Below are 53,215 nucleotides of genomic sequence, written 5' to 3'. Positions count from 1 at the left end.
GGAACGGCACCTCTACACTTAGACGCAGAGCCAAAGGAGCTAACGCCCAGGAGGGAGGATGGTCAAGAATTTGATCGGTGCTGAGTGGCAGGAGGTTTCCCGTCCTACCCTGCCCGTCTACAACCCGGCCACGGGGGAAGTGATCGAGGAAGTGCCCCTCTCGGGGAAGGAGGAGGTGGACCAGGCGGTGGCCGCGGCCAAGAAAGCCTTTGAGGTCTGGAGCCGCACCCCCCTCATGGAACGGGTCCGCCTCATGTTCCGCTTCAAGGAGCTCCTGGAAAAGCACTTCGAGGACCTGGCCCGCCTGGTCACCCTGCACCACGGCAAGACCCTGGAGGAGGCCAGGGGTGAGGTCCGCCGGGGCATCGAGGTGGTGGACTTCGCCTGCGGCGCCCCCACCCTCCTCCAAGGGCGCACCCTCAGGGAGGTCACGGGCGGGGTGGACCAGAACCTCTTCCACTACCCCCTGGGGGTCGTGGCCGGCATACCCCCCTTCAACTTCCCCGTCATGATCCCCCTCTGGATGTTCCCCATCGCGGTGGTGGCGGGGAACACCTTCGTCCTCAAGCCCTCGGAGAGAACCCCCTTGGGAGCGGTGCGCCTGGCGGAGCTCTTCCTGGAGGCGGGCTTCCCCGAGGGGGTCCTCAACCTGGTCCACGGGAGCCAGGAGGCGGCAGAAGCCCTGGTGAGCCACCCCGAGGTGCAGGCGGTGCAGTTCGTGGGCTCCGAGCCCGTGGCCCGCAGGGTCTACCGGCTGGCCGCAGAGCACGGCAAGAGGGTCTCGGCCGCCGGCGGGGCCAAAAACCACCTGGTGGTCATGCCCGACGCCGACCTGGACCAGGCCGTCCCCGCCATCCTCAACTCCGCCTTCGGCAACGCCGGGGAAAGGTGCCTGGCGGGCAGCGTGGCCGTGGGGGTGGGGAGCATCGGCCCTGAGCTCTTGGAGCGGGTCGTGGAGAGCGCCCGCAGGCTCAGGGTGGGCCCAGGGTGGGAGGAGGGGGTGCAGGTGGGGCCCCTCATCCGGGAGGAGCACCGGAGGCGGGTGGTGGGGTACATCCAGCGGGGTCTGGAGGAGGGAGCCCACCTGGCCCTGGACGGAAGGGGTGCGGAAGGACCGGGCTTCTTCCTGGGGCCCACCGTCTTGGACCGGGTTTCCCCCCGGATGGCCGTGGGCCGGGAGGAGATCTTTGGTCCCGTGCTCTCCGTCTCCTACGCCCAGGACCTGGAGGAGGCCATCGCCCAGGCCAACACCGTGCCCTACGGCAACATGGCCTCCATCTTCACCCAAAGCGGCCGAGCGGCCCGGGAGTTCCGGGAGAGGGTGCAGGCGGGCATGGTGGGGATCAACGTGGGCTTGGCCCAGCCCTTCGCCTTCTACCCCTTCTCTGGTTGGCGCAACTCCTTCTTCGGCGACCTCCACCCTCATGGCCCCGACGCCTTCCTCTTCTACACCCAAAGGAAGGTGGTGGTGGAGCGATGGTGATGCGGGCAGCGGTCCTGGAACGGGTGGGAGAACCCTTAAGGATAGAAGAGGTGCCCATCCCAGAACCCAAGGCTGGAGAGGTCCTCGTGCGGGTGGCGGCCTGCGGGGTTTGTCACACCGACCTCCACGTGATCAAGGGGGAGGTGGCCTTCCCCACCCCTTGTGTGTTGGGGCACGAAATTTCGGGCACCGTGGCCGCCTTGGGCCCAGGGGTTGAAGCTCTGAGGGTAGGCGAAAAGGTGGTGGCCAGCTTTATCATGCCCTGCGGTCAGTGCTATTACTGCCTCAGAGGGGAAGAAGATCTCTGCGAGCGCTTCTTCAGCTACAACCGCCTAAGGGGTGTGCTGTACGACGGCAGCACCCGGCTTTACCGTAAGGATGGGAGCCCTCTATGGATGTACTCCATGGGCGGCTTGGCGGAGTATGCGGTGGTCCCGGCCACAGATATCTTTCCCCTACCCGAGGGGATGGCCCTTGAGGAAGCGGCCATCCTGGGATGCGCCCTCTTCACTGCTTACGGCGCGGTAAAGACCGCCGGCCTCGAGGGCGGGGAGTCGGTGGCCGTGGTGGCCACCGGCGGTGTGGGTCTAGGAATCGTCCAAATTGCCCGTGCTTTCGGCGCCTACCCCGTGGTGGCTGTGGACGTTCGTCCGGAGAAGCTAGAAAAAGCCAAGACGCTGGGCGCAACCCATGCTTTCTTCCCCCAGGAGGCTACCCAAGCGGTGCGAGACCTCACAGGGGGGCGCGGGGTGGACGTGGCCTTCGAGGCACTAGGGAAGCCGGATACTTTTCACTTCGCCCTGAACCTACTCCGGGACGGAGGAAGGATGGTACCTGTGGGCATCGCCCCTCAAGGAGTCGAAGCCAGAGTGGAAATCACCCGTCTTGTCCGTAGGAAACTCAAGATCCTTGGCTCCTATGGGGCCAGGCCCCGTAGGGACATGCCCGCCCTCCTCAAGCTGGCTCAAGCCGGGATTATTGGGGCGGGTGCAGAAGTGACCGACCGCTTTCCCTTGGAAGAAGCCGACCTGGCCTACCAGCGGCTCAATGAGGGTGCCATCGTAGGCCGGGCGGTGGTAGTGTTGGGAGGTGGCAAATGAAAAAGGTGAAGAACGGTGGGCTCACAGCAAGCGAGGCCAAAGTAGACCGCAGAACCGCGCTCAAAGCCGGGGTCGTTGCCCTTGGGGCAGCTGCTACCTTGGGCAGCCCAGCCGTAGCCCAGAGGCGGCCAGAGGTCCGTTGGACCATGGCCACCTCTTGGCCTGCCGCCATTCACCTACACCACATGGCCGAGTACTGGGCCAAGAAGGTAGAGGAAATGAGCGGGGGGAGAATGGTGGTGGATGTGCGCCCCAGTGGGGCCATTGTGGGTGCCTTCGAAGTCTTGGATGCCACCCACTCCGGGGTGATTCAGGCCGCCCACTCTTGGAGTGGTTACTGGACAGGCAGAAACCCTGCAGCGGCCTTTTTTGCTTCTGTGCCCGTGCTCTTCACCCCCCTTTCCCACTTGGCCTGGATTTACGAGGGCGGCGGCTTGCAGTTCTGGCAAAGAATGTACGATGACCTCCGCCTTAACGTCAGGGTCTTCCCCGCGGGGATAACTCATGCGGAAACCTTGGCCTGGTCTCACAGGCCGCTGCGTCGCTTAGAGGATTTTCGAGGACTAAGATACCGTGCACCGGGGTACTGGGGCGAGATCCTGCGGGGACTTGGGGTAGCCGTGGTGACCCTACCCGCTGCCGAACTGTACACCGCCATGGAAAGGAGGGTCATAGATGCCACCGAATTTAACACTCCCTACACCGACCGCTTGCTCCGGTTCCACGAAGTGGCGCGGTACTTCAATGTCCCAGGCATGCACCAACCTACCTGCTCTTTTGAGTTGCTCATCAACAGGACCGCTTGGGACCGCTTACCGGCTGACTTAAAAATCATCGTAGAAGAAGCGGCTAAAGCCACGACCCTGTGGGCGTTGACTCATGATCTACACCAAAGCATGGAGGCCATCGATTTCTTCCGCAGGCGGGGAAATCAACAGGTGACCCTCGACCCTCAGGCGCAATGGGAGATATACCGGGCCTCCATGGAGTTTCTTAGAAGGCAGGCGGAGGCCAATGCTTTCTTCAGAGAAGTTTTCGACTCGGCTTTCCGGTACCACCAACGGGTTGCCGCATACGACGAACTTATGACACCTATACCCGTCCGCCAAGCCCACAGAGTCCCTCAGCAGTTTAGAGTCATCTAGAAAACAAGCCTGGCTGCCCCGTACTCGGGGCAGCCAGGCCATACACCTGGGGAGCAAGCAGCATGGCTAACGCGCTTTCAGCAGTAGACAAACTCAATAAATTCCTGAGCCAAGCCTCCGCTGCCCTTGTGCTTCTCCTTGTGCTCACCCTTACCTACGAGGTGATTGCGCGCTATCTTCTCCAAAGCCCTACCATCTGGGCCTACGATACCAGCTACATGCTCACCAGCCTCTTCGTCATCCTTACCGTGGCCCATCTCCTGCAGCGGGGAGAGCATGTCCGGGTGGACGTCCTGAGCCACTACCTGCCCCCCAGGCTTGCCGCTGGACTGGAAGCCCTCCTCTACCTCCTCCTTTTCTTCCCCTTTCTGTACATCCTCCTCTCGGTGATGCCCGAGCATGTGGCCCAATCTTGGCGAATAGGTGAGCGTCATACAGCAGGTGTTTGGTTGCCCCCCATCTACCCCTTCAAAACCTGGATCATGGTGGGGATGTTCCTCCTGGGCCTGCAAGCCCTGGTTCAGTTCCTGCGGGCCCTGGGGGTGGTCCTCAAGGGGGACCAGGCATGAGTCCGGCCCAGGTCCGAGCAGCGGCCTTGCCCCTTTGGCTTACCGCTCTGCTCCTTCTCGCCACCGTAGCCGGCCCCCTCCTAGCCTGGCTCCGGGGACCAGACCTCGCCTCTGAAGCCCTGGTGGGGCTTATCCTCCTCTCGGTCATCGGGGCCATCGTCCTGGGATTTCCCATCGCCTTTGCCCTGGCCGGGGTGGCCACCCTCTACGGCCTGGCTTTGGTGGGCCCCCTCATCGGCAACATCTTCATGCTCCGCCTCTTCCAGGTCCTGCAGGACTACATCCTCATCGCCATCCCCCTCTTCGTCTTCATGGGGGTGATGATCGAGCGGGCCGGGCTGGCCGCCCAGATTTACCGCACCGCCTTGGAGTGGGTGGGAGGCATACGGGGTGGGCTAGCCATCGCCACCGTCCTAGCAGCCACCCTTTTCGCCGCCGCCACCGGGGTGGTGGGGGCCTCGGTGGTGGCCATCGGCCTCCTGGCCCTGCCCCAAATGCTCAAGTACCGCTACAGCAAGCCCTTAGCCACCGGGGTGGTCTGCGCCGGCGGTGCCTTGGGCATCCTCATCCCCCCCAGCATCATGCTGGTGGTCTACGGCCCCACCGCGGGGGTTTCCATCGGGGCCCTCTTCCTGGCGGCCATCCCCGCAGGCCTTCTTCTCTCCTTTCTTTACGTCCTCTACATCGCCCTCCTGGCCCGTCTGCGCCCCGAGGAAGGGCCCGCCTACGGGGGCGAGCCCGTTCCCTGGAGGATCAAGCTTAAAGACGCCGCAGTCTCCGTCCTACCCGTGGGCCTCCTGATCCTCGCCGTCCTGGGTTCCATCTTCTTCGGTCTGGCCGCCCCCACCGAGGCCGCCGCCCTAGGGGCCTTCGGCTCCATCCTCCTGGCTCTGGCCTACCGCAAGCTCACCCTAAAAGGGCTCTATGAGGCGGCCTACTCGACCGCTCGGATCAGCGCTATGGTCTACATGGTCCTCATCGGAGCCGGCTTCCTCAGCGCTGTCTTCGTCCGGGTAGGGGGTGGGGACGCGGTGGCCGGCCTGGTGGCGGGCCTGGAGCTACCGGTCTGGATGGTGGTCTTCGTTATGCTCCTCATCGTCTTCCTAATGGGCATGTTCATCGACTGGATCGGCATCATCATGATCACCGTCCCCCTCTTCCTCCCCATCGCCCAAACGCTCGGCCTGGACCCCCTCTGGTTCTCCATGCTCCTCATCGTCACCATGCAGACCTCCTTCCTCACCCCGCCCTTCGCCTACACCATCTTCTACCTCAAGGGCATCGCCCCCCCGGAGGTGACCACCTGGGACATTTACCGGGGCGTGGTGCCCTTTATCCTTTTGCAGCTCATCGGCGTGCTTCTCATCGCTTTCTTCCCAGAGATCGTCCTGGCCCTGCCCAGAACCTTCGGACTGGGAAGCTAACCTGCAATAGGGGGTTAGGCTCGTGAAGACCCAATCTGCGGTCCTGTTTGAGATGAGCAAGCCGAGGCCTTACACGGAGTCCAAGCCCCTCCAGGTCCTAGAGGTGGACCTAGAGGAGCCAGGACCGGGGGAGGTCCTGGTGGAGGTGAAGGCGGCAGGGCTCTGCCACTCTGACCTCTCGGCCATCGACGGCACCCGCCCCTGGCCCCTCCCCCTGGTCCTGGGCCACGAGGCAGCAGGGGTGGTACGGGCCTTGGGTCCAGGGGTACGGGGCTTGGCGGAGGGGGACCATGTGGTCTTTTCCTTCGTGCCCATGTGCGGCGCCTGCCGCTTTTGCGCCCAGGGAAGGCCCTACCTCTGCGAACGAGGGATCCAGGCCAACCGGGAAGGGAAACTCCTCACCGGCTCCCGGCGGTTCTCCCTAGAGGGCAAGCCCCTTCACCATCACCTAGGGGTGGCGGGCTTTAGCCGCTACACCGTGGCCGCCCAGGAGTCCCTGGTGCCCATCCCCAGGGAGATCCCCCTGGAGATCGCCGCCCTCTTCGGTTGTGCCATCGCCACCGGGGTGGGGGCCGTGGTGAACACCGCCCGGGTAGGGGAGGGGACCAGCGTGGCCATCTTCGGCCTGGGAGGGGTGGGCCTGGCGGCGGTGATGGGGGCGGTCCTGGCCGGGGCCTACCCCATCGTGGCCGTGGACCTCCTGCCCCACAAGCTGGAGCTGGCCCGCTCCCTAGGGGCGACCCACGTCCTGGACGCCCGGGAGGGGGACGCAGCGGAGGCGGTGCGGGAGCTCACGGAGGGCGGGGTGGACTACGCTTTTGAGACCGCTGGCTCGGTGGAGGCCATGCTCCTGGCCTACCGGGCCACGCGGCGGGGCGGGGTGACGGTGACCGTAGGTCTGCCTCATCCCGAGCGGGCCCTGAGCCTGCAAGCGGTGAGCCTGACCGCGGAGGAGAGGACCCTGAAGGGGAGCTACATGGGCTCCTCCAACCCCCGGCGGGACCTGCCCCGGTTTTTGGCCCTTTACCGGGCAGGGAGGTTGCCGGTGGACCGGCTCCTCTCCCGCACCCTGAGGCTTGAAGAGATCAACGAGGGCTTTGAGCGTCTGGCCCAGGGAGAGGTGGTACGCCAGGTGGTGGTGCCTTAGCCCTAATAGTTGGTACGCCCCTTCCTAAAGTCGACAAACGCCTATGCGAGGACCCAAGCTCAAAAAACAGCCCCGAGATGAGCTCCTGCGAACCTTCCGCTGGCCCAGACCACGAGGCTTCAACCTGGCTAAGGACACGGTAGACCACTGGGCCAGGACCGAGCCAGGGCGCGTCGCCTTGCTGGAGCCTAAGGGGCGAAAGGCCACTTACGCCCAGCTTAGCGTCCAATCCATGAAGTGGGCCACGGTTTTGCGCGCCTATGGCATCTCACCCGGGGATCGCGTGGGCATCCTCTTCCCCCAAAGCCTGGAAGCTGCCTTGGCCCACCTGGCCGTCTACCGGCTGGGGGCCATCGCCCTTCCTCTTTCCACCCTCTTTGGTAGCGATGCCGTGCGCTACCGCCTGGAACACGGGGAGGCCAAGGTGCTCCTGGCCGACATCGAAGCCCTGGAACCCCTGAAGGAGGCCATCCCCGATGGGGTAAAGATCCTCCCCCGGGAGGCTATTTGGCTTCTTGCGGAGAGGGCCACCCCAGACCCCAAACCCCACCCCACCAGGCCCGAGGACCCCGCCCTCCTGATCTATACCTCGGGCACCACCGGAAAGCCCAAGGGGGCGCTTTTGCCTCACTCCACCCTTATCGGGCATCTTCCCGGTTTTTACCTCTACTCCAATTTCCCCCGCCACCCCGCGGTCTACTGGTCCCCTGCCGACTGGGCCTGGATGGGAGGCCTCATGGACGTCCTCTTCCCCGCCCTATACTACGGTTTCACCGTGGTAGCCCACCGCTCCCGGCGCTTCGACCCCGAGGAGGCCCTCTGGCTCATGGAGCGCTTCGGCGTCACCCACACCTTCCTCTTCCCGACCGCTCTTAAGATGCTCCGCGGGCTTGGGAAGCTGAGGAGAAGAAGACCCAAGCTAAAGAGCGTGCACTCCGGAGGGGAACCCCTGGGGGAGGAACTCCAGGCCTGGGCCCAGGAAAACCTGGGGCTCCCGGTGAACGAGTTCTACGGGCAGACCGAGGCCAACCTACTGGTAGGCAACTCCTACCTTATCTACCCCATCCGCCCCGGGTCCATGGGCCTCCCCTACCCAGGCCACGAGGTGGAGGTCCTTCGGGAAGATGGAAGTTTGGCAGAGACCGGGGAGCTGGGGGAGGTGGCGGTGAAGACCCCCGACCCTGTGGCCTTCCTGGGCTACTGGAAAAACCCCGAGGCCACGCAAGCCAAGTTTTTGGGACCTTACCTCCTCACCGGGGACCTGGCAGTGCGGGATGAAGAGGGATACCTTTGGTTCAAAGGGCGTAAGGACGACCTCATCAAGTCGGCGGGTTACCGCATCAGTCCCTTCGAGGTGGAGGAGGTGCTCATGGCCCACCCTGCGGTGGCCATGGTGGGGGTGGTGGGACTGCCCGACCCGGAGAGGGGCGAGAAGGTCGCCGCTTTCATCAAGCTCCGGCCGGGCTACTCCCCGAGCCCGGCACTGGAGGAAGAGCTAAAGGCTCTGGTTCGCAGCCAGCTGGGCCACCACGCCTACCCCCGGGAGGTTCGCTTCCTGGAGGAGCTGCCCCTGACTCCCACGGGAAAGATCCAGCGCTTCCGGCTGCGAGCCCTGGCCCTGGAGGAGGGTTATGGAGAGGTTCCCAGGTAAGACCGTTCTGGTCACCGGTGCGGGAAGCGGCATCGGCCTGGCCATCGCCCGCGCCTTCGCCCGGGAAGGGGCCAGGGTGTTGGTCCACGATGTGAAGGACGCCTCTACCCTAGCCGAGGAGGTAGGCGGGGAGTTCCTGCAGGCGGACCTCGCCGACCCCCTGGCGGTAGAGGACTTGGGGAAGCAAGCAGCCCAGCACGGGGTGGACATCCTCGTGAACAACGCCGGCTTCCAGCACATCGACCCGGTGGAGGACTTTCCCCTGGAAACCTGGCAGCGGATGCTCCAGGCGATGCTCACCGCCCCCTTCCAGCTCATCCGGGCCCTTCTCCCCGGGATGAAGGAAAGGGGTTGGGGGCGGATCCTCAACATCGCCAGCGTCCACGGCCTGGTGGCAAGCCCCTTCAAGAGCGCCTACATCGCCGCCAAGCACGGCCTCATCGGGCTCACCCGGACGGTGGCCCTGGAAGCGGGCCCTTTCGGCGTCACCGCAAACGCCATCGCCCCCGCTTATGTACGCACCCCCCTCGTGGAGAACCAGATCGCCGACCAGGCCCGCACCCTGGGCATACCGGAAAGCGAGGTGGTGGAGAAGGTCTTCCTGGCTCAGGCGGCGGTGAAGCGGCTCATCGAGCCCGAGGAGGTGGCCGCCCTGGCCCTCTTCCTGGCCTCGGAAAAGGCCTCGGCCATCACCGGGGCGGTCTTCCCCATCGACCTGGGCTGGACCGCCCGCTAAGGGGGTTGACGGGGGGCGGCCCAGGGCCTACACTCACCCTTAACCGCGCCGGGGCGCGGCGAAAACCAGCCCGTTCTCTTATCCAGAGCGGTGGAGGGTACGGCCCGATGAAGCCGCGGCAACCTCCCATCCCTTCCGTTCCATGGCCGGATGCGGGTGGGGCTGGTGCCAAGGCCGGCCCGGGTGGGGGAAACGCCCGGGGACGATAAGAGAGGGGGGTAAGCGCCACGCCCAACCCCTTCCAGGCGAGAGAACGGTGCCTCTTGCTGGAAGGGGCCTTTTTTGGCCCCTTCTCCAAAGCGCCCCGGGCCGGGAGAAAGGAGGCCAGAGGATGCGCTTTGAGACCCTGCAGCTCCACGCGGGCTACGAGCCCGAGCCCACCACCCTAAGCCGCCAGGTGCCCATCTACCCCACCACCAGCTACGTCTTCCAAAGCCCGGAGCACGCCGCGGACCTTTTCGCCCTGAAGGCCTTCGGAAACATCTACTCCCGCATCCAAAACCCCACGGTGGAGGTGCTGGAGAGGCGGCTTGCGGCCCTCGAGGGGGGCAAGGCCGCCCTGGCCGCGGCCAGCGGCCACGCTGCCCAGTTCCTGGCCCTCACCACCCTGGCCCAGGCGGGGGACAACCTGGTCTCCACCCCGAACCTCTACGGGGGCACCTTCAACCAGTTCAAGGTGACCCTGAAGCGGCTTGGCATCGAGGTGCGCTTCACCTCCAAAGAAGAGCGCCCCGAGGAGTTCTTAGCCCTCACGGACGAAAGGACCCGGGCCTGGTGGGTGGAGTCCATCGGCAACCCCGCCCTGAACCTCCCGGACCTGGAGGCCCTGGCCCAAGCTGCTCGGGAGGTGGGGGTGGCCCTTTTCGTGGACAACACCTTCGGCATGGGGGGGTACCTCCTGAGGCCCCTGGAGTGGGGGGCGGCCCTGGTCACCCACTCCCTCACCAAGTGGGTGGGGGGGCACGGGGCGGTGATCGCCGGCGGCATTGTGGACGGGGGGAGCTTCCCATGGGATAACGGCCGCTACCCCCTCCTCACCGAACCCCAGCCCGGGTACCACGGCCTCAGGCTGGTGGAGGCCTTTGGGAACCTGGCCTTCATCGTGAAGGCCCGGGTGGATGGGCTTCGGGACCAGGGGCAGGCCTTGGGGCCCTTTGAGGCCTGGGTGGTGCTTCTTGGGATGGAAACCCTTTCCCTACGGGCCGAGCGCCACGTGGAAAACACCCTCCACCTGGCCCACTGGCTCCAGGAGCAACCCCAGGTGGCCTGGGTGAACTACCCGGGCCTCCCCCACCATCCCCACCGCGCCCGGGCGGAGAAGTACTTCCGGGGGAAACCGGGGGCTGTCCTCACCTTTGGCCTGAAGGGAGGGTACGAGGCCGCCAAACGCTTCATCTCCCGCCTCAGGCTCATCTCCCACCTGGCCAACGTGGGGGACACCCGAACCCTGGCCATCCACCCCGCCTCCACCACCCACGCCCAGCTCTCCCCGGAGGAGCAGGCCCTGGCCGGGGTGAGCCCGGAGATGGTCCGCCTCAGCGTGGGCCTGGAGCACGTGGAGGACCTGAAGGCGGAGCTGGAGGAGGCCCTCCGATGAGCGAGATCGCCCTGGAAACCTGGGGGGAGCACGAGGCCCTCCTCCTCAAGCCCCCCCGCTCCCCCCTTTCCATCCCCCCGCCCAGGCCCCGCACCGCCGTGCTCTTCCCCCGGCGGGAGGGGTTTTACACCGAGCTTGGGGGCTACCTGCCCGAGGTACGCCTGCGCTTCGAGACCTACGGCCGGCTCTCCCGCCTCCGCGACAACGCCGTCCTGGTCTTCCACGCCCTCACGGGAAGCGCCCACCTGGCGGGCACCTACGAGGAGGCCACCTTCCAAAGCCTCTCCCCCCTGGAAAGGGCTTTCGGGAAAGAGGGCTGGTGGGACGCCCTGGTGGGGCCTGGGCGGATCCTGGACCCCACCCTCTACTACGTGATCTCCGCCAACCACCTGGGAAGCTGCTACGGCTCCACCGGGCCCCTCTCCCAAGACGCCCGCGCGGGGAGGCCCTACGGCCGGGACTTCCCGCCCCTCACCCTCCGGGACCTGGCCCGGGCCCAGGCCAGGCTCCTGGACCACCTGGGGGTGGAGAAGGCCATCGTGATCGGGGGAAGCCTGGGGGGGATGGTGGCCCTGGAGTTCGCCCTCATGTACCCGGAAAGGGTGAAGAAGCTGGTGGTGCTGGCCGCCCCCGCCCGCCATGGTCCCTGGGCCCGGGCCTTCAACCACCTAAGCCGCCAGGCCATCCTGCAAGACCCCGAGTACCAGAGCGGAAACCCAGCCCCCAAAGGGATGGCCCTGGCCCGGGGCATCGCCATGATGAGCTACCGCGCCCCCGCAGGGTTTGAGGAGCGCTGGGGGGAGGCGCCGGAGCAGGGCGAAACCTACCTGGACTACCAAGGGGAAAAGTTCTTGAAGCGCTTCCACGCGGAGAGCTACCTGGTCCTCTCCCGGGCCATGGACACCCACGACGTGGGCCGGGGAAGGGGTGGGGTGGCGGAAGCCCTAAAGCGGCTACGGGGCCTTCCCTCCCTCTTCGTGGGCATCGACACCGACCTCCTCTACCCCGCCGAGGAGGTGCGGCAGGCGGCGAGGCTCGCCGGGGGGCGGTACCGGGAGATCCGTAGCCCCCACGGCCACGACGCTTTCCTGATCGAAACCGACCAGGTGGAGGCCATCCTGGATTCCTTTCTGCCTTGAAGGGTCCGGTTACTTCCCCACGCAGAAATTCTGGAAAACCCGGGCCACCACCTCCTCGGAAACCTGCCGCCTCCCCCTCAAGGAGGCCAGGGCCTGGAGGGCCTCCTCCAGGGCCAACCCCATGAGGTCCTCGGGAAGGTCTTGGGCCTCCAAGAGCCTCTCCCTGGCCCGGTGGAGGGCCTCGATCTGCCGCTCGCTCAGGAGGTACTCCCCGCCCTCCCTCCCCAAAAGCGCCTCCCGGATGGCCTCCTTGAGGGCCGCCAGCCCCTCCCCCGTCAGGCTGGACACCGGGAGGAACCCCGGGTCCTCCCAGAGGGGGGGAAGGTCCGCCTTGGTGGCCACCTTCAAGGCCCTCGCGGGCAAGGGAGGCAGGGGAGGCCTGGGGGCCGCGCGGTCGGCCACGTAGAGCACGAGGTCGGCTTCCTCGGCGATCCTCAGGGCCCTTTCCACCCCGGCCCGCTCCAGGGGGTCCGAGGTTTCCCGAATCCCCGCGGTGTCCACCGCCAGGAGGGGGATGCCGAAGAGCTCCAAGGGGGCTTCCAGGTAGTCCCGGGTGGTGCCGGGGATGGGGGACACCAGGGCCCGCTCGTAGCCCAAGAGGGCGTTCAGAAGGGAGCTTTTCCCGGCGTTCGGGGCCCCGATGAGGGCCAGGCGGGCCCCCTTTTGCGCCAGGCGGGAGGACCTTGCCTGGGCGAGGAGGCCCTCGATCTCCCCCAGAACTTCCCGCAGCACGGCCTCCGCCCGGTGGGCCTCCACCCCCTCCTCGGGGTAGTCCAGGAGGGCCTGGATGTGGGCCAGCAGGGAAAGAAGCCTATCCTCCAAGGCGGCGATTTTCCGGGAAAAGCTCCCCTCGAGGCTCCTTAAGGCCTGGCGGCGGGCCAGGTCCCCTTCCGCCTCCACCAGGGCCAGGACCGCCTCCGCCTGGGCCAGGTCCAGCTTGCCGTTGAGGTAGGCCCTTAGGGTGAACTCCCCGGGGCGGGCCAGCCGGGCCCCGGCCTTCACCAGGGCCTCCAGGACCCTCCTCAGCACCGCGGGGGAGCCGTGGGTCTGGAACTCGCAGGCGTCCTCCCCGGTATAGGAGCGGGGGGCGCGGAAGACCAGGAGGAGGGCCTGGTCCAAGGCTTCCCCGGTTTCCGGGTCCACCACCTCCCCCAGGGTGAAGCGCCCGCCCGGAAGCCTCCTGGGGTCTTTGCCCCGCCACACCCGGCTGGCCACCTCCAAGGCCCCCTCCCCGGAAAGCCGCACCACCCCGATGGCCCCCTTGCCCGGGGGGGTGGCGATGGCACAGATGGGGTCCTTGAGGGAGAGGCTCACGCCACTTCTAGTTCCGCCTCCTGGCGCAATACCCGCAAGGGCCGCCCCAGATGCTCTTCCAAAAAGGACAAGGCGTCTTGGACCGCTTCCTCTGGCGTATGTCCGTAACCCTGGAGCTCAGGGTAGTCCAGGAGCCGGGCCACATGGGGCTCGTGGGTCCCTTCCAGCTCTGGGTGATACTCCACCTCGACTTTAAGCTTCATCTTCCAGCCTCGCAATGGCCCGCAGGAGGGCCTTGACCCCTTCGGGATGCACAGGCTTTCCCCGGGGATGGGGTTCGTGGACGCTCACCACCAGGCCTCCAGGATGGACCAACCTTCGGCGACTGCCCTTCCCCGTCTTCAGGATAAACCCGTAGGCTTCCGCTAGCCTCACGAACTCCTCCACACCGGTTTGCCCGCGCCCGGATCCGGGCCAAAAGCTCCTCTCTCACAAAACCCGCTCCAAGGCCTCGAGGGTCAGGGCCACCTCCGCCTCCCCGTGGGCGATGGAGAGGAAGGCCGCCTCGAAGTTGGAGGGGGGCCAGTACACCCCCCGGTCCAAGAGGCCGTGGAAAAAGCGCCGGAAAAGCTCCGTGTCCGTGCGCCTGGCCTCGGCGAAGGTGCGCACCGGCCCCTCGGTGAAGAAGACGGTGAGCATGGAGCCCACCCGGTTCACCGCGTGGGGGATGCCCTTGCGGGAAAGCACCTCCCTAAGCCCCGCCTCCAGCCCCGCCCCCACCTCCTCCAGCCGAGCGTAGTACCCGGGGTTTTTCTCCAGAATCCCCAGGGTGGCGAGGCCCGCGGCCATGGCCAAAGGGTTCCCCGAAAGCGTCCCCGCCTGGTACACGGGGCCTAAGGGGGCCACCTTTTCCATGATCTCCCGCCTCCCCCCGTAGGCCGCGGCGGGAAGCCCGCCCCCCAGGATCTTGCCCAGGGTGACCAGGTCGGGCCTGAGGCCAAACCGCTCCGTGGCCCCGCCGAAGCCCAGGCGGAAGCCCGTCATCACCTCGTCGGCAACGAGGAGGACGCCGTAGTCCCTGGCCTCGTGCAGGGCCTTCAGGAACTCCTCGGTGGGCACGAGGACCCCGGCGTTCCCCACCACCGGTTCGAAGATAATGGCGGCGATCTCCTCCCCCCGCGCCCGGAGGAGGGCGCGCAGGGCCTCGGGGTCGTTGTACTCCAGGACCAGGGTGAGCTTTGCGTACTCTTCCGGGACCCCGGCGCTACTGGGCACCCCCAGGGTGAGGGCCCCGCTTCCCGCCTCCACCAAAAGGCCATCCGCGTGCCCGTGGTAGTTGCCCCGGAACTTGACGAGGTACTTCCTCCCCGTATACCCCCGGGCCAGGCGCAGGGCGCTCATGGTGGCCTCGGTGCCGGAGTTCACGAAGCGCACCAGCTCCACCCCGGGGTAGGCCCGTTTCACCGCCTGGGCCAGCTCGGCCTCCAGGGGGTGGGGGGCCCCGAAGGTGAGGCCCCGCTTCGCCACCTCCTCCACCCGGGCCAACACCTCGGGGTGGGCGTGGCCCAGGATCAGGGGGCCCCAGCTCAGCACGTAGTCCAGGTAGCGGTTCCCGTCCGCGTCCCACACGTAGGCCCCCTCCCCCCGCACCAGGAAGGGGGGGGTGCCCCCCACGGCCTTGAAGGCCCGCACCGGGCTGCTGACCCCGCCCGGGATGTGCCGTTGCGCCTCGGCGAAGAGCCTTGCGGAAACAGGGCGCTCCATACCCCCACTTTACCCCCTGGCCGGAGGGGAAAAAGGGGCCCCAGCGGGCCTTTCTAGGGGCGGATGGGACGGAGGCCCAGGGCCTCGAGGCGGGCCAGCAGGGGCCTCACGTCCAGGGCGCCCACGTGGAGGAGGACCCGGAAGCCCAAGCCCCCGGCCTCGCGGAAAAGGTGCAGGCCCACCAGGGGGGTGCCGCTCTCCTCCACGGCCCGGAGCACCCTCCCGAGGCCCGGCCCATCCGGCACCAGGAGGTCCAGGCGGGTGGCGGGGGCCTTGGGGCGGAGGAGTTCCAAAAGGCCCCGCAGGAGGTCGTAGGCGGTCACCAGGCCCAGGAGGGCCTCCCCCTCCACCACGGGCAGGGCCCCCACCCGGGCCGCCTCCAGGCGGAAGGCGGCCTCCTCCAGGGGCTCCTCGGGACGGGCCTGGGGAAAAGGTTGCAGGAACCGGGCCACGGGGGCCTGGGGATCCGCCCGCAGGTGCCCCGGGGCCCAGGGGGCCAGGGGCAGGCGAAGCTGCCGCTCGCCCACAAGGCCCAGGTACCGCTCCCCCTCCACCACCGGCAGGTAGCGGACCCCTGTCTGGACCAGGAGGCGGTGGGCCTCCTCCAGGGGCGTGCGGGGCGGCACCACCACCAGGTGGGTTCGCATGAGATCCCTCAGGATCGACCCGCCAGGCAGCCCCCAGCTCATGGGTTCATGATGAGCAAGCTATGCGCTTATGTCAAGGTTTTACCTTACATCACGCCATTGCTATGCGGATATATAGCCCATGTGCGCCCGAGTTCCCGCTTTGCCGCAAGGGACCACCTTGCCCGCCCGCAAACCCCTACACCCCGGCTCCCCTTAGGGGAAACAAGGGGGCCTCGGAGGGCAGGTGCTCCCTTGGGTCCAACCCGTGGGTTACCCGGCTCAGTGGGTCAGCACCCGCCTTAGGGCGGCGAGGACCCTCCTGGCACTCGGGCGGTAGTGGTGCTCGATGGCGCTGAAGGGCGGGTAGGGGGCGTCGTACCCCGCCACCCGCACCACAGGGGCCTGGAGGTGGTCGATGGCGCCTTCGGCGATGCGGGCGGCGACCTCCGCCCCAAAGCCCCCGGTGCGCATGGCCTCGTAGACCACCACCGCCCGGCCGGTTTCCCGAACAGCTTCCAAGAGGGTGTCCTCGTCCAGGGGCACCAGGGTCTCCAGGTCCACCACCAGGACCTCCACCCCCTCCCGGGCCGCCACCTCCGCCGCCTCCAGCATCACCTCCACCATGCCCCCGTAGCCGATAAGGGTGGCGTGCCTCCCCTCCCGCACCACCCGGGCCCGGCCCAGGGGGAGGGTGTAATGCCCTTCCGGCACCTCCGCCCGGGAGCCCCGGTAGAGCTTGATGGCCTCCAGGAAGAAGACGGGGTCCGGATCCTCGACGGCAGCCAGGAGGAGGCCCTTGGCCCTTTCGGGGCTTGCGGGGATCACCACCTTCACCCCCGGGGTGTGGCAGAGGAGGGCCTCGGGGGAGTCCGCGTGCTGCTCCGGGGTGTGCACCCCTCCCCCATAGGGGGCCCGCACCACCACGGGGAGGCCCACCCGACCCCGGGAGCGGTGGCGCCAGCGGCCCAGGTGGGAGAGGATCTGGTCCAGGGCGGGGTAGAGGAAACCGGCGAACTGGATCTCCGCCACCGGGCGCATCCCCCCCATGGCCAGGCCGATGGCGAGGCCCAGGATACCGCTTTCCGCCAGGGGGGTGTCGAAGACCCTGGCCTCCCCGTATTTGGCCTGGAGCCCTTCCGTGGCCCGGAAGACCCCGCCGAGCCGGCCCACGTCCTCGCCGAAGACCAGGACCCGGGGATCCCGGGCCAGGGCCAGGTCCAGGGCCTCGTGGATGGCCTGGACCATGTTGAGCACGCGGGCCTTTTCCGCTACCATGCCTCCTCCAGGTGCAGGCCCCGCCCCAGGGCCTCCCAGGCCCGCCTTTGGTCGGGGCCCATCTCCGCGTAGACGTGTTCCACGATCTCCTCAGGGCGGGGCTCGGGGGCGGCGTCCGCCAGGGCCAGCTCCTGGGTGAACTCCGCTTCCAGCTCGGCGAGGAGCTCCCCCTCCTTCCCCTCGTCCCAAAGCCCCCGCGCCTCCAGGGCCCGGCGCAAGCGCAGGATGGGGTCCTGGGCCCGCCAGGCCTCCTCCTCCTCCCGGGTGCGGTAGCGGGAGGGGTCGTCGGAGGTGGTGTGGGGGGCCAGGCGGTAGGTGAGGGCCTCGAGGAGGGTAGGCCCCTCCCCCTTTCGTGCGCGTTCCACCGCCTTCCTGGCCTCCAGGTAGACGGCCGCGGCGTCGTTCCCGTCCACCACCACCCCCGGCATCCCGTACCCCTCGGCCCGCCGGGCGATGTAGTCCACCCGCATCTGCTTCTCCTTGGGCACGCTGATGGCGTAGCCGTTGTTCTGCACCAGGAAGACCACCGGGGCCCGGAACACCGCGGCGAAGTTCAGCCCCTCGTGGAAGTCCCCCTCGCTGGTCCCCCCGTCCCCGATGGCGACGGCCACCACCCAGCCCTCCCCCCGGTACCGCCCCGCCAGGGCCAGGCCCACCGCCTGGGGGATCTGGGTGGCGATGGGGATGTAGGGGTTCACCGCCCGCACCCCCTCGGGGAAGCGCCAGCCCGCGGGGTGGGCCCGCCAGTAGAGGAGGAGGGTGTGGATGGGAAGGCCGCGGGCCAGGAGCAGGGCCGACTCCCGGTAGGAGGGCACCACCCAGTCCCCCTCCCCCAGGGCCAAGGCCAGGCCCACCTGGGCCGCCTCCTGCCCCGTGAAGGGGGGGTAGACCCCGAGCCTTCCCTGGCGCTGCAGGGTCACGGCTTTCTCGTCAAAAAACCGGGCCCGGCGCATGGCCCGGTAGAGGGCGAGGGCCTCCCCTTCTCCTAAGGGGAAATCGCCCTTACTCAGGTAGGCCACCGGTTTGAGCTTCACGGGGGAAGTTTACCACGGCGGCCAGGCGCTCCAGGGCCAGGTAAAGCTCCTCCTCGCTCTTGCAGAAGGCGAAGCGGAAGAGGAAGGGAGGGGGGTCTTCCCGGTAGAAGGCGGAGGCAGGGATGAGGGCCACCCGGGCCGCCTCCAGGAGCGCGAAGGGGTCCCACCCGGGAAGCTCGGCCATGAGGAAATAGGTGCCCTCCGGCCCGTAGGCCTTAAGGCCCATGGACCTGAGCCCGGAAAGGAGGAGGTCCCGCCTCCTCCGGTAGTCCTCCCGCAGGGCCTCGTAAAACCCCTCCTTCCGGGCCACCCTTAAGGCCTCCGCCACCCCCGCCTGTAGGGGGCTTGGGGAGGAAAAGCTCGTCCACTGGCGCATCCCCGCCAGGGTGGGCATGTACTCCTTAGGCCCCACGATCCAGCCCACCCGGTAGCCGGTGGCCTCCAGGCGCTTCCCCGCACTCCCCACGGTGAAGGTCCGCTCGGGGGCGAACTCCCTGAGGCGCCTGGGCCTTTCCCCATAGTAGAGTTCGTCGTAGACCTCGTCGGAAACCAGGAAAAGGTCATGCCTTTGGGCCAGATCCGCCACCCGCCTGAGCGCCTCCTCCCGGAACACAAGCCCCGTGGGGTTCATGGGGGCGTTGAGGAGGAGGACCCGGGTGCGCTCCCCTATGGCCCCCTCCAGGGCGGCGAGGTCCAGATGGAAGCCCCTTTCCCCAAGCTCAAGCCGCACCAGCCTGGCCTCGGCCCCCGCCAGGAAGGCATCGGGCAGGTACACGTCGAAGAAAGGCTCCAGGACCACCACCTCGTCCCCCGGCCCCACCAGGCTCTGGAGCAGGACGTAGAGGGCCTCCGTGGCCCCGGAGGTGACCACCACCCCTTCGGGGTCCACGGCGAACTCCTCCGCCAAGGCCTCCCTCAGGGGGGGAAGCCCGGCAGGGGGCGCGTACTGGTCGTGGCGGCCCAGGGCCTTGCGAACGGCTTCCAGGAGAAAGGGGGGTGGAGGACCGGAGGGAAACCCCTGGCCCAGGTTCACCGCCCCAAGCCGCAGGGCCAGCCCGCTCATCCTGGGGAAGATGCTCTCCCGGGCGGCCCGGGTGCGGGGGTGGAGGCGCATGGCCTAAGCCTAGCCAAGGGAGGCCAGGGCCTCAAGGCCCCCCGGGCCGCGGGAGGCCCCCTTGCTCCGGGGGCCGCGGTGTACAATGGGGGCCAATGAAGCTCATCGTGGCCATCGTGCAGGACACCGACGCCCCGGGGCTCACCAAGGCCCTTTTGGAGCGGGGCCTGCAGTCCACCAAGCTGGCCTCCACCGGGGGGTTCCTCAGGGAGGGGAACACCACCTTGCTCATCGGCCTGGAGGACGAGCGGGTGGAGGAGGTGCTGGACCTCATCCGGGAAAAGTGCCGCACCCGCACCCGCCTGGTGAGCCGAGGGCTTCCCCTCTCCGAGGCCCCCGACCCCTTCCTGGCCCAGCCGGTGGAGGTGCAGGTGGGGGGGGCGGTGGTCTTCGTCCTGCCGGTGGAGGGGTTCTTCAAGATGTAGGGGCCCCTGGACGGGCCCGCCCCCGGCGGCTAAAGTGGGCGGGGTGGAGGGCGAGCTTTTCCTCCTCAAGGACCAGAAGGGCCGCGCCTTCCTGGTGCGCCTCCGGGAGGGCGGGGTCTTCCACCACCACCGGGGGGCGGTGCCCCACGAGGCCATCCGGCAGGCGGGCCCGGGGGGGAGGGTCCAGACCCACCTGGGGGAGGCCCTCTCCGTCCACCGCCCCACCCTGGAGGAGTACGTGCTCCACATGCGTCGGAGCGCCACCCCCACCTACCCCAAGGACGCCAGCGCCATGGTCACCCTCCTGGACCTCTCCCCGGGGATGCGGGTCCTGGAGGCGGGCACGGGCTCGGGGGGGCTCACCCTCTTCCTGGCCCGGGCGGTGGGGAAGGAGGGCCGGGTGGAGAGCTACGAGCGGCGCCCCCAGCACCTGGCCCAGGCGCAGGGGAACGTCCGCGCCTTCTGGCAGGTGGAGAACGTCCGCTTCCACCCGCTGGCCCTGGAGGAGGCCGAGCTGGAACCGGAGGGCTTCCACGGGGTGGCCCTGGACCTGATGGAGCCCTGGAAGGTCCTGGCCAAGGCTGCGGAGGCCCTCATGCCCGACCGCTTCCTGGTGGCCTACCTGCCCAACATCACCCAGGTGCTGGAGCTGGTGCAAAGGGCCGAGGGCCTGCCCCTCAGGCTGGATAGGGTCCTGGAAGTCAGCTGGCGGGAGTGGGAGGTGAGGCTCCCCGTGGCCCACCCCCGCTTCCAGCAGGTGGGGCACACGGCCTTTTTGGTGGCCTTTAGGAAATGGAAGGACTCCTGATCCACGCCCTGTTGCGGGAGCTCGCCCCCGAGCTCCCCGCCCAAAACCTGGGCCTGGCCTTCCCCGACGAGGGGAGCCTGGCCCTCCTCCTCAAAGGCCGCTCGGGGCGCATCTTCAACCTGGTTCTCCGCTACCGCCCCCCAAGCCCGAGCCTGGTCCTGGAGGGGGGGACCCTCCTGGGGGAGGCCAAGACCCCCTTCCAGCGGATGCTCCAGGCCCGGATGAGGGGGCCCCTTCTGGCGGCGGAGCAGCTCAAGCTGGACCGGGTGGTCTTCCTGCGCTTCGCCGGGGAGAAGGGCTTCGTGGACACCCCCCCTTCCACCCTGGTCTTGGAGGCCACGGGCCGGAACGCCAACCTCCTCCTCCTGGACGAGGCGGGGCGCATCCTGGGGGTGGACCGGGTCATCACCCAAGAGGTGAACCGCTACCGGGAGCTCAGGCCCGGCCTCCCCTACACCCCTCCCCCCCCTTACGAGAAGCTGGACCCCCGCACCCTGAAGGCGGAAGACCTCAGGCTCCTCCTGGGCCGGCCCCTCAAGGAGGTGGTGCGCCACGTGGACGGGGTGGGCCTCGAGCTCATGCGGGAGCTGGCCCGCCGGGCGGGCCTCACCCCGGAAACCCCCCTGGACGAGGCCGCCCTGGAAAGGGTCTTCCAGGCCCTTAAGGGCCTGGTGGAAGACCCCGCCCTGCGCACCGCCTTGACGGAGGAGCTCCGGGCGAAGTGGGCGGAGGAGGAGAAGGAGGCCCTGAGAAAGCCCCTCCTCGAGGCCCTGGAAAGGGAGCGGAAGACCCTTTTGGCCCGGCTCGCCGACTACCAAAGGGCCCTGGACCGCCTGGAGGAGGCGGCAGCGCTCCGCCAAAAGGCCGACCTCCTCCTGGCCCGGCTTAAGGAGGTGCCCAAGGGGGCCGAAAAGGTGGTGCTGGAAGGGTTTGACGGGAAGCCGGTGGAGGTTGCCCTGGGCCCCACCGTCTCCCCCCAGGAGAACGCAAAGAAGCTCTACGAACGGGCCCGGCGCCTGGAGGCGCTGGCCGAAAGGGCCCTCGACCTCATCCCCAAGACGGAGGCCAAGGTGCAGGCCCTCGAGGGGGAGATGGCCCGCCTCCGCCAGGCGGACCTCGCCGAGCTTCTCGCCCTCACGCGAAAGCCCAGGGAAGGGAAAGGCTCCAAGGTGGGCCTGCGCTACACCTCCCCTTCAGGCTTCGCCGTGTGGGTGGGCAGGAACGCCAAGGAAAACGACCTCCTGACGCGGGCCGCCCACTCCGAGGACCTCTGGTTCCACGCCCAAGGGGTGCCGGGAAGCCACGTGATCCTGAAGGTGGAAGGCCAAAACCCACCCCTGGAGGACCTCCTCTTCGCCGCCAGGCTGGCCGCCTACCACTCCAAGGCCCGGGGGGAGGCCCAGGTGCCCGTGGACTACACCCGCAAAAAGCACGTGTGGCGCCCCAGGAAGGCCGCCCCCGGCCAGGCGCTCTACACCCACGCCAAAACCCTCTTCGTGGAGGGCACGCTTCCCAAGGCTGTGGCCGAGGAGTAAACTTGGCGGCTGTGAGGCGCGTCATGTTCCACGCCAAGATCCACCGGGCCACGGTGACCGGGGCCGACCTGCACTACGTGGGCTCGGTAACCGTGGACCAGGACCTGCTGGACGCGGCGGGTATCCTCCCCTACGAGCAGGTGGACATCTACGACATCTCCAACGGAGCCCGGCTCACCACCTACGCCCTGCCCGGGGAACGGGGCTCGGGAGTGGTGCAGATCAACGGGGCCGCCGCCCATCTGGTGCGCCCAGGGGACCTGGTGATCCTGGTGGCCTACGGGGTCTTTGAGGAGGAAGAGGCCAAAGGCCTCAAGCCCAAGGTGGTGCTGGTGGATGAGAAAAACCGCATCCTGGAGGTGCGCGAAGGGTGAGGCGCCTCCGGCTCTACCTGGAGCTTTTGCGCTTTGAGCACACCCTCTTCGCCCTCCCCTTCGCCTACGGGGGAATGCTCCTGGCGGCGGGGGGTTGGCCCGGGGGGCGCACCTTCCTCCTCATCACCCTGGCCATGGTGGGGGCCAGGACCATGGCTATGGCCCTGAACCGCCTCATCGACTGGCGGATCGACGCCCTGAACCCCCGCACGCAAAACCGCCACCTGCCCCAGGGGCTGGTGAAGCCTGGGGAAACCCTTTTCCTGGCCCTCTTAGGCCTTGCCCTTCTGGTCTACGCGGGCCTGGCCCTGAACCCCCTCACCGCCAGGCTCCTTCCCGTAGCGGTCTTTTTCCTCACCATCTACAGCTACACCAAGCGCTTCACCTGGCTCTGCCACTACGTCCTGGGCCTCACCATCGGGGCAGCGGCTGCGGGAGGATGGATTGCGGTTACGGGGAGCTTCCACCCCACCGCCTACGCCCTATGGGCCGGGGTGGGGCTTTGGATCGCGGGGTTTGACATCCTCTACGCCACCCAGGACTACGCCTTTGACCGGGCTTACGGGGTGAAGAGCATCCCCGCCCGCTTCGGCATCCCCAAAGCCCTCCAGGTGGCCCGGGCCACCCACCTCCTGGCCTGGCTGGCCTTTCTCTTGGCGGGCCTGGGCTACGGAGCGGGGGCGTGGTACTTCCTGGGCCTGGTTCTGGTGGGCCTCCTCTTGGTCCTGGAGCATCGGCTGATCTCTCCCGAGGACCTCTCCCGGGTGGACGTGGCCTTCTTCCAGGCCAACGTGGGGGTGAGCCTGGGGATGTTTCTCTTCATTGTGCTGGACCTGGTGTTTTGAACGAGCCTGGGTGTAGCCTGAGGCCATGGAAAACCTGAAGCGCCAGGCGGAAGCCGCCATCCGGGAGTTTCTGGAGCTCTTCCCCATGGAGCGGGGAAGCCTCTTCGTTCTGGGGGGCTCCACCAGCGAGGTTTTAGGGGAGAAGGTGGGGACGAGGCCGAGCCTCGAGGCCGCCGAGGCCATCCTGGAAGGCCTCCTTCCCCCCTTGTTGGAGCGGGGAATATGGGTGGCGGTCCAGGGGTGCGAGCACCTGAACCGGGCCCTGGTGGTGGAGCGGGAAGCCGCCCGGGCCTATGGCCTGGAGGAGGTCACGGTCTACCCCCACCCCAAGGCGGGGGGCAGCCTGGCCACCGCCGCCTTCTTACGCTTCCAAAACCCGGTGATGGTGGAGTCCCTGAAGGCCCAGGCCCAGGGGGGGATGGACGTGGGCGGGGTGCTGATCGGCATGCACCTCCGCCCGGTGGCCGTGCCCCTCCGGCTTTCCCTGCGGCGGATCGGGGAGGCGGTACTCCTCGCCGCTAAGACCCGACCCAAGCTGGTGGGCGGGGCCCGGGCGGTCTACACCCGGGAGGAGATGCTCAAGAAGGTGGAAGAATATCGGCAAAGGCCTCTTTGAAGAGGGCCGCCACCCCCAGGGCTTCGTAGCGGTCGTAGTGGCCCATGAGGGAAAGGCGGAAGATCTTCCCCTTGAGGGGCCCCTGCCCCCCGGCGATGACCGCGTGGCGGCGGGCGAAGGCCTCCTTTACCGCCCGGTAAGGCACCCCCTCCGGCAGGTGGAAGGCGGCCACCGCCGGGCTCCTCGCCTCGGGCACCGCCAAGAGGCCCAGCTCCTCCCCCACCTGGTAGAGGAGGTCGTTCTGCCAGGCCTTGAGGGCCAGGTGCGCCTCCAGCCGGGGTAGGACCTCCTCCAAGACCGCAGCCACCGCCCCCACCAGGTTGATGGCCGGGGTCCAGGCGCTCTCCCCTTCCCGCTGGGCCTTGAGTTCCCGGGTGAGGTCCAGGTAGTAGCCCCGGGGCCTAAGCCTTTCCAGGGCCCTTGGGCTCAGGGCCACAAAACCCAGCCCCGGGGGGCACATGAGGCCCTTTTGGCTACCGGAGGCCGCAGCGTCTACTCCCCAGGCCTCGAGGGCCACCTCCCGCACCAAAAGGCTCGTGACCATGTCCGCCCCCACCAGGCCTTCGGGGTTGGCCTCCCGGAAGGCCTGGGCCAGGGCGGGGAGGTCGGCCAGGGCCCCGGTGGAGGTCTCGGAGTGCACCAGGAGGAGGCCCGCATACCCCGGCCTGGCCACCCTCTCCGGGGTGGGCACCTTCCCGTAGGGAAGCTCCAGGCGGTCCACCTCCAGCCCCGCGCTCTCCGCGATCTCGGCGAAGCGCTCGGAGAACTTGCCGTAGACGGGCACCAGCACCCTTTCCCCAGGGGCAAAGAGGTTTAGGACCAAAGCCTCCATGGCCAGGGTGCCGCTTCCCGTGAGGATCAGGACCTCTCCTTGCGTGCGGAAGGCTTCCTGGAGGAGGGTGCGAGCCTTTAGGAAAAGCTCCCGGGCGGGCTCGGTGCGGTGGTGAAGCTGGGGGCGGGCCAGGGCCTGCAAAGCCTTAGGGTGAAGCCGTACGGGTCCAGGGGTGAGGAGCCAGTCCATGGGGAAAAGCTTAGCGCAAGACCCCGCCCACCAGGCGCTGGCGCACCCGGCCCGCCAGGAGGAGGAGGCCAAAGAGGATGGCCCCAGGGCGCGGGGGGTCGCCGGGCACGTAAACGTCCACGGGCACCACCCGGTCCACCCCGCCCACCACCTCGGGGCTACCCGCAAACACCCCGCCGGAGATGGCCTCGTTGCCCACGGCCACCACCCCCTTGGGCTCCGGCACGGCCTCGTAGGTACGCCGGAGGGCCTCAGCCATGTTGCGGCTCACCGGGCCCGTGACCAAGAGGGCGTCGGCGTGCCGGGGCGAGGCCACCACGGAAAAGCCGAACCGCCCCATGTCGTTGAAGGGGTTGCCCGCAAGGGCCACCTCCGAGTCCGCAAGGCCTGTGTCCCCAGCGCTCACCTCCCGGAAGGCCAGGGTAGGGAGGGCCAGCTCGGGGCGCGGCGGGGGCGGGGGACCGGGGTCCAGGAAGGTGCCGCGCTCCAGGTCCACCCGCTGAACCAGGTCCTCCTTACGGGTCACGGCCACCTCAAGGCGCTTCATCTCCCCTACCGCCTCGGGGCGGGCCAGGGCGCAGCGCCCGCAGCCCACACAACGGGCCAGGTCCAGACCGAAGGTCCGCCCCTCCCGGAAGAAGGCCCCGCTGGGACAGAGGCCAAGGAGCGCCTCCTGCGCTTCCTCCGTGAGGCCCTCGGGGCGCAGGAGGGGGTAGCCGAAGGCGTGGTCCGGTACCCTGAGGAGGTCCTCGAGGGGCCGGGCCAAACGACCGATGCGTAAGGTTTGCATTAGGCTCATATTCCCCCTAAAGGTCGTTGCCCGCGTAGGACAGGTCGAAGGACTTGTTGCAGAGGGGAAAGTCGGGCAGGCCTTCCCCCCGTACCGCCAGCTCCAAAGCCCGCCAGTTCTTGAAGGAGGGATCCACCCCTTCGGCCAAGGCTACCTCTCCCCCCGCCACCCGCACGAACCAGAAGACCTCCCCCCGCCCCGCCTCCACCCGGGCCATGGCCTCCCCGTCCCCGGGGGGCAGGTCCTGGGCCAAAGGGCCCTCGGGAAGATGGGTGAGGAAGTGAAGGGCATAGTCCAGGGCCTGCAGGGTTTCCTCCGCGTAGACCTGGGCCCGGGCCAGGACGTCCCCCCCCTGGCGCACCACCGGCTGGAAGCTCGAGTAGGCGGGGTCGTCCTGCCGGAGGTCGCGGGCCACCCCGCTGGCCCGGGCGGTGGGCCCCACGAAGCCCAAGGCCTCGGCCTCCACTCGGCGCACCACCCCTACGTAGCGCATCCGGTCCAGCACCTGGGGGTGCTTGAGGAGCCGGGGCAGGAGGCGGGCCAGCTCCTCCCGGTAAAGAGCCAAGGCGGAGAGGTCGGGCCGCCCTTCCCGCCACACCCCTCCCACCCGCAGGAAGTTGCGCCCGTAGCGGTGCCCGGTGAGGCGGTCCAGCTCCCCTTGGAGGAGGGCCCGGATGCGCCCCACCTGGGTGGCCCCGTAGGCGTAGCCGATATCGGTGAAAAGCCCCGCCAGGTGCCCAAGGTGCCCGAAGGCCCGCTCCAGCTCCAAGGCCGCCCGGCGCAGGGCCTGCGCCCGGGGCGGGGCCTTCCGCCCCAAGGCTTCCTCCCAGGCCTGGGCGAAGGCCAGAGCGTGGGCCAGGGGCTCACTCCCTGCGCGCTCCACCAAGAGGAGGGCAGCCTCAGGACCCTTGCCCGGGAGGAGGGCCAAAAGGCCCCTGTGCTGGTAACCCAGGCGGATCTCCAGGTTCACGATCCGCTCCCCCAGGACGCTGAAGCGGAAGTGGCCAGGCTCAATGATGCCGGCGTGCACCGGACCCACGGGCACCTCGTGCAGTTCCTTGAACTCGCGGAAGGCGTAGGGCAGGTCGTGCCGACGCAAGGGCTTTGGGTCCGGATGCCCTTCCGGGGTGTACCCCCGCTCCCAGAGGGCCCGCTCCCACCAGTCCATGGAGGGGAACTCCGCGGCCAGGCTGGGGAAGCGCCTTCCCTCTCCGAAGCGAAACACCCTCACGTCCCGCCCCACCTCCGTCACCAAAACCACCCCCTCCCCATCGGGAAAGAGGGCCACGGGACGCCCCTCCCTCAAGGCTTCCTTCACCGCGTCCACAGCACCACCTCCAGGGCCTGGAAGACCTCCACCGGCGGGCGGACCCCCAGGAGGAAGAGCACCGCCAGAAGCAGCCACAAAGCCCACAGGTCCAGCTCCTGGGCTTTCCAGGGGCGGCCCGGCCCAAAGCCCATCTGGGTCATGGGGCCGAGGAGGCCCGCAAAGGCCAAACCCAGCCCCACCAGGTACAAAGCCGCCAGCAGGGGGTAGCGCATGGCCGCCTCCACCGCCTTGAACTCCGCAAAGAAGAGGGGGAAAGGAGGAAGCCCCCCCAAGGCCGCCAAGGCCAGGACGAAGGGCACCCCCAAAGCGGGGAGGGAACGGAAAAGCCCCCCCACCCGCCCCACCTCCTTGGCGTGGCTGAGGGCCAGGATGCCGCTTGCGCCCAAAAAGGCCAGGGTCTTGGCCAGGGAGTGGGCCAGGGTGTGGAAGAGGGCCAGCCAGGGCAGGCCCAGGCCCAGGGCGAAGACCGCCAAGCCCATGTGCTCCATGCTGGAGTAGGCCAGAAGGCGCTTGTACTCCTTCTGCCCGTAGAGGAAAAACCCCGCCGCCAAAAGGCTCAGGAGGCCGAAGGCCAAGAGGAGGCCGGAGGCGAAGGGAAAGAGCCCTGCGGCCTGCATGAGGGCGGTGTAGCGCAAGAGGGCGTAGAAGGCCACGTTGAGGAGGGTTCCAGAAAGCAGGGCCGAGGCCGGCCCTGGGGCCTCGGCGTGGGCGTCTGGGAGCCAAGCCTGCAGGGGGAAAAGCCCCACTTTGGTGCCGAAGCCCACCAGGAGGAGGGCGAAGGCCAGCTTGAGCCCCTCGGGGTTGGCGCTCCCCACCAGGGCCCGGGCCTCCCGCCAGTCCAAGGTGGCCCCCGAGAGAAGGGCGTAGACCAGGATCACCCCGATCAGCCCCAGGGCGATGCCCACACTCCCCAGCATGAGGTACTTCCAGGTGGCCTCGAGGGCCCTCGCTCCCCCCTTGTGGTACACGAGAAGGGCCGAGGCCAGGGTGGAGCCCTCCACGAAGATCCAGAGCACCCCCAGGTTGTGGGCCAAATAGGCCCCGTGAGCCGCCCCCAGAAAGAGGCCCCCTGCCCAGTAGAAACGCCAGGCCTCCTCCTCGCTGAAGTAGCCCCGGGCGAAGAGGGCGATGAGGGCGAAAAGAAGGTCGGTGAGCATGAGGTAGAAAAGGCCCACCCCATCCAGCCAGAAGGGGCCCGCCATCTGACCCAGGAGGAGGGGGGCCAGGAGGGCGGAGAGGATCGGGAGCAGCACCGAAAGCCGCACCAGCGCCCCCTTATCCCGGCGGCCCAGGAAGACCAAAAGGGGTAGCAACAGGAGCCCGTAAAGCATCCCCTACCCCCTCAGGGCCCGCATGCGGGCGGTGTCCACGTGGCCCATCACCCCCTTGATGCGGAAGATGAGAACCCCCGCCAGGAAGACGGCGGCGAAGGCGTCCAGGGCTACCCCCAGCTCCACGAAGAGGGGCAGGCCGTGGCTCTCGGAGAGGGCCAACAAGAAAACCCCATTCTCTAGGGCCAAAAAGCCCAACACCTGGCTGATGGCCTTCTTCCGGCTCACCATGGAGAGCATCCCCAGGAGGACCAGGGAGAGGGCCACCGGAACCCCTTGGGGCAAGGGGGCCTCCGGCAGGACAAAAACCGCTCCCACCCGAAAGGCCAAGGCTATGAGAAGACCTGCCAGAAGGAGGGAGAAGGAAACGGAAAGGTACCCCTCTACCTCGTGGCTCACCTCGAGGCGGTCCAGGAGCCAGAAGAGGTACCAGGGAATGGCCACCCCCTTGAGGACGAAAAGGGCCAGCCCCGCCAGCACGAAGTGAAGCTCCCCCTGGGCCAGCCCGAAGGAAACCAGGGCCAAGAGCACGTTCTGCAAGGCGTAAAGGCGGATGACCGCATCCAGGCTCCTGCGGCTCACCATCAGGAAGCCCGTGGCCAACACCGCCAGCACCAGCGTGTTCAAAACTTCCATATCGCCCCCAAAAGCGCCAGCACCCCAAAGAGGGTGTTGTAGGAAAGAAAGTCGGGAAGCCTCAGGTAGCGAAGCTTCACCCCAAAGGTTTCCAAGTAGCCCAAAACCAGTACCCAGGCCAGCACCACCCCCATGAAGACCAAGACCTTGGGACCGGGAAGAAGGAGGGCCATAAGCCCCGCGTAGAAGAGCATTTTCACCGCGGCGGCCAGCTCGTAAAGGGCCAGCAAGGGCCCCCCGTGATCCAGGAGCTGGGCCTCGTGGACCATGGTGAGCTCCAGGTGGGTGGTGGGATCGTCCACAGGCATCCGCGCCCCTTCCGCCAACAGGGCCACCGCCAAGGAGGCCAGCACCAGGAGGAGGACCAGGGCGTTCTCCGGCCCCAGCACCGGCAGGCCCGCTAGGCCTAAGCCCTCCCCCGCCAACGCCGCCGCCCCCAAGGCCATGAGGGTCCCCGGCTCCGCCAGGATGGTCACCAAGCCCTCCCGGTAGCTTCCCTGGGCCCCGAAGGCGCTCCCCGTGTCCAAGGCGGCCAGCATCTGGAAAAACCGCCCCAGATTGAGGAGGTAAAGGGCCACCAGGAAGTCCCCGGCGAAGCTTAGGCCGGGAAGCAGGGGCAGGAAGAGGGCTGCGGCCAGGGCGCCCAAAAGGGCTAAGGTGGGCCCCAGGAGGGAAACCGGGGTGCTGAGGCCAGGCCTCACCCAGGCCTTACTCAGAAGCTTAGCCAAGTTGCGGTACTCCAGAAGGGGGCTTGCCCCCTGGCGGTGGGTGAGCCGGGCCTTCAGCCACTTCACGCTCCCGCCGAAGAGGGGGGCCAGAAGGAGGAACAAAAGCGCCGTCATAGGAGCACCACCCCCATCACCACCACCAGGGTGAGGAGCTGCAGGAGAAGGTAAAAGTGCAGGCTTCCCGACTGCAGGGCCTGCACCAGGCGAGTGGCCCAGCCAAACCCCTCCCCCACCCCCTGGTAAACCCGCTCCAGGGGCTCGTCCAGCTCTGGCCTCTCCCCCACCCTTAGGCGCAGGAAGGGAAAGAGGCGCAAAGCGGGCTCGGAGAAGCCCAGGGCGTTGGGCTGCATCCTGGAGGTCAGGGGCTGGAAGCCGCAGTCCCAGGTGCCGTAGGAGCGGCTGGGCCTGCGGTCAAGCCAGCGGTAAAGCCCTAAGGCAAGCGCCAGGAGGCCCCACGGGATCCAGCTGGGGTAAAGCCCCTGGCCCAGGGGGCGCAGGAACTGCTGCGGGAAGAGGCTCAGGCCCACAAGGAAAACCGCCAAGACCAGGAGGCCGAACCTCATGCCCGGGCCCAGGTGCAAGGCCACCTCCCCCCGGGGTGCGCCCAGAAAGGCTAGCCCGAAAAGCCGCACGTAGAAGTAAAGGGCCAGAGCCCCCACCAGGGCCAAAGCCCCCACGCCCAAGGGCAGGAGGCCAGGGGCAAAGAGGAACCCCTGGTAGAGGACCCACTCTGCGGCAAAGACCGCTCCGGGAGGCAGGCCCGCCCCCACCGCCATGCCCAGCAAGACGAGGCCTCCCAAAAGGGGCATCCGGTGCCAAAGCCCCCCCAGGCGGGAGAGCTGCCTTTCGGACAGGGCCCCCGAGCCGAGAAAGAGAAGCCCCTTGAAGAGGGCGTGCCCCACCTGGTGCAGAAAGAAAGCCCCCAGAAAGAGGGCCTTCCCGGTGAGGAAGTAACCCCCTAAGGCGGCCAGCATGAGCCCCAGGTTCTCCACGCTGGAGTAGGCCAGGGCTCCCTTGAGGTCTTCTTCCGCCAGACCCCGTACCAAGGCGTACACCGCCCCGAAGAGCCCCAGGAGGACCAGGGCAAAGCCCACCCACACCGGAGGAGGACCGAACCAGGTTTGGGCTTGGAAGAGGCCGTAAAGGCCCAGCTTGGTCATGGCCCCAGACAGCAAGGCGGAAACCGGGCTGATGGCCACAGGGTGGGCCCGGGGAAGCCAGAGGTGGAAGGGGAAAAGGGCGGCTTTGACGCCGAAGCCCACCAGGAGGCCCGCCCAGATCCAGTCAGGTCCCAGATGCCCCTGCCCCAGAAAAGCCAGGTACAGCCCGGCCCCGGAGAGGCGGCTGGCCAGGAAAAAGGCCCTGGCCCCTGCCTGGGCCTTGGGCCCCTCGAGGGCCACCAGGAGGTAACCCAGCAGGGCCATCCCCTCCCAGAAGAAGAGGAAGGGTAACCCAGGGGGCGCCTGGGCCACCCCCACCATGGCCAAGAGAAAGAGGGGCACCAAGAAGGCATAGACCGGGGCCTCCTTGGGGTGGTGGCCCAGGTACTCGGGCAGGTAGGAGGCCAAGGCCAGGGTGAGCAGGCCCAGGAGGAGCAGGAAGACACCCGCAGCACCCCCCTCCCCGAACCAAACTGCCTCCCCCGCCCAAAGGAAACCCACCCCGGCCAAACCGAGGAGCCAGGTGTAGCCCCTAGAGTCCCATCCCCGCAGGCCCACGAGGGAGGCCCCCACCAGGGCCAAAGCGCTGACCATCACCCCCTCGCTCACGTTTCCTCCTTCAAAGCGGCCAAGCGATCCCTCTCGGCCTCGAGGTGCCGCGCGAAGATACGGCGCCCCAAATCCAAAAAGGCGTAGACTTCGGGGTCCCGCGGGCGGTAGTAGACCATCTGCCCCTCTCGCCTGGCCTCCACCAGCCCCCTCTCCCTCAGCAGGGCCAGCTGGCGGGAAAGGGCGGACTGGGGCACCGAAAGCTCCCGCTGAAGGGAGGACACCGACCTCTCGCCTTCCCGAAGAGCGTCCAGGATGGCCAGGCGCAAGGGATGGGCCAGAGCCTTGAAGAACTCCGCCTTGTACCGGTGGAGGGCGCTAGGCATATAGCCTCCTATGGTTATATGCGCATAGCCACATATCTATAACCTTAGGTCCCCCTGTCCCCTTCGTCAAGGCAAGCGGTGGTATCATGCCCCTTTAGCGGTCCACCATGAGCGCATCGGCCTTCCTCCTGCGCACCCGCGCCCCTGGCCCCCAAGAGGTCATCCTCCCCTTGCCCCAGGATCTTCCTGGCCAAAGGGTCTGGGACCTCGCCCTCTCCAAGAGGCCCTTGGAGGCCTACGCCCACCGGGGCAACCTCCTGGCCCGCTTCCAACTGGAGCCCGATGAGGTCCTGGAAGCCCGCTTCCGCCTCGAGGCCTCCCCCCTCCGCTCCGCCCCCCCTTGGCGGGGCCTCCTCCTGCGGGAGCCCCCCGAGGCCTGGCCCGGGATCCTCGCCCACCGGGGCCACCGGGTAGAGAGGGCCCTGGGCTTCCTCCTCTCGGGAAGGCCCCACGCCTGGTTCCTGGTGGACGGCCTGCCCCTGGACCCCCTCCTCTTCCGGGAACTGGGGGAAAACCCCGCCCGCCTCCTCCCCCTGGGGGTGGCCCCCCACCCTACCCTCTACCTGGGGGGGCACGAGGGCCAAAGGCTCCTCCTCCTAAGGACCCCCTGGCCGGGGGAGGAGGTGCCGCAGTGGGAAGAGCTCCGCCCCCTGGGGCCCGATCCCCTGCCCTGGGCTCGAGGCCTGGCCTTCGCCAGCCTGGGGCTTTCCGCCCTGGGGTTCGCCACCGGCCCCTGGCCTTACCTGCCCTACCTCGGGCTCCTCGCCCTGCGCCAGGGCCGACCCCTGAAGGAGCTCTTCCTGCGTAGCCCGCGCTTCGCCCTGGAAAGCCTCCTCTTCCACGCCTTCGCCCTTTCGGTAACCACCCACCCCAGGCCGGAGCTGGGCCTAGGGTACCTGGCCCTTTTCCTCTGGAACCGGCTCAGGCCCGCTTCCGGAGCTCCGCGAGAATCTCCCGAAGAAGCCTGACCTCCTCCGGAGGCTCGGGAGGTGGAGAGGGCACCGCCTCCGCCTCCCTTTTGAGGCGCTTCTGCACCCCCTGCATGGGCACCACCACCAGGAAGTAGATGGCAACCCCCACCACCACGAAGTTCACCAGGGCGTTGACGAACTTGCCGACGGCCACAGGACCCAGCTTGAGGGCGGAGAAGTCGGGAGCGCCCCCCAGGGCTCCGATCAGGGGGGTAAGCACATCCGCCACCAAGGAGTTCACCACCTGGCCGAAGGCTCCCCCAATGACCACCGCCACCGCCAGGTCCACCACGTTGCCCCGCATCAAAAAGTCCCTGAACCCTTTCAACATAGCGCACCTCCACCAACCCAACGGTCCCACTTCCCGGACCCGTCCATCATAGAGGACCTCCGGCGAAGGCCCTGCTAAAATCGGCGTGTACCCCCGATGGGCCCAAAGGTGCTCAAAGCGCGGGGTCTTGGAGGTGAAGGATGGCCAAGGTGAGGCTGGAGCAGGTGTGGAAGCGCTTCGGCAAGGTGGTGGCCGTCAAGGACTTCAACCTGGAAACCGAGGACGGGGAGTTCGTGGTCTTCGTGGGGCCCTCCGGCTGCGGCAAGACCACCACCCTGCGCATGATCGCGGGGCTGGAGGAGATCTCCGAGGGCAGGATCTTCATCGGCGACCGCCTGGTGAACGACGTCCCCCCCAAGGACCGCGACATCGCCATGGTCTTCCAAAACTACGCCCTCTACCCCCACATGAACGTTTACGAGAACATGGCCTTCGGCCTCCGCCTCCGCCGCTACCCCAAGGACGAGATCGACCGCCGGGTAAAGGAGGCCGCCCGCATCCTCAAGATCGAGCACCTCCTCACCCGCAAGCCCCGGGAACTGTCCGGCGGCCAGCGGCAGCGGGTGGCCATGGGCCGCGCCATCGTCCGCGAACCCAAGGTCTTCCTCATGGACGAGCCCCTCTCCAACCTGGACGCCAAGCTCCGGGTGGAGATGCGGGCCGAGATCGCCAAGCTGCAAAGGCGCCTCGGCGTCACCACCATCTACGTGACCCACGACCAGGTGGAGGCCATGACCCTGGGCCACCGCATCGTGGTCATGAAGGACGGGGAGATCCAGCAGGTGGACACCCCCCTCAACCTCTACGACTTCCCCGCCAACCGCTTCGTGGCCGGCTTCATCGGCAGCCCCTCCATGAACTTCATCCGCGCCCGGGTGGAGGTCCAGGGGGAAAGGGTCTACCTGGTGGCCCCCGGCCTCCGGGTGCAGGCCAACCCCGTCCTGGGCCAGGCGGCCCGGCCCCACGCGGGGAAGGAGGTCTGGATGGGGATCCGCCCCGAGCACCTGGGCCTGAAGGGCTACACGGTGATTCCCGAGGAGGAAAACGTCATCCGCGGCGAGGTGGAGGTGGCCGAGCCCCTGGGGGCGGAGACGGAGATCCACGTGAGCGTGGACGGCACCGTCCTGGTGGCCAAGGTGGACGGCCACGCCCCCGTCAAGCCCGGGGACCGGGTGGACCTCCTCGCCGACACCGCCCGCCTCCACGCCTTCGATCTGGAGACCGAGCGCACCATCGGCCACGCGCAGGAGCGGGCCGCGGTGGCCCGCTAGGTGCCTGTGCACCAAGGTTGCCCCATAGGCAAAGGCTCAGGTGGCTTTTCCATCGGCTTTCTGGTGCCCCCGCCGTGGCGCAAGCCACGACGGGGTGCTCAGATGCCCGCGCCCGGGAGCCGCCTGACCCGATAGGGGGAAGCGGGCGGGCCCGCGGCCTCCGCGGGGCCCCCAGGGGGAAACCGGGGCCAGGGCCCGGGGAGGAGGCGGCTCCCCCCTTATGATGGGGGGGTGAGCGGCCTGGACCGAGCCCCGAAGACACCCCCGGGGAGGGGGGCATGAAGCGCCTCCTGGACGCCCTGATCCTCCTGGCCCTCCTCCCCTCCCTCCTGGCCCTCCTCCCCAGGCTGGAGGCGGAGCGGCCGGAGGCCCTCCTCCTCCTGGACGGACAGGCCCTCTGGGACGAGGCCCGCATCCGGGGCCAGGAGCCTTTGGCCCTGCTCCTGGCCTACCGGGAGCTGGGGGTAGGGGGAGTGGCCTTCCCCGAGCGCACCGTGCGGGACTGGGTGGACCGGGGGGCTCTCCTCTACCGCCCGGGGAGGGAGCTGGCGGAGGCCGGGCTCCCCGCCCGGCCCGGCTGGTACTACCTCCAGGGGGAGGGCTGGCTTCTGGACCTCCTCTCCCGGGCCTACGACCTCCCCAGCGAGCGGGTGGGCCCCTGGCTGGGCTTCCCCCTGGACGTGCTGGCCTTCCCCGCCTTCTACCCCCTGGCGGAGGTGCGACGGGCCAAGGAGGCAGGGTTTTACGTGGCGGTGCGCCCCCTCAACCACCGCCTGCGCCGCCTGGACCCCGGCCTTCCCCTGGTGCCCGAGGAAGCGGACGCGGTGGTCTTCGCCGGGGTGGAGGCCCTGGGCCACCCCTACCGCCTGGGGGAGGCGAAGGCCCTGGTGGACCGCCCCGTGGCCCTCATCGAGGGTGTCCCCCAGCCGGGCCTCGGCGCCTACCGCGAGGGGGGTCTCCTGCGGCTTTTCAGCCTGCGCTACGAGTGGCAGCTCACCCTCCCCCCGGAGGAGGCCGCGGACAAGTACGTCCTGGCCGCCCGGGAGCGGGGCCACCAGCTCCTCTACCTGAGGCCCTACCCCTACCCTGAGGAGACGGGGCGCTTCCTCCAGAGGCTGCGGGCGGGCCTCGAGGCCGGCGGCGTCCCCATAAGGGAGCCCACCCCCCGGGACTTCACCCCAAGCCCCTACCGCCTCGCCGCCTGGGCGGGGGTGGCGGCCGGCCTTGGCCTCCTGGCCCTGGGGCTTCCCGTCTACGGGCCCCTGGTGGCCTTTCTCCTCCTCCTCCTGGCCCTGGGGTACGCGGGCCCCCAGGCGGGGGCCCTCCTGGCGGCCCTGGTCTTCCCGGTCCTGGGTTTCCTCGGGCCCAGGAACGGCCTCTGGATGTGGCTCCGCGCCCTGGGCTACGCCCTGGCGGGGGCGGTCTTCCTCTCCGCCCTGGGCTCCAGGCCGGAGACGGTCCTGGGCCTGGAGGCCTTCCGAGGGGTCTCCCTCACCCTCCTGGTACCCCCCCTCCTGGTGGCCCTGAGCTTCCTGGAGCGGGACTTCCGGGGCACCCTTGCCCGGCTTTTCCACCACCCCTTGCGCCTGGGGGAGGTGGCCCTCGCCGCCTTGGCCCTCCTCCTCCTCCTCCTGGCCCTCCTGCGCCGGGGCAACGAGGCCCCCATCGTCCCCGAGCTGGAGCTCCGGCTCCGGAGCCTCCTCCAGGAGCTCATGGTCCGCCCCCGGTTCAAGGAGGTCTTCGGCCACGCCCTCTTCCCCATAGCCCTCCTCCTCCCCTGGCCCCGCTGGGTGCAAAACGGCCTCCTCTTCCTGGCGGCCATCGGCATGGCCTCCATCCTCAACACCTTCGGCCACTACCACACCCCCCTCCCCGTCTCCCTGGCCCGGGTGGTCAATGGCGCCCTGGTGGGGCTTCTCCTGGGGCTCGCCGGGGTTATCCTGGTAAGGAGGCTTAGGGCATGGTGGTCGGGGTAGCGGGGTACTACGGGTTCAAAAACGCCGGGGACGAGGCCATCCTGGAGGCCATCGCCCGGGAGCTCAGGGCCCGGGGGCACGAGGTCCTGGCCCTCTCGGGGGACCCCCGGCGCACCGCGGGAGAACACGGCATCCGCGCTGCCCACCGCCTCAACCCCCTGGCCCTCCTGGGGGCCGACCTTTGGCTTCTGGGGGGCGGGGGGCTTTTGCAGGACGCCACCAGCGCCCTGAGCCTCACCTACTACCTCTCGGTGCTGCGCATGGCCCGCCTCTTCCGCCGGCGGGTGGTGGTCTTCAACCAGTCCTTGGGGCCCCTTTCCCCCGGCGGGGAAAGGCGGGTGCAGCGGGCCCTTAAGGGGGTGCCGGTGATCCTGCGGGACCAGGACTCCCTGGCCTACGCGGAGCGGCTGGGGATCCCCGCCGCTTTGGGGGCCGACCCCGCCCTTCTCCTCTCCCCTCCCCCGGTGAGGCGGGAGGAGGACCTGGTCGTGGTCATCCCCCGGGCAGGGGTAGCGGGGGAGGCCCTGAAGAACCTCTACATCACCGCCAACCACCTGGTGCACGAGGGCCGACAGGTCCTGGTCCTCCTCCTGCAGCCCGGCTACGACGACGCGGTGATGAACACCTTCTACCTGCACCGCATCGAGAAGACCTCCGACCCCCGGCGGGTTCTCTACCTGGTGGCCCAGGCGGGGTATGTGATCTCCATGCGCCTCCACGGCCTGGTGCTGGCTGCGGCCGCGGGCACCCCCTTTGCCGGGGTGGCCTACGACCCCAAGGTGGCGGCCTTCGCCAAGGAGGCCGGGGCCTACTGGCAGGAGCTGCCCGGAGACCCCATCAAGCTTTCCAAGTCGGCCATGTACGGCCGCGTCCCCGACTGGGAGAAGGTGGCGGCCCTCAAGGAGCGGGCCCGGCGGAGCTTCGACCTGGCGCTAGGGGAAACGGCCCCGGTCAAACGGACCCACGGACGCGGCTGAGGCGGCCCTTGAGCCCCTCGGCGAAGGCCTGCAGGTCGGAAAGGGCCTCCTCCACCTCCTGCCTCAGCAGGAACTCCCCTGGGGCAAGCCGCTTGAGGAGGAGGAAGGGGGGCTGGGCGAGGAGCTCCACCCCTTGGCGCACCACCTCGGGGACCAGCCCCTCCTCCAGGGCCTCGGCCTCCAGGTCGGCCAGGAGGAAGACCTCCCCCAAAGGCCTTTTGGCCAGGAGGAGGAGGAGGGCGGCGAAGGCCCCCCGCTCGGAGAGTTCGGCCACCAGACGGTCCTCCAGGGCCTCCACCGCCTCCAGGTCCACCCGCCCGGTGCGGAGGAGATCCTCCAGGTCCAGGGGAGAGAGGGGAAAGCGGGCCTTGAGGCGCACCAGCCGGTTCACCGCCTCCGGAGAGAGGTAGCCTGCCCCCCCGGGCACCCCCTCCTTCTGGGACTCCGGGGCCAGGAAGGCGGTGTGGAACCCCTGCTGGCGGAAGGGGCGGAGGTCGGCGGCCTCCCCCTCCCCGGGCCGCAGGAGGGCCAGGGCCACCTGGCGGCGCCCCAGGGGGGCCTTGTAGACCCAGGGAGGGCCCCCCTCCAGATGGAAACCGAGCCGCCTCAGGTCCTCGGTGACCCCCGGGGGCTCCAGCGGCCGCGGCTCGTGGGGGAAGAGGACCTCCTTGGGGTAGGGGGTGACCCGCACCCGCCGCTTCTCCGGCCGGGGCTCGGGCGCCTCCAGGGGCAGGGGACGGGGGGTCTCCCTGGCCTGGGCGCCCGGGTCGGGGGTGGGGCCCTTGGGCAGGCTCCTGGGCTCCGCCTTGAGCTCCACCTCCTCCCCGCGGAAGTGGAGGAGGACGGCCTCGTTCACGGCAAGCCGCCGCTTGCGGTAGTAGGGCAGAAGCCCCCGCACCACCCCGGCCTTCCAGTCCACCTGGGCCTCGTAGACCTCCCCCTCCTCGTCCACAAAGCGCACCCGCTCCCGCCCGAGGAGGTGCTGGCGCAGGGAGACCGTAAGGGCCATGGTACCGGTCTGGATACAGGTGCTGGTCAGCACATAGCGTGCGGTCATATCACCTCCCGAGCTCCCGTAGGGGGCAGGGACTCCCTGAAGTGAGCATATAATACACCTCGTAAGCCACGGCAAGGGTGCGCTCCACGTCCATAAGGGCCCGGTGCTCCCTTCTGGGGGGTAGCTCCAGCACCTGGGAAAGGGCGTCCAGGCCGTAGCCCTTGAGGCCCCGCATGGCCCTTCTGGCCAAGGGGAGGGTGTCCACCACGGGGTTCTCCAGAGGGTAGCCCAGGGCCTCCAGGGCCGGGCGGAGAAAGGCGAGGTCAAAGGGGGCGTTCTGGATCACCAGGGTGGCCCCCTGAAGAAGGGGGTAGGCCCGCTCCAGCACCGCCTCCAGGGGCGGGGCCCCCTCCAGGTCCTGGGCCCGTATGCCGGTGAGCCGCTGGATGAAGGGGCCCGGGGGCCTCGCCGGGCGCACCAGGCTCTGAAAAGCCTCCCGCCTTCCCCCTTCCAGGCGCACCAGGGCCAGCTCGATGACCTCGTTCAGGCCCGGAGCCAGGCCCGTGGTCTCCAGGTCCAGGACCACCACTGCCTCCCCGTGGGGGGGAAAGGGGTAGCGCCACTCCCAAAGCCCCACCTCCTCCCCCAGGAGAAAGCGCCCGTCCAGAAGAGGGCGGAGCACGGGCTCCACCGGCCCCCTGAGCCCCAAGGCCGCCCCCAGGGCGGCCATGGGCAGGGGCCTCCCCTCGGCCCGGAGCCTCCGGGCCAGGCGGGTGGCGAGGCGGTAGCGGAAGGCGGCCTCCACTACAGGGCCTCCCCCAGGGGGGCCTTCAGGAAGGCCCGGTCCGTGGCCTCCTCGAAGGCCAGAGCCGCCCGCAAAAGCCCCTCGTCCTCCCCCCAGGGGGCGAGGAGCTGGAGCCCCAGGGGAAGCCCCTCCTCAAAGCCTGCGGGAAAGGAGAGGGCGGGGAGGCCCGCGAGGCTCGCCCCCACGGTGTAGAGGTCCTCCCGGTACATGGCCAGGGGGTCGGGCCTGCTCCCCAGGGGGAAGGCGGGGTGGGGGGTGGTGGGGAGGAGGAGGAGGTCCACCTCCTGGAAGAGGGCCCGGGCCTCGGCCTTAAGCCGCCGGCGGAAGGCCTGGGCCCGGCCGTAGTAGGCCTCGTAGTAGCCGCTGGAGAGGACGAAAGTGCCCACCAGGATGCGGCGCTTGACCTCGAGGCCCAACCGGGCCCGGGTGGCCTCCACCATCCGCCAAAGCTCCTCCCCTTCCGCCCGGTAGCCGTAAAGGGTCCCGTCGTAGCGGGCCAGGTTGGCGCTGGCCTCGGCGGGGGCCAGGATGTAGTAGGCGGCCAGGGCCTGGAGCAGGGCGGGCCAGGAGACCTCCCTGACGGCGAAGCCCAGGCCCTGGAAGACCCCCAAGGCCTCCTCCAGGGCCCGCTCCACCCCGCGGGAGTTCCCGGAAAGCCCCTCCCGCACCACCCCCAGGCGCAAGGGGCGGAGGGGCGCCTCCAGGGCCTCCCCGAAGCGGGGGGGCTGATCCAGGCTGGTGGCGTCTCGAGGGTCGGGTCCGGCCACCGCGTCCAGGAGGAGGGCCAGGTCCCGCACCGAGCGGGCCAGGGGGCCAATCTGGTCCAGGCTCGAGGCGTAGGCGAGGAGGCCATAGCGGCTCACCCGGCCGTAGGTGGGCTTGAGGCCGTAGACCCCGCAGAAGGCCGCGGGCTGGCGCACGCTCCCCCCGGTGTCCGAGCCCAGGGCCAGGGGGGCCAGGTCCGCGGCCACCGCCGCGGCGCTTCCCCCGCTAGACCCCCCCGGCACCCGGGAGGGGTCGAAGGGATTCTTGGTGGGGAAGAAGACGGAGTGTTCCGTGGAGGAGCCCATGCCGAACTCGTCCAGGTTGGTCTTGCCCAGGACCAGGGCCCCGAGGGCCTTGAGCCGGGCCACCGCCGTGGCCTCGTAAGGGGGCAGGAAGCCCTCCAGAAGGCGGCTTCCCGCGGTGGTGGGAAGCCCTTGGGTGGCGATGTTGTCCTTGACGGCCACAAGGAGGCCCGCCAGGGGGAGGGAAGGGTCCAGGGCCTCGGCCTCCTCCAAAAGCCTCCCGTTCAGGCTGAGGAAGGCCCCGAGGCCGGGGTCCAAGCGGCGGACCCGCTCCAGGTAGGCCTGGGCCACCTCCCGGGGGGAGACCTCCCCCCGCGCCACCCGGGCGCGGATCTCGTGGGCCAACATGCCCCCACTATAGCCCGAAGCGCAGCCCCAGCCAGTCCCGGAACCCGGGGTAGGCCGCCTCCCCCCCCCGGGGGAGGTAGGTCACATTCCCCGGCTCGCGGCGGAACCAGGTGTACTGGCGCCGGGCGTAGGCCTTCACCGCCCGGATGTCCCGCAGGAGGGCCTCCTCCAGGCCGTACTCCCCCCGGAGGTACCCCACCACCTCCTTGTAGCCGATGGCCTGGAGGGCGGTGGGGATGGTGGGGTAGCGGGCCAAAAGGCCCCGCACCTCCTCCACCAGCCCCCGGGCGAACTGGCGCTTGGCCCTCTCCTCCAGCTTGGGAAAAAGCCACTCCCGCTCGGGCCAAAGGACCAGCTTCCGGTAGCGGAAGCGGGGCGGGCGCCGGGGGAAGCGGGCCGGGGGCAGGCCCGTTCGGCGCAGGACCTCGAGGGCCCGCACGAGCCGCCTGGGATTCCTCCCCACCCGCCGGGCGTCCTCGGGGCTGGCCTGGGCGAGCTCGCGGAGCAAAGCCTCCAGGCCCCTGGCGGTAAGCTCCCGCCAGAGGGCCTCCTGAACCCCGGGGTCCGGCGGGGGGAGCTGGGGAAGCCCCTCGGAGAGGGCCCGGATGTAGTACCCCGTCCCCCCCACCACCAGGGGCACCCGCCCCCGGCCCAGGACCTCGGCGATGGCCCCCTCCGCCAGGCCCACCCACCGGGCCACGCTCATGGCCTCGCTGGGCTCCAGGGCGTCCACCAGGTGGTGGGGTACCCGGGCCCTTTCCTCGAGGGTCGGCTTGTCCGTGCCGATGTCCAGGCCGCGATAGACCATGGCGGCGTCGGCGGAGACCACTTCCAGGGGGAGCTCCTCCCCGAGCCGGAGGGCCAGCAGGGTTTTGCCGCTTCCCGTGGGACCGGCGAGGACGGGGACGGCTTCCACCTCCTTATATGCTAAGGGCATGTTGGAACGCCTAGACCGCCTGGAGACCCTGCGCAAGCTCAAGGAGTTGCAGGAGCGCATCGCGGAGCTGGCCTACCGGCTTACCGGGGAGGAGGCCGCGGCCTGGGTCCCCAGGGCCGACCTCCTGGAGGACGAGGACCACTACGTGCTCCTGGTGGACCTGCCCGGGGTCCGCCCCGAGGACCTGGAGCTCCTGGAAGAGGGCAGCCGCATCACCCTGGCCGGGGTGCGCCACCCCCTCCCCGGCACCTACCTCCTGGAGGAAAGGCCCATGGGCACCTTCCGCCGCACCCTGGACCTGCCCGGGCCCATAGAGGAGGGCACCGCCCAGGCCACCCTGCGCCAGGGGGTGCTGGAGGTGCGCTTCCGGAAGCGCAAGGGAACGGCCTTGCCCCTGGCTCAGTAAACCACCTGGTGGCAGGCCCGGCAGCGGGGCTCGTAGCGCTCCTCAGCCCCCACCAGGATCACGGGGTCCGAGTAGCGGGCGGGCCTACCGTCCACCAGGCGCTGGGTACGGGTGGCGGAGGCCCCGCAGCGAGGGCAGATGGCGGTGAGCTTCTCCACGAACTCCGCCCGGGCCAGCAGCTCCGGCATGACGCCGAAGGGCTCCCCCCGGAAGTCCAGGTCCAGCCCCGCCAGGATCACCCGCACCCCCTCCTGGGCCAGGCCCTCGGCCAGGGGGACGAGCCCCCGGTCCAGAAACTGCACCTCGTCCACCGCCACCACCTGGGGTAGCGGGGCGAGGTAGGCCGCCATCTCCGCCGCCTGGGCCACGGGGATGGCCTCCACCCTCTCCCCGTCATGGCTCACCACATGGCGGGGATGGTAGCGGTCGTCCAACCGAGGCTTGAAGACGGCTACCCGCTGCCGGGCGATCAGGGCCCGCCTGACCCGGCGGATGAGCTCCTCGCTCTTGCCGGAGAACATGGGCCCCGCGATGACCTCGATCCATCCTTGGCGGTGCAGGGTGGGCGGCATCCCTCCTCCGCGGGCATTTTACGGGACCCCTCGGGCGGGGGGCCACGCCCCGGACCCTCCCGCCCTCTGGGAAGGCCCGAGGCCCCTCAGCGCCCCTTGCGGTAGGCGTCGCCGTAGCGGCGCTGAAAGCGCTCCACCCGCCCCTCGGTGTCCACAAAGCGCTGCTGCCCGGTGTAGAAGGGATGGCAATTGCTGCAGACCTCCACGTGGATCTCCGACCGGGTGGAGTAGGTGTGGATGACGTTGCCGCACCCGCAGACGATGCGGGCGGGTACCAGCTTGGGATGGATGCCCTCTTTCACCTTCGCCTCCTTCCGCACGGTCTTGGCCGTGCGCGGACCGCCCCTCAGTCTAAGGCCTCCCCCCTTTTGCGGCAAGCCTCCCGCCCCACGCGCAAAACCCCTCTTCCGCCGCCCTTTGCCCTTAGGCCGAGCACCCGTGCGCCAAAGTTGCCCCACGGGTGAGGGGAGGAGGGGCGTATCCGCCTCCCCTTGCGGGGCAAGCCGCAACGGAACACCCGGGGCGGCCCTTGACCCCAGGGCCAAGGCCCCTTAGGCTGAGGGGCAATGCGGCGGGGCATCCCCCTAGACCTAGGCCGGGCGGGCCCGGTCTAGGGAGGCCTTTCCGCTTTCCCCCCGGGCCTAGCACCCCGGGGGGTTTTGCCTAAGGGAGGGAGAGGATGGGAAAGACGCTTTACGAGAAGGTGTGGGAGGCGCACGAGGTGAGGCGGCTCCGAAGCGGGCAGAGCCAGCTTTTCATCGACCTGCACCTCCTGCACGAGGTGACAAGCCCCCAGGCCTTCGGAATGCTGAAGGACCTGGGCCTCAAGGTGCGCTACCCCCACCGCACCTTCGCCACCGTGGACCACATCGTGCCCACCCACGACCGCACCGAGCCCTTCCAGGACCCCCTGGCCCAGAGCATGCTGGAGGCCCTCAGGCAAAACACCAGGGAGCACGGGATCACCTTCTTCGACCTGGGGAGCGGGGACCAGGGCATCGTGCACGTGATCGGGCCCCAGCTGGGCCTCACCCAGCCCGGCATGACCATCGCCTGCGGGGACTCCCACACCTCCACCCACGGGGCCTTCGGGGCGGTGGCCTTCGGCATCGGCACCAGCCAGGTGCGGGACGTGCTGGCCACCCAGACCCTGGCGGCCCAGAAGCTGAAGGTGCGGCGCATCAACATCGAAGGGAAGCTTGCTCCCGGGGTCTACGCCAAGGACGTGATCCTCCACATCATCCGCCACCTGGGGGTGAAGGGGGGCCTGGGCTACGCCTACGAGTACGGGGGAAGCGCGGTGGAGGCCATGGACATGGAAAGCCGCATGACCCTTTGCAACATGTCCATCGAGGGCGGGGCCCGCATCGGCTACGTGAACCCCGACGAGACCACCTTCGCCTACCTGGAAGGCCGCCCCTATAGCCCCAAGGGAGCCGAGTGGGAGGAGGCCAAGCGGCGCTGGCGGAGCTTCGCTTCGGACCCGGACGCCCACTACCACGACGTGGTCACCTTCCGGGCGGAGGAGATCCCCCCCACGGTCACCTGGGGCATCAACCCGGGGCAGGCGGTGCCCATCGACGGGAGGATCCCCCTCCTGGAGGAGCTCCCCGAGGAGGAGCGCCCCGTGGCCGAGGAGGCCCTGGCCTACATGGGCTTGCGTCCTGGGCAGCCCATCCAGGGGGTGCCCGTCCAGGTGGCCTTCATCGGCAGCTGCACCAACGCCAGGCTTTCGGACCTTCGCGAGGTAGCCCGCTTCCTCAAGGGGCACAGGGTGAAGAAGGGGGTCAGGGCCCTGGTGGTGCCGGGCTCGGAGTGGGTGGCGAAGCGGGCAGAGGAAGAGGGCATCGCCGAGATTTTCCGGGAAGCGGGGTTTGAGTGGCGGAACCCCGGGTGCTCCATGTGCCTGGCCATGAACCCGGACCGCCTCGAAGGGGACGAGCTTGCCGCCAGCTCCTCCAACCGCAACTACAAGGGGCGCATGGGCAGCCCCAGGGGGCGCACGGTGCTCATGAGCCCCCTCATGGTGGCGGCGGCGGCGGTGGCGGGCGAGATCGCGGACGCCCGCGAGGTGTTTGGCATCCTGACGCGCTAGGGAGGCGACCATGCTGGAGAAGATCACCCTCATCCGCGGCCGGGCGGTGCCCCTGAGGGGCGAGGACATCGACACCGACCGCATCATCCCCGCCCGCTTCATGAAGGCCCTCACCTTTGAGGGCCTGGGCCAGTACCTCTTCTACGACGAGCGGTTTGACGAAAAGGGCCAGCCTAAGCCCCATCCCTTGAACGACCCCCGCTACCAGGGGGCCAGCCTCCTCCTGGTGGAGGCGGGCTTTGGCTCCGGCTCCAGCCGGGAGCACGCCCCCCAGGCCATCAAACGGGCGGGGTTTAAGGCCATCATTGGGGAGAGCTTTGCCGAGATCTTCTTCGGCAACGCCACCGCCATTGGCCTTCCCTGCGTGACCCTCTCCCCTGAGGACCTGGCGGCGCTTTTCCAGGCGGTGGAAAGGGACCCCAGCCTGGAGGTGGAGGTGGACCTTCTGGCCAAAGAGGTACGCTTCGGGGACCGCACCGCTCCCCTCGCCATCCCCGAGCCGGCCCGGGAGGCCCTGGTGGCGGGGCTTTGGGACCCCATCGGGGAGCTATTGCAGGCAGGGGAGCTCCTGGACGCCTTTGACCGCAAACTCCCCTACCCCAGGAGGTCGGAATGAGGGTGGCGGTCCTTCCGGGGGACGGGATCGGCCCCGAGGTGACGGAAGCGGCCCTGAAGGTGCTTCGCGCCCTGGACGAGGCCCACGGCCTGGGCCTGGCCTACGAGGTCTACCCCTTCGGCGGGGCGGCCATCGACGCCCACGGGGAGCCCTTCCCGGAGCCCACCCGCCGGGGGGTGGAGGGGGCGGAGGCGGTCCTCCTGGGCAGCGTGGGGGGGCCCAAGTGGGATAACCTCCCCCGCAGGATCCGCCCGGAAACGGGGCTTCTTGCCCTGAGGAAGAGCCAGGACCTCTTCGCCAACCTGCGCCCGGCCAAGGTCTTCCCCGGGCTGGAACGGCTTTCTCCCCTCAAGGAGGAGATCGCCCGCGGGGTGGATGTCCTCATCGTGCGGGAGCTCACCGGGGGGATCTACTTCGGGGAGCCCCGGGGGATGTCGGAGGCCGAGGCCTGGAACACGGAGCGCTACGCCCGCCTCGAGGTGGAGCGGGTGGCCCAGGTGGCCTTTGAGGCGGCAAGGAAGCGTCGGAAGCACGTGGTGAGCGTGGACAAGGCCAACGTCTTGGAGGTGGGGGAGTTCTGGCGGAAGACCGTGGACGAGGTGCACCAGAACTTCCCCGACGTCTCCCTGGAGCACCAGTACGTGGACGCCATGGCCATGCACCTGGTGAAGAACCCGGTGCGCTTCGACGTGGTGGTGACGGGGAACCTCTTCGGGGACATCCTCTCCGACCTGGCCTCGGTGCTCCCCGGCTCCTTGGGGCTTCTCCCCTCCGCCTCCTTGGGAAGGGGCACCCCCGTCTTTGAACCCGTGCACGGCTCCGCCCCCGACATCGCCGGCCAAGGCATCGCCAACCCCACCGCCGCCATCCTCTCCGCGGCCATGATGCTGGAGCACGCCTTCGGCCTGGTGGAGCTCGCCCGGCGGGTGGAGGAGGCCGTGGCGGGTGCCTTGCGGGAAACCCCTCCGCCCGACCTGGGAGGAAGCGCGGGCACGGAGGCCTTCACGGAGGAGGTCCTCCGCCGTCTACAATAGGGGAAATGCTCCGCCACCGCTTCACCGCTGAGGACTTCCACCGCATGCACGAGGCCGGCATCCTCCCCGAGGACGCCCGGGTGGAACTCGTGGAGGGGGAGATCGTCGCCATGAGCCCGATCGGTAAGAAGCACGCCTACGTGCTGAACACCTTGGTAGACCTTCTTTCCCCTCTCAGGGGGCAAGCGGTCCTCTCCATCCAAAACCCTCTGGTCCTGGGCCCTGTGACGGAGGTCTACCCTGACCTGGCCCTCCTGAAACCCCCCAGGACCCGTTACCGGGATCGCCTGCCCGAGGGGGAGGATGTTCTCTTGCTGGTGGAGGTGGCGGATACCTCCTTGGACTACGACCTCACCGTGAAACTCCCCCTCTACGCCAAGGCGGGTATCCCCGAGGTCTGGGTGGTGGACCTGGCCCGGGACCGGGTGCACGTCTTCCGCAGGCCCGCCGGGGAGGGCTATGGGGAGCGGGAGGCCCTCGAGGGGGGCGAGCTGGAGGTCCTGGGGCTCAAGGTCCCGGTGAAGGAGGTCCTGCCATGACCCGCCACCGGATCTCCCTGGAAGAGTTCCACCGCATGGTGGAGGCCGGGGTCTTCCCCGAGGACCTGAGGCTGGAGCTGGTGGAAGGAGAACTTCTGGAAATGAGCCCCATTGGAAAACGCCACGCCGCCAAGGTGGCCAGGCTCACCGCCCTCTTTAGCCCCCTCGTGCCCCAAAAGGCCATCCTCTTCGTGCAAAACCCCCTGGTGGTGGGGGGCTCGGAGCCCTACCCCGATCTCGCCCTCCTGCAACCCCGGTCCGACTTCTACGAGGAGGGGCTACCCACGGCAGAAGACGCATTATTGGTGGTGGAAGTGGCGGAAACCTCCTTCCGCTACGACCTCGAGGTGAAGGTACCCCTTTACGCCAGAGGGGGCGTGCCCGAGGTCTGGGTGGTGGACCTGGAAGGCAGGCGGGTTCTGGTGCACAGGGAGCCCGAGGAGGGAGGCTATAAAGAGGTCAGAACCTTGGGACCCGAGGACACCCTGGTCTTTATGGGGGTAGAGATCCCCGTGGAGGAACTCCTATGAGGAAAACTCTGATCCTCACCGGGGCAAGCCGCGGAATCGGCCGGGCCCTGGCCCTGGAGCTGGCCCAGGCAGGCTACGACCTGGTGCTGAACGCCCGCTCGGAGGGGCCCTTAAAGGAGGTGCTGGAAGCGGTGCGGGCCCTGGGGGCCAGGGCCGAGGCGGTGGCGGGAAGCGCGGGGAAGGCCGAGGTGGCGGAAGCCCTGGTGCGGAAGGCCGAGGGGCTCGGGGGCTTTTACGGGTACATCCACAACGCCGGGGTCCTGCACCCGGGGCCTTTGGTCTACGAGATGGCGGAGCCCCTTTTCCTCGAGGTCCTCGAGGCCAACCTCCTGGCGGGCTACCAGCTCGCCCGCTTCGCCTACCCCCTTCTGCGGCCAAAGGGGGAAGGGGTGGCCATTTACGTGGGCTCCGGGGCCGCGGAGTCCAACCTTCCCGGGATCGGGGCCTACGCGGTGGCCAAGGCCGCGGAGGAGCACCTGGCCCGGCAGCTGGCCGCGGAGGTGCCCGAGGTGGCCTGCTTCGTCTACCGCCCCGGGGTGGTGGAGACGGAGATGCAGCGCCAGGCCCGGGAGGCCCAGGGGAGCGCCGCCCCGGTGCTCCACCGGGTCTTCCGCGGGTACAAGGAGGAAGGCCGCCTCCTAAGCCCCAAGGAGGCGGCCCAGGCCCTGGTGCGCCTCCTGCCCCGGGCGCGCCAGTTCCACGGCAAGATCGCCTCTTGGAGGGACGCATGAGATCCGACCGCATCAAGAAGGGACTGCCGCAGGCCCCCGCCCGAGCCATGCTCCGGGCGGTGGGGGTGGGGGACGAGGACTTCCAGAGGCCCTTTGTGGGGGTGGTGAACACCTTCACCGACGGCATGCCCTGCAACTACCACCTGCGCCAGCTGGCCCTGGACCTGAAGGCGGGGCTCAAGGAGGCCGGGGTCTTCCCCTTCGAGTTCGGGGCCCCCGCCATCTCCGACGGCATCAGCATGGGCACCCCCGGGATGCGGGCGAGCCTTGTAAGCCGCGAGGTGATCGCGGACAGCATCGAGCTCATCGCCCAGGGCTACCTCTACGACGGGATGGCGGTCCTCTCCGCCTGCGACAAGACCATCCCCGGGGGGGCCATGGGGGTGATCCGCAGCGGGGTCCCTGGCATGGTCCTCTACGGCGGCACCATCGCCCCCGGGGAGTGGCGGGGAAGGAAGCTCACCATCGTGGAGGTCTTCGAGGCCGTGGGGCAGCGGGCCGCGGGGAGGATCACCGACGAGGAGCTCCTGGAGATCGAGCGCCGGGCCATCCCCGGCCCCGGGGCCTGCGGGGGGCAGTACACCGCCAACACCATGGCCATGGCCCTCGAGGCCCTGGGCCTCTCCCCCGTGGGGTACAACGCCATCCCCGCCGTCCACCCGGAAAAGACCCGGGCCACCCGGGAGGCGGGCCGCATCCTGGCCGAGGCCATGGCCAGGGACTGGAAGCCCAAGGACTTCCTCACCCGCAGGAGCTTCCTCAACGCCGTCGCCGCGGTGGCCGCCACCGGCGGGAGCACCAACGCCGTGCTCCACCTCCTGGCCCTGGCCAAGGAGGCGGGGGTGGAGCTTTCCCTGGACGACTTTGACCAGGTGTCCCGCAAAACCCCGGTGATCGCCGACCTCCGCCCCTGGGGCCGCTACACCGCCTGGGAGCTTTACGAGGCTGGGGGCACCGCCCTGGTCTTCAAAAAGCTCCTGGAGGCGGGGCTCCTTTACGGGGAAGAGAGAACCCTCACCGGCAAGACCCTGGCCGAGGAGGTGGAGCGGGCCCACCGGGAAAGCCCAGGCCAGCAGGTGGTCTTCCCGGTGGAGCAGGCCCTGAAGCCCCAGGGGGGCCTGGTGGTCCTCAAGGGGAACCTGGCCCCAAAGGGGGCGGTCCTCAAGCTGGCCGGCACCGAGCGCACCCGCTTCGAGGGGCCTGCCCGGGTCTTCGACGCCGAGGAGGCGGCCATGGAGAAGGTGCTCCAGGGGGAGATCCGCCCCGGGGACGTGGTGGTCATCCGCTACGTGGGCCCCAAGGGGGCACCGGGCATGCCGGAGATGCTCTCCGTCACCAGCGCCCTCGTGGGGGAGGGCCTGGGCCCGGAGGTGGCCCTCCTCACCGACGGCCGCTTCTCCGGGGGCACCCGCGGCCTCATGGTGGGCCACGTCGCCCCCGAGGCCCACGTGGGCGGCCCCATCGCCCTTTTGGAAGAGGGGGACCGGGTGCGGATCGACGTGGAAAACCGGCTTCTGGAGGTACTCCTTTCCGAGGAGGAGCTCGCAAGGCGCCGGGCCCGCTGGCGGCCCCGTCCCCCCGCCTTCGCCAAGGGCCTCTTCGCCCGCTACGCCGCCCTGGTGGGCCAGGCGGACGAGGGGGCGGTGCTGGAAGATCCCCTCTGATGCCACCCCGCGCGGACTTCGTCCGCGCGGGGGCCCCGGTGAGGGAAGGACTCTACGGCCGCTTCACCTGGTCAGGGGTGAGGTTGAGGCCTCGCCCCCTCCCAACCTCTTCCGGGGCGAAGAGGTCCCCCTTGGCCGACAAGAGGGCCCTCAGGTGGTTGAGGAGGGCGGCCAGCTCCTCGTTCTTCAGCTGGGCGAAGCCGGGCATGAGCCCGGCTTCGCCCTTTTTGCCGTAGAGGACCACCAGGACCAGGTAGCGCCGCCCCTCGGGGGTGGCGAAGAGGGGCGCCGCCCCCTGCAGGCCCGGGTAGGGCCGCACCCCCTGGGCCCGGGGGCCGTGGCACTGGGCGCAGTAGCGGGACCAGAGGCCCTCCACCCCCTGGGCCACCACCCCGGGGCCCCCCAGGACCAGGCCCAGGAAGAGGAAAAGGGCTTTGGCCTTCATGGGCCCAGTATAGCCCCGCCTCCCGAAGCCCGCGTTTAGCGGGCCTTCACCTCGGTCCAGACCCGGTCGTAGAGGGCGATGTCCGGGCCCAGGTCCACCAGGTACTCCAGCCTGGACCGCACCTCCTCCGGGGGGAAGACCACGGGGTCGGCCCGCATCTCCTCGGGCAGGAGGGGGACGGCGGCAGCCACCGGGGTGGCGTAGCGGGTGTAGGCGGCCAGGGCGGCGGCGTTTTCCGGCCGGAGGAGGAAGTCGATGAAGCGGTAGGCCAGGTCCTGGGCCGGGCCCCGGCCCAGGACCACCAGGGCGTCGGTCCAGAGGGTACCCCCCTCCTGTGGCAGGACGTAGCGGAGCCGGGGGTCCTCCGCCTTGGCCTGGAGCACGTCCCCGGAGTAAGCCAGGCTCACCGCGGCATCCCCCCCCAGGATGCGGTTCAGGGCCTCCACCCCTCCGGCAAAGCCCACGGAGCGGCGCTTGGCCTCCAGGAGCAGGTCCCGGGCCTGGGCCAGGGCCTCGGGGTCGGTGGTGTTCACCGAGTGGCCCAAGTAAAGGAGGGCGGCCCCGATGGTCTCCCGCATCTCGTCCAGGAGGAGGAAGGGCCCCACCTGCCGGTCCGGGTCGAAGAAGACAGCCAGGGAGTCCACCGGGCCCGCCACCAGGTCCTCCCGGTAGGCCAGGCCGGTGGTGCCCCAGAGGTAGGGGATGGAGTACCGTAGACCGGGATCGTAGGGGGGATCCAGGAAATAGGGGTCCAGGTTGGCAAGGTTCCTGAGGCGATTCCGCTCCAGAGGAACGATTAGGCCATCCCGGGCCATCTGCAGTACGTAGTAGTCCGGGGCCACCACCAAGGAGAACTCCCGGTCCGCCCCCGCCCGGAGCTTGGCCAGCATGGCCTCAGGGGACTCGAAGGTGTCCAGGATCACCCGCACCCCCGCCTCCCGCTCGAACTTGCGCACCAGGTCGGAGGGGATGTAATCGGCCCAGTTGAGGAAGTAGAGGGTGCCCCCCTCAGGGGGGCGGGGCCGCAGGAGCCAAAGACCCAAGGCCAAAAGGGCCAGAACCAGCACGCCTACCCACACGCCACGCATGCTTCCCTCCTCAAAGCCCTGCCCGATGCGGCCCGGCCGGGGATCTCCTGCGCCCCCTGCCCGCCGCGCCGCCACAGGGGGGCATCATAACACCTTTCCCCCTTCCCCCGCGGCCGGGCGGCCAGCCCCCGCCCCGGCTTGCGGGGCGGGGCAGGGCGGCATCACACCCTCCTCCGGCTCAGGGCGTAGGCCAGAGCCAGGAAAAAGGCGCTCAGGCCAATGATCAGGGTGGAGAGGGCGTGGACCAGGGGACTCACCCCCAGCTTCACGCTGGAGTAGATGTAAAGGGGCAGGGTGGTGGCCCCAGGCCCGGCGGTGAAGAAGGTGACCACGAAGTCGTCCAGGGAAAGGGTGAGGGCCAAGAGGGCCCCCGCCGCCACCCCCGGCCAGGCCAGGGGCAGGGTCACGTGGAAGAAGGTCTGCCATCCCCGGGCCCCCAGGTCGCGGGCGGCCTCCTCCAGGGCTGGGTCCAACAAGAGGAGCCTGGAGCGCACCACCAGGGTCACAAAGGCCACCTGAAAGGTGATGTGCCCCAGGATCACCGTGAGGAGGGAGAGCCGGGGGAAGCCCAGAAACTCCCGGGCCAAGGCGAAGAGGAGGAGGAGGCTGATCCCCATGACCACATCGGGCACCACCACGGGGATGTAGAGGAGGTAGCGCAAAAACCCCCGGCCGGGAAAGCGGTAGCGCACCAGGCCCACGGCCAGGAGGGTGCCGAGGACGGTGGCCACCAGGGTGGAGACGAAGGCCACCGTGAGGGTGTTGAAGAAGTACTCCAGGATCCTCGGGTCCTGGAAGAGGGAGCGGTACCAGTCCAGGGTGAAGCCGGTGAAGCGCACCCCCCGGCGGCTCTCGTTGAAGGAGAGGGCCACGACGACCAGGATGGGGAGGTAGAGGAAGAAGTAGACCAAGAGGGCGTGGAGGGAGAGAAGCCGCCTCATACCAGGTCCTCGAGGCCCCTCTCCCGCTGCAGCCGGGCGTAGAGGTAGAGGGAGAGGAGCACAAAGCCCATGAGGAAGATGCTCAAGGCGGCCCCGAAGGCCCAGTCCCGGGTGATGCCGAACTGCTGCTGGATGAGGTTGCCGATGAGGACCACCCGCCCCGCCCCCAGGAGGTCGGCCACCACAAAGGTGCCCATGGCGGGGATGAAGACCAGAACGCTCCCAGCAAAGAGGCCGGGATAGGTCTGGGGCAAGACCGCGTGAAGGAAAGCGCGGAAGGGCCTCGCCCCCAGGTCGTAGGCCGCCTCCAGAAGCTGCCAGTCGATGCGCTCCACGCTGGCGTAAAGGGGCAGGACGAAGAAGGGCAGGAAGGTGTAGACCGTGGCCAGGAGGACGGCGAAGAAGGAGGGGTAAAGGGCAAAGGGCCCGAGGCCAAAGAAGGCCACAAAGGCGTTGAGGAGTCCCTCCCTTTGCAGGATGACCAGCCAGGCGTAGACCCGGATGAGGAAGTTGGTGAGGAAGGGCAGGAGGAGGAGGAAGAGGAGGAGGTCCCGCCTGGGGTGGCGGGCGATGTAAAAGGCCAAGGGAAAGCCCAAGGCGGCGGAGAGCAGGGTGGCGAGGACCCCCACCAGGAGGCTTTGGGCGAAGACCTCCAGGTACAAGGGCTCCAGGGCCCGGGCGTAGTTGTGGAGGCCTAAGGGGCCCACAAGCTCCCCAAAGGGCCCCCGGGAGAGGAAGGAGGCCAGGAGGACGAGGAGGGTGGGGAGGAGGACGAAGAGGAAAAGCCAAAGCCCCCCCGGGCCCACGGTGACCAGGACCCGGAAGAGGCGCCTTAAGGGGGTGGCCGCCTCACCCATGGACCACCACCAGGTTCTCCGGAGGAAGGTAGCAGAGCACCTCCTCCCCGTAGGCGAACTCCTCGGCCCCGGGCTCCTGCAGGTCCTGGTTCAGGGTGTAGGCCAAAAGCCGCACCTCCCCGGAGCGGAGGTAGTACTGGTTCTCCGCCCCGGTGTAGACGATCTCCTCCACCTTGGCCCGCACCAGGTTCTCCCGAGCCGAGGGACCATTTCCCGCGGGGTAGAGGCGGATCTTCTCCGGGCGGATGGCGAGGAGGGCCTCCTGGGAAAGGGGCTCCCTGAGGCGCAGAATCCCTACGGGGGTCTCCGCCCCCAGGGAGTGGGGCCTGGCGGGCAGGAAGTTGGAGCGGCCCAAAAACTCGGCTACGAAGCGATTTTTGGGCCGCTCGTACACCTCGTCGGGGAGGCCCAGCTGCTCGATG

The 53,215-nt window shown here is 68.9% G+C and carries 56 protein-coding genes and 1 riboswitch (1 of these 57 only partly in view); of the genes, 28 read left to right on the top strand and 28 right to left on the bottom strand.

What is annotated here, in order from left to right; translation table 11 throughout:
* The first annotated feature begins 58 nt into the window (after positions 1-58).
* From ETP66_RS02630 to metX, 10 genes are all read left to right on the top strand, one after another.
* Positions 59-1,483, top strand: coding sequence for a CoA-acylating methylmalonate-semialdehyde dehydrogenase (locus tag ETP66_RS02630; protein WP_130840340.1), 1,425 nt, complete (start codon positions 59-61; stop codon positions 1,481-1,483).
* Positions 1,477-2,583 (top strand): zinc-binding dehydrogenase, encoded by a 1,107-nt coding sequence (locus ETP66_RS02625; RefSeq protein ID WP_330848608.1) that lies wholly within the window; start codon positions 1,477-1,479, stop codon positions 2,581-2,583. The genes ETP66_RS02630 and ETP66_RS02625 overlap by 7 nt, the downstream gene beginning before the upstream one ends.
* On the top strand, positions 2,580-3,728 hold the full coding sequence (gene dctP / locus ETP66_RS02620) for a TRAP transporter substrate-binding protein DctP (protein ID WP_130840336.1): 1,149 nt from the start codon (positions 2,580-2,582) through the stop codon (positions 3,726-3,728). Before ETP66_RS02625 ends, dctP begins: the two co-directional genes overlap by 4 nt.
* A gap of 128 nt (positions 3,729-3,856) precedes the next feature.
* Positions 3,857-4,297 carry a TRAP transporter small permease subunit gene (locus ETP66_RS02615; RefSeq protein ID WP_161569060.1) on the top strand — a complete coding sequence of 147 codons (441 nt, stop codon included), beginning with the start codon at positions 3,857-3,859 and terminating at the stop codon, positions 4,295-4,297.
* Complete coding sequence (locus ETP66_RS02610) at positions 4,294-5,721, top strand: TRAP transporter large permease (protein WP_130840333.1); 1,428 nt, start codon at positions 4,294-4,296, stop codon at positions 5,719-5,721. The genes ETP66_RS02615 and ETP66_RS02610 overlap by 4 nt, the downstream gene beginning before the upstream one ends.
* Positions 5,722-5,743: 22 nt before the next feature.
* Positions 5,744-6,868 (top strand): zinc-dependent alcohol dehydrogenase family protein, encoded by a 1,125-nt coding sequence (locus tag ETP66_RS02605; protein WP_130840331.1) that lies wholly within the window; start codon positions 5,744-5,746, stop codon positions 6,866-6,868.
* Positions 6,869-6,911: 43 nt separating this feature from the next.
* A complete protein-coding gene (locus ETP66_RS02600) occupies positions 6,912-8,519 on the top strand; it encodes an AMP-binding protein (protein WP_130840329.1) in 1,608 nt (535 codons plus the stop codon).
* Positions 8,500-9,255 (top strand): 3-hydroxybutyrate dehydrogenase, encoded by a 756-nt coding sequence (locus tag ETP66_RS02595; RefSeq protein ID WP_130840327.1) that lies wholly within the window; start codon positions 8,500-8,502, stop codon positions 9,253-9,255. Before ETP66_RS02600 ends, ETP66_RS02595 begins: the two co-directional genes overlap by 20 nt.
* A gap of 75 nt (positions 9,256-9,330) precedes the next feature.
* Positions 9,331-9,467: riboswitch (SAM riboswitch) on the top strand.
* Between the two features lie 119 nt (positions 9,468-9,586).
* A complete protein-coding gene (locus ETP66_RS02590) occupies positions 9,587-10,852 on the top strand; it encodes an O-acetylhomoserine aminocarboxypropyltransferase/cysteine synthase family protein (RefSeq protein WP_130840325.1) in 1,266 nt (421 codons plus the stop codon).
* Positions 10,849-11,991, top strand: coding sequence for a homoserine O-acetyltransferase MetX (metX, locus tag ETP66_RS02585; protein WP_130840323.1), 1,143 nt, complete (start codon positions 10,849-10,851; stop codon positions 11,989-11,991). Before ETP66_RS02590 ends, metX begins: the two co-directional genes overlap by 4 nt.
* Before the next feature lie 9 nt (positions 11,992-12,000).
* Here metX and mnmE read toward each other — a convergent pair whose 3' ends face one another.
* From mnmE to ETP66_RS02545, 8 genes are all read right to left on the bottom strand, one after another.
* Complete coding sequence (gene mnmE, locus ETP66_RS02580) at positions 12,001-13,305, bottom strand: tRNA uridine-5-carboxymethylaminomethyl(34) synthesis GTPase MnmE (protein ID WP_130840321.1); 1,305 nt, start codon at positions 13,303-13,305, stop codon at positions 12,001-12,003.
* Positions 13,302-13,508: a hypothetical protein gene (locus ETP66_RS02575; RefSeq protein WP_130840319.1), complete on the bottom strand. Its 207-nt coding sequence runs from the start codon at positions 13,506-13,508 to the stop codon at positions 13,302-13,304. The genes mnmE and ETP66_RS02575 overlap by 4 nt, the downstream gene beginning before the upstream one ends.
* On the bottom strand, positions 13,498-13,680 hold the full coding sequence (locus tag ETP66_RS02570) for a type II toxin-antitoxin system HicA family toxin (protein ID WP_161569059.1): 183 nt from the start codon (positions 13,678-13,680) through the stop codon (positions 13,498-13,500). The genes ETP66_RS02575 and ETP66_RS02570 overlap by 11 nt, the downstream gene beginning before the upstream one ends.
* A 54-nt stretch (positions 13,681-13,734) precedes the next feature.
* Positions 13,735-15,009 carry a glutamate-1-semialdehyde 2,1-aminomutase gene (gene hemL, locus ETP66_RS02565; RefSeq protein WP_130840315.1) on the bottom strand — a complete coding sequence of 425 codons (1,275 nt, stop codon included), beginning with the start codon at positions 15,007-15,009 and terminating at the stop codon, positions 13,735-13,737.
* Positions 15,010-15,062: 53 nt separating this feature from the next.
* Positions 15,063-15,656 carry a CBS domain-containing protein gene (locus ETP66_RS02560; protein WP_236630076.1) on the bottom strand — a complete coding sequence of 198 codons (594 nt, stop codon included), beginning with the start codon at positions 15,654-15,656 and terminating at the stop codon, positions 15,063-15,065.
* A 261-nt stretch (positions 15,657-15,917) separates the two neighbouring features.
* Complete coding sequence (locus ETP66_RS02555) at positions 15,918-16,913, bottom strand: alpha-ketoacid dehydrogenase subunit beta (protein ID WP_130840312.1); 996 nt, start codon at positions 16,911-16,913, stop codon at positions 15,918-15,920.
* On the bottom strand, positions 16,907-17,947 hold the full coding sequence (pdhA, locus tag ETP66_RS02550; RefSeq protein WP_130840310.1) for a pyruvate dehydrogenase (acetyl-transferring) E1 component subunit alpha: 1,041 nt from the start codon (positions 17,945-17,947) through the stop codon (positions 16,907-16,909). Before pdhA ends, ETP66_RS02555 begins: the two co-directional genes overlap by 7 nt.
* Positions 17,916-19,061: a pyridoxal phosphate-dependent aminotransferase gene (locus ETP66_RS02545; protein ID WP_130840308.1), complete on the bottom strand. Its 1,146-nt coding sequence runs from the start codon at positions 19,059-19,061 to the stop codon at positions 17,916-17,918. The genes pdhA and ETP66_RS02545 overlap by 32 nt, the downstream gene beginning before the upstream one ends.
* A gap of 95 nt (positions 19,062-19,156) precedes the next feature.
* Between ETP66_RS02545 and ETP66_RS02540 the strand changes: the two genes are divergently transcribed.
* From ETP66_RS02540 to ETP66_RS02515, 6 genes are read left to right on the top strand one after another with little or no spacing between them, the layout of a single operon-like run.
* The gene (locus tag ETP66_RS02540) at positions 19,157-19,486 is read left to right on the top strand and encodes a cyclic-di-AMP receptor (protein ID WP_130840306.1); all 330 of its coding nucleotides are present in this window, start codon (positions 19,157-19,159) and stop codon (positions 19,484-19,486) included.
* A 34-nt stretch (positions 19,487-19,520) separates the two neighbouring features.
* The gene (locus ETP66_RS02535) at positions 19,521-20,294 is read left to right on the top strand and encodes a tRNA (adenine-N1)-methyltransferase (RefSeq protein ID WP_130840304.1); all 774 of its coding nucleotides are present in this window, start codon (positions 19,521-19,523) and stop codon (positions 20,292-20,294) included.
* Positions 20,279-21,829 (top strand): Rqc2 family fibronectin-binding protein, encoded by a 1,551-nt coding sequence (locus ETP66_RS02530; RefSeq protein WP_130840302.1) that lies wholly within the window; start codon positions 20,279-20,281, stop codon positions 21,827-21,829. The genes ETP66_RS02535 and ETP66_RS02530 overlap by 16 nt, the downstream gene beginning before the upstream one ends.
* A 23-nt stretch (positions 21,830-21,852) precedes the next feature.
* Positions 21,853-22,203 carry an aspartate 1-decarboxylase gene (panD, locus tag ETP66_RS02525; RefSeq protein WP_130840485.1) on the top strand — a complete coding sequence of 117 codons (351 nt, stop codon included), beginning with the start codon at positions 21,853-21,855 and terminating at the stop codon, positions 22,201-22,203.
* Complete coding sequence (gene mqnP / locus ETP66_RS02520) at positions 22,200-23,048, top strand: menaquinone biosynthesis prenyltransferase MqnP (protein ID WP_130840300.1); 849 nt, start codon at positions 22,200-22,202, stop codon at positions 23,046-23,048. Before panD ends, mqnP begins: the two co-directional genes overlap by 4 nt.
* 25 nt (positions 23,049-23,073) lie before the next feature.
* Positions 23,074-23,664, top strand: coding sequence for a TIGR01440 family protein (locus ETP66_RS02515; RefSeq protein WP_130840299.1), 591 nt, complete (start codon positions 23,074-23,076; stop codon positions 23,662-23,664).
* Here ETP66_RS02515 and ETP66_RS02510 read toward each other — a convergent pair.
* From ETP66_RS02510 to ETP66_RS02475, 8 genes are read right to left on the bottom strand one after another with little or no spacing between them, the layout of a single operon-like run.
* The gene (locus tag ETP66_RS02510) at positions 23,627-24,685 is read right to left on the bottom strand and encodes a pyridoxal-phosphate-dependent aminotransferase family protein (protein ID WP_130840297.1); all 1,059 of its coding nucleotides are present in this window, start codon (positions 24,683-24,685) and stop codon (positions 23,627-23,629) included. The genes ETP66_RS02515 and ETP66_RS02510 overlap by 38 nt on opposite strands.
* Positions 24,686-24,695: 10 nt before the next feature.
* Positions 24,696-25,484 carry an NADH-quinone oxidoreductase subunit B family protein gene (locus tag ETP66_RS02505; RefSeq protein WP_051913560.1) on the bottom strand — a complete coding sequence of 263 codons (789 nt, stop codon included), beginning with the start codon at positions 25,482-25,484 and terminating at the stop codon, positions 24,696-24,698.
* A gap of 7 nt (positions 25,485-25,491) precedes the next feature.
* Complete coding sequence (locus tag ETP66_RS02500) at positions 25,492-26,802, bottom strand: hydrogenase large subunit (protein ID WP_038046749.1); 1,311 nt, start codon at positions 26,800-26,802, stop codon at positions 25,492-25,494.
* Positions 26,790-28,136: a proton-conducting transporter transmembrane domain-containing protein gene (locus tag ETP66_RS02495; protein WP_130840295.1), complete on the bottom strand. Its 1,347-nt coding sequence runs from the start codon at positions 28,134-28,136 to the stop codon at positions 26,790-26,792. Before ETP66_RS02495 ends, ETP66_RS02500 begins: the two co-directional genes overlap by 13 nt.
* Positions 28,137-28,139: 3 nt before the next feature.
* Entirely contained in the window at positions 28,140-28,772 is a 633-nt protein-coding gene (locus tag ETP66_RS02490) for a hypothetical protein (protein ID WP_201738449.1), read from the bottom strand.
* The gene (locus tag ETP66_RS02485) at positions 28,760-29,614 is read right to left on the bottom strand and encodes an NADH-quinone oxidoreductase subunit H (protein WP_130840293.1); all 855 of its coding nucleotides are present in this window, start codon (positions 29,612-29,614) and stop codon (positions 28,760-28,762) included. Before ETP66_RS02485 ends, ETP66_RS02490 begins: the two co-directional genes overlap by 13 nt.
* Positions 29,611-31,269, bottom strand: coding sequence for a proton-conducting transporter transmembrane domain-containing protein (locus tag ETP66_RS12360; protein ID WP_269089295.1), 1,659 nt, complete (start codon positions 31,267-31,269; stop codon positions 29,611-29,613). The genes ETP66_RS02485 and ETP66_RS12360 overlap by 4 nt, the downstream gene beginning before the upstream one ends.
* Positions 31,266-31,595, bottom strand: coding sequence for an ArsR/SmtB family transcription factor (locus tag ETP66_RS02475; protein ID WP_130840291.1), 330 nt, complete (start codon positions 31,593-31,595; stop codon positions 31,266-31,268). The genes ETP66_RS12360 and ETP66_RS02475 overlap by 4 nt, the downstream gene beginning before the upstream one ends.
* A gap of 107 nt (positions 31,596-31,702) precedes the next feature.
* Between ETP66_RS02475 and ETP66_RS02470 the strand changes: the two genes are divergently transcribed.
* Positions 31,703-32,563 carry a hypothetical protein gene (locus tag ETP66_RS02470; RefSeq protein WP_130840289.1) on the top strand — a complete coding sequence of 287 codons (861 nt, stop codon included), beginning with the start codon at positions 31,703-31,705 and terminating at the stop codon, positions 32,561-32,563.
* Here ETP66_RS02470 and mscL read toward each other — a convergent pair.
* Positions 32,517-32,897: a large conductance mechanosensitive channel protein MscL gene (gene mscL / locus ETP66_RS02465; RefSeq protein WP_130840287.1), complete on the bottom strand. Its 381-nt coding sequence runs from the start codon at positions 32,895-32,897 to the stop codon at positions 32,517-32,519. The genes ETP66_RS02470 and mscL overlap by 47 nt on opposite strands.
* A gap of 140 nt (positions 32,898-33,037) precedes the next feature.
* Here mscL and ETP66_RS02460 point away from each other — a divergent pair, with 140 nt between their 5' ends.
* The 3 genes from ETP66_RS02460 (at position 33,038) to csaB (ending at position 37,121) form a co-directional block, all read left to right on the top strand.
* Entirely contained in the window at positions 33,038-34,168 is a 1,131-nt protein-coding gene (locus ETP66_RS02460; protein ID WP_130840285.1) for an ABC transporter ATP-binding protein, read from the top strand.
* A 278-nt stretch (positions 34,169-34,446) separates the two neighbouring features.
* Positions 34,447-36,144 carry a DUF5693 family protein gene (locus ETP66_RS02455; RefSeq protein WP_130840284.1) on the top strand — a complete coding sequence of 566 codons (1,698 nt, stop codon included), beginning with the start codon at positions 34,447-34,449 and terminating at the stop codon, positions 36,142-36,144.
* Complete coding sequence (csaB, locus tag ETP66_RS02450; protein WP_130840282.1) at positions 36,129-37,121, top strand: polysaccharide pyruvyl transferase CsaB; 993 nt, start codon at positions 36,129-36,131, stop codon at positions 37,119-37,121. Before ETP66_RS02455 ends, csaB begins: the two co-directional genes overlap by 16 nt.
* Here csaB and ETP66_RS02445 read toward each other — a convergent pair.
* The 4 genes from ETP66_RS02445 to miaA are packed head-to-tail and all read right to left on the bottom strand — an operon-like array spanning position 37,096 to position 41,254.
* Entirely contained in the window at positions 37,096-38,178 is a 1,083-nt protein-coding gene (locus tag ETP66_RS02445; RefSeq protein ID WP_130840280.1) for a hypothetical protein, read from the bottom strand. The genes csaB and ETP66_RS02445 overlap by 26 nt on opposite strands.
* 1 nt (position 38,179) lies before the next feature.
* Positions 38,180-38,923, bottom strand: a complete 744-nt coding sequence (locus ETP66_RS02440; RefSeq protein ID WP_130840279.1) for a 3'-5' exonuclease — start codon at positions 38,921-38,923, stop codon at positions 38,180-38,182.
* Positions 38,923-40,338 carry an Asp-tRNA(Asn)/Glu-tRNA(Gln) amidotransferase subunit GatA gene (gene gatA / locus ETP66_RS02435; RefSeq protein WP_130840277.1) on the bottom strand — a complete coding sequence of 472 codons (1,416 nt, stop codon included), beginning with the start codon at positions 40,336-40,338 and terminating at the stop codon, positions 38,923-38,925. The genes ETP66_RS02440 and gatA overlap by 1 nt, the downstream gene beginning before the upstream one ends.
* Before the next feature lie 7 nt (positions 40,339-40,345).
* Positions 40,346-41,254, bottom strand: a complete 909-nt coding sequence (gene miaA / locus ETP66_RS02430) for a tRNA (adenosine(37)-N6)-dimethylallyltransferase MiaA (protein WP_130840275.1) — start codon at positions 41,252-41,254, stop codon at positions 40,346-40,348.
* Positions 41,255-41,273: 19 nt separating this feature from the next.
* On the opposite strand from miaA, the gene ETP66_RS02425 reads away from it, so the two are divergent.
* Positions 41,274-41,681: an Hsp20/alpha crystallin family protein gene (locus tag ETP66_RS02425; protein WP_130840273.1), complete on the top strand. Its 408-nt coding sequence runs from the start codon at positions 41,274-41,276 to the stop codon at positions 41,679-41,681.
* On the opposite strand, the gene ETP66_RS02420 is transcribed toward ETP66_RS02425, so the two are convergent.
* Both ETP66_RS02420 and rpmE read right to left on the bottom strand, forming a co-directional pair.
* The gene (locus tag ETP66_RS02420) at positions 41,675-42,253 is read right to left on the bottom strand and encodes a thymidine kinase (RefSeq protein ID WP_130840268.1); all 579 of its coding nucleotides are present in this window, start codon (positions 42,251-42,253) and stop codon (positions 41,675-41,677) included. The two genes, ETP66_RS02425 and ETP66_RS02420, sit on opposite strands and share 7 nt — an antisense overlap.
* A gap of 86 nt (positions 42,254-42,339) precedes the next feature.
* The gene (gene rpmE / locus ETP66_RS02415) at positions 42,340-42,555 is read right to left on the bottom strand and encodes a 50S ribosomal protein L31 (RefSeq protein ID WP_130840266.1); all 216 of its coding nucleotides are present in this window, start codon (positions 42,553-42,555) and stop codon (positions 42,340-42,342) included.
* Positions 42,556-42,932: 377 nt separating this feature from the next.
* Here rpmE and leuC point away from each other — a divergent pair, with 377 nt between their 5' ends.
* From leuC to ilvD, 7 genes are read left to right on the top strand one after another with little or no spacing between them, the layout of a single operon-like run.
* Complete coding sequence (gene leuC, locus ETP66_RS02410) at positions 42,933-44,348, top strand: 3-isopropylmalate dehydratase large subunit (protein WP_130840264.1); 1,416 nt, start codon at positions 42,933-42,935, stop codon at positions 44,346-44,348.
* Positions 44,349-44,358: 10 nt separating this feature from the next.
* Complete coding sequence (gene leuD, locus ETP66_RS02405; protein ID WP_130840262.1) at positions 44,359-44,964, top strand: 3-isopropylmalate dehydratase small subunit; 606 nt, start codon at positions 44,359-44,361, stop codon at positions 44,962-44,964.
* Complete coding sequence (gene leuB, locus ETP66_RS02400) at positions 44,961-45,998, top strand: 3-isopropylmalate dehydrogenase (protein WP_130840261.1); 1,038 nt, start codon at positions 44,961-44,963, stop codon at positions 45,996-45,998. The genes leuD and leuB overlap by 4 nt, the downstream gene beginning before the upstream one ends.
* A 5-nt stretch (positions 45,999-46,003) precedes the next feature.
* Entirely contained in the window at positions 46,004-46,537 is a 534-nt protein-coding gene (locus ETP66_RS02395; RefSeq protein WP_130840259.1) for a Uma2 family endonuclease, read from the top strand.
* Entirely contained in the window at positions 46,534-47,067 is a 534-nt protein-coding gene (locus tag ETP66_RS02390; RefSeq protein WP_130840257.1) for a Uma2 family endonuclease, read from the top strand. The genes ETP66_RS02395 and ETP66_RS02390 overlap by 4 nt, the downstream gene beginning before the upstream one ends.
* Positions 47,064-47,798: an SDR family NAD(P)-dependent oxidoreductase gene (locus ETP66_RS02385; RefSeq protein ID WP_130840255.1), complete on the top strand. Its 735-nt coding sequence runs from the start codon at positions 47,064-47,066 to the stop codon at positions 47,796-47,798. The genes ETP66_RS02390 and ETP66_RS02385 overlap by 4 nt, the downstream gene beginning before the upstream one ends.
* Positions 47,795-49,462 carry a dihydroxy-acid dehydratase gene (gene ilvD, locus ETP66_RS02380; protein ID WP_130840253.1) on the top strand — a complete coding sequence of 556 codons (1,668 nt, stop codon included), beginning with the start codon at positions 47,795-47,797 and terminating at the stop codon, positions 49,460-49,462. Before ETP66_RS02385 ends, ilvD begins: the two co-directional genes overlap by 4 nt.
* A gap of 52 nt (positions 49,463-49,514) precedes the next feature.
* On the opposite strand, the gene ETP66_RS02375 is transcribed toward ilvD, so the two are convergent.
* The 5 genes from ETP66_RS02375 to ETP66_RS02355 all read right to left on the bottom strand — a co-directional run.
* Positions 49,515-49,907, bottom strand: a complete 393-nt coding sequence (locus ETP66_RS02375; protein WP_130840251.1) for a c-type cytochrome — start codon at positions 49,905-49,907, stop codon at positions 49,515-49,517.
* Positions 49,908-49,942: 35 nt separating this feature from the next.
* A complete protein-coding gene (locus tag ETP66_RS02370) occupies positions 49,943-50,995 on the bottom strand; it encodes a polyamine ABC transporter substrate-binding protein (RefSeq protein WP_130840249.1) in 1,053 nt (350 codons plus the stop codon).
* Between the two features lie 161 nt (positions 50,996-51,156).
* Entirely contained in the window at positions 51,157-51,936 is a 780-nt protein-coding gene (locus ETP66_RS02365; protein WP_130840247.1) for an ABC transporter permease, read from the bottom strand.
* Positions 51,933-52,793: an ABC transporter permease gene (locus ETP66_RS02360; RefSeq protein ID WP_130840245.1), complete on the bottom strand. Its 861-nt coding sequence runs from the start codon at positions 52,791-52,793 to the stop codon at positions 51,933-51,935. Before ETP66_RS02360 ends, ETP66_RS02365 begins: the two co-directional genes overlap by 4 nt.
* Positions 52,786-53,215, bottom strand: partial view of an ABC transporter ATP-binding protein gene (locus ETP66_RS02355; protein WP_130840243.1) — the final stretch only. 683 nt of this gene lie beyond the right edge of the window; 430 of the gene's 1,113 nt are visible here — the last part of the coding sequence; its start codon lies beyond the right edge, outside the window — the gene reads right to left on this strand; its stop codon occupies positions 52,786-52,788. The genes ETP66_RS02360 and ETP66_RS02355 overlap by 8 nt, the downstream gene beginning before the upstream one ends.

The organism is Thermus thermamylovorans, from assembly GCF_004307015.1.
In the GTDB taxonomy this organism is placed as follows: domain Bacteria; phylum Deinococcota; class Deinococci; order Deinococcales; family Thermaceae; genus Thermus; species Thermus thermamylovorans.
This window is presented reverse-complemented; position numbering and strand designations above follow the sequence as displayed.

Bases quoted from the DNA above. Each gene is read 5' to 3' on its own strand.
- ETP66_RS02555 (WP_130840312.1), bottom strand. From the start codon at position 16,913: ATGGTAGCGGAAAAGGCCCGCGTGCTCAACATGGTCCAGGCCATCCAC.
- metX (WP_130840323.1), top strand. From the start codon at position 10,849: ATGAGCGAGATCGCCCTGGAAACCTGGGGGGAGCACGAGGCCCTCCTC.
- mscL (WP_130840287.1), bottom strand. From the start codon at position 32,897: ATGTTGAAAGGGTTCAGGGACTTTTTGATGCGGGGCAACGTGGTGGAC.
- leuC (WP_130840264.1), top strand. From the start codon at position 42,933: ATGGGAAAGACGCTTTACGAGAAGGTGTGGGAGGCGCACGAGGTGAGG.
- ETP66_RS02490 (WP_201738449.1), bottom strand. From the start codon at position 28,772: ATGGAAGTTTTGAACACGCTGGTGCTGGCGGTGTTGGCCACGGGCTTC.
- panD (WP_130840485.1), top strand. From the start codon at position 21,853: ATGTTCCACGCCAAGATCCACCGGGCCACGGTGACCGGGGCCGACCTG.
- ETP66_RS02475 (WP_130840291.1), bottom strand. From the start codon at position 31,595: ATGCCTAGCGCCCTCCACCGGTACAAGGCGGAGTTCTTCAAGGCTCTG.
- ETP66_RS02360 (WP_130840245.1), bottom strand. From the start codon at position 52,793: ATGGGTGAGGCGGCCACCCCCTTAAGGCGCCTCTTCCGGGTCCTGGTC.
- ETP66_RS02370 (WP_130840249.1), bottom strand. From the start codon at position 50,995: ATGCGTGGCGTGTGGGTAGGCGTGCTGGTTCTGGCCCTTTTGGCCTTG.
- ETP66_RS02395 (WP_130840259.1), top strand. From the start codon at position 46,004: ATGCTCCGCCACCGCTTCACCGCTGAGGACTTCCACCGCATGCACGAG.
- ETP66_RS02425 (WP_130840273.1), top strand. From the start codon at position 41,274: ATGTTGGAACGCCTAGACCGCCTGGAGACCCTGCGCAAGCTCAAGGAG.
- ETP66_RS02460 (WP_130840285.1), top strand. From the start codon at position 33,038: ATGGCCAAGGTGAGGCTGGAGCAGGTGTGGAAGCGCTTCGGCAAGGTG.
- ETP66_RS02575 (WP_130840319.1), bottom strand. From the start codon at position 13,508: ATGAAGCTTAAAGTCGAGGTGGAGTATCACCCAGAGCTGGAAGGGACC.
- ETP66_RS02530 (WP_130840302.1), top strand. From the start codon at position 20,279: ATGGAAGGACTCCTGATCCACGCCCTGTTGCGGGAGCTCGCCCCCGAG.
- dctP (WP_130840336.1), top strand. From the start codon at position 2,580: ATGAAAAAGGTGAAGAACGGTGGGCTCACAGCAAGCGAGGCCAAAGTA.
- ETP66_RS02515 (WP_130840299.1), top strand. From the start codon at position 23,074: ATGGAAAACCTGAAGCGCCAGGCGGAAGCCGCCATCCGGGAGTTTCTG.
- ETP66_RS02420 (WP_130840268.1), bottom strand. From the start codon at position 42,253: ATGCCGCCCACCCTGCACCGCCAAGGATGGATCGAGGTCATCGCGGGG.
- ETP66_RS02590 (WP_130840325.1), top strand. From the start codon at position 9,587: ATGCGCTTTGAGACCCTGCAGCTCCACGCGGGCTACGAGCCCGAGCCC.
- ETP66_RS02600 (WP_130840329.1), top strand. From the start codon at position 6,912: ATGCGAGGACCCAAGCTCAAAAAACAGCCCCGAGATGAGCTCCTGCGA.
- ilvD (WP_130840253.1), top strand. From the start codon at position 47,795: ATGAGATCCGACCGCATCAAGAAGGGACTGCCGCAGGCCCCCGCCCGA.
- ETP66_RS02390 (WP_130840257.1), top strand. From the start codon at position 46,534: ATGACCCGCCACCGGATCTCCCTGGAAGAGTTCCACCGCATGGTGGAG.
- leuD (WP_130840262.1), top strand. From the start codon at position 44,359: ATGCTGGAGAAGATCACCCTCATCCGCGGCCGGGCGGTGCCCCTGAGG.
- ETP66_RS02630 (WP_130840340.1), top strand. From the start codon at position 59: ATGGTCAAGAATTTGATCGGTGCTGAGTGGCAGGAGGTTTCCCGTCCT.
- ETP66_RS02445 (WP_130840280.1), bottom strand. From the start codon at position 38,178: ATGACCGCACGCTATGTGCTGACCAGCACCTGTATCCAGACCGGTACC.
- ETP66_RS02540 (WP_130840306.1), top strand. From the start codon at position 19,157: ATGAAGCTCATCGTGGCCATCGTGCAGGACACCGACGCCCCGGGGCTC.
- ETP66_RS02455 (WP_130840284.1), top strand. From the start codon at position 34,447: ATGAAGCGCCTCCTGGACGCCCTGATCCTCCTGGCCCTCCTCCCCTCC.
- ETP66_RS02560 (WP_236630076.1), bottom strand. From the start codon at position 15,656: ATGCGAACCCACCTGGTGGTGGTGCCGCCCCGCACGCCCCTGGAGGAG.
- ETP66_RS02470 (WP_130840289.1), top strand. From the start codon at position 31,703: ATGAGCGCATCGGCCTTCCTCCTGCGCACCCGCGCCCCTGGCCCCCAA.
- ETP66_RS02625 (WP_330848608.1), top strand. From the start codon at position 1,477: ATGGTGATGCGGGCAGCGGTCCTGGAACGGGTGGGAGAACCCTTAAGG.
- ETP66_RS02495 (WP_130840295.1), bottom strand. From the start codon at position 28,136: ATGCTTTACGGGCTCCTGTTGCTACCCCTTTTGGTCTTCCTGGGCCGC.
- ETP66_RS02505 (WP_051913560.1), bottom strand. From the start codon at position 25,484: ATGAGCCTAATGCAAACCTTACGCATCGGTCGTTTGGCCCGGCCCCTC.
- ETP66_RS02375 (WP_130840251.1), bottom strand. From the start codon at position 49,907: ATGAAGGCCAAAGCCCTTTTCCTCTTCCTGGGCCTGGTCCTGGGGGGC.
- gatA (WP_130840277.1), bottom strand. From the start codon at position 40,338: ATGTTGGCCCACGAGATCCGCGCCCGGGTGGCGCGGGGGGAGGTCTCC.
- ETP66_RS02485 (WP_130840293.1), bottom strand. From the start codon at position 29,614: ATGACGGCGCTTTTGTTCCTCCTTCTGGCCCCCCTCTTCGGCGGGAGC.
- ETP66_RS02385 (WP_130840255.1), top strand. From the start codon at position 47,064: ATGAGGAAAACTCTGATCCTCACCGGGGCAAGCCGCGGAATCGGCCGG.
- ETP66_RS02610 (WP_130840333.1), top strand. From the start codon at position 4,294: ATGAGTCCGGCCCAGGTCCGAGCAGCGGCCTTGCCCCTTTGGCTTACC.
- csaB (WP_130840282.1), top strand. From the start codon at position 36,129: ATGGTGGTCGGGGTAGCGGGGTACTACGGGTTCAAAAACGCCGGGGAC.
- ETP66_RS02545 (WP_130840308.1), bottom strand. From the start codon at position 19,061: ATGCGCCTCCACCCCCGCACCCGGGCCGCCCGGGAGAGCATCTTCCCC.
- leuB (WP_130840261.1), top strand. From the start codon at position 44,961: ATGAGGGTGGCGGTCCTTCCGGGGGACGGGATCGGCCCCGAGGTGACG.
- ETP66_RS02595 (WP_130840327.1), top strand. From the start codon at position 8,500: ATGGAGAGGTTCCCAGGTAAGACCGTTCTGGTCACCGGTGCGGGAAGC.
- hemL (WP_130840315.1), bottom strand. From the start codon at position 15,009: ATGGAGCGCCCTGTTTCCGCAAGGCTCTTCGCCGAGGCGCAACGGCAC.
- ETP66_RS02365 (WP_130840247.1), bottom strand. From the start codon at position 51,936: ATGAGGCGGCTTCTCTCCCTCCACGCCCTCTTGGTCTACTTCTTCCTC.
- ETP66_RS02510 (WP_130840297.1), bottom strand. From the start codon at position 24,685: ATGGACTGGCTCCTCACCCCTGGACCCGTACGGCTTCACCCTAAGGCT.